Annotated in this window: 53 protein-coding genes (1 of these 53 only partly in view); 30 read left to right on the forward strand and 23 right to left on the reverse strand. The window is 62.2% G+C overall.

The window, feature by feature from the left end:
* Window positions 1-27 precede the first annotated feature (27 nt).
* A complete protein-coding gene (locus AB5Y81_RS09945; RefSeq protein WP_010635455.1) occupies window positions 28-540 on the reverse strand; it encodes a ferredoxin-type protein NapF in 513 nt (170 codons plus the stop codon).
* Window positions 541-678: 138 nt separating this feature from the next.
* Between AB5Y81_RS09945 and AB5Y81_RS09950 the strand changes: the two genes are divergently transcribed.
* Both AB5Y81_RS09950 and rmuC read left to right on the forward strand, forming a co-directional pair.
* Window positions 679-894, forward strand: coding sequence for a hypothetical protein (locus AB5Y81_RS09950; protein ID WP_005307744.1), 216 nt, complete (start codon window positions 679-681; stop codon window positions 892-894).
* On the forward strand, window positions 891-2,231 hold the full coding sequence (rmuC, locus tag AB5Y81_RS09955) for a DNA recombination protein RmuC (protein WP_017783314.1): 1,341 nt from the start codon (window positions 891-893) through the stop codon (window positions 2,229-2,231). The genes AB5Y81_RS09950 and rmuC overlap by 4 nt, the downstream gene beginning before the upstream one ends.
* 128 nt (window positions 2,232-2,359) lie before the next feature.
* Here the strand turns inward: rmuC and AB5Y81_RS09960 are convergent, their stop codons facing one another.
* From AB5Y81_RS09960 to def, 5 genes are all read right to left on the reverse strand, one after another.
* Window positions 2,360-3,802, reverse strand: coding sequence for a TrkH family potassium uptake protein (locus AB5Y81_RS09960; RefSeq protein ID WP_005307750.1), 1,443 nt, complete (start codon window positions 3,800-3,802; stop codon window positions 2,360-2,362).
* 96 nt (window positions 3,803-3,898) lie between these two features.
* Entirely contained in the window at window positions 3,899-5,275 is a 1,377-nt protein-coding gene (gene trkA / locus AB5Y81_RS09965; protein ID WP_010635452.1) for a Trk system potassium transporter TrkA, read from the reverse strand.
* A gap of 147 nt (window positions 5,276-5,422) precedes the next feature.
* Window positions 5,423-6,715, reverse strand: a complete 1,293-nt coding sequence (rsmB, locus tag AB5Y81_RS09970; protein WP_017788634.1) for a 16S rRNA (cytosine(967)-C(5))-methyltransferase RsmB — start codon at window positions 6,713-6,715, stop codon at window positions 5,423-5,425.
* A 56-nt stretch (window positions 6,716-6,771) separates the two neighbouring features.
* Window positions 6,772-7,716 carry a methionyl-tRNA formyltransferase gene (fmt, locus tag AB5Y81_RS09975; protein WP_279485014.1) on the reverse strand — a complete coding sequence of 315 codons (945 nt, stop codon included), beginning with the start codon at window positions 7,714-7,716 and terminating at the stop codon, window positions 6,772-6,774.
* Window positions 7,717-7,728: 12 nt separating this feature from the next.
* On the reverse strand, window positions 7,729-8,241 hold the full coding sequence (gene def / locus AB5Y81_RS09980; RefSeq protein WP_011704266.1) for a peptide deformylase: 513 nt from the start codon (window positions 8,239-8,241) through the stop codon (window positions 7,729-7,731).
* A 108-nt stretch (window positions 8,242-8,349) separates the two neighbouring features.
* Between def and AB5Y81_RS09985 the strand changes: the two genes are divergently transcribed.
* From AB5Y81_RS09985 to AB5Y81_RS10025, 9 genes are all read left to right on the forward strand, one after another.
* Window positions 8,350-9,438 (forward strand): LysM peptidoglycan-binding domain-containing protein, encoded by a 1,089-nt coding sequence (locus AB5Y81_RS09985; RefSeq protein WP_017778614.1) that lies wholly within the window; start codon window positions 8,350-8,352, stop codon window positions 9,436-9,438.
* A gap of 1 nt (window position 9,439) precedes the next feature.
* Window positions 9,440-10,555 carry a DNA-processing protein DprA gene (gene dprA / locus AB5Y81_RS09990; RefSeq protein ID WP_368146636.1) on the forward strand — a complete coding sequence of 372 codons (1,116 nt, stop codon included), beginning with the start codon at window positions 9,440-9,442 and terminating at the stop codon, window positions 10,553-10,555.
* The gene (locus AB5Y81_RS09995; RefSeq protein WP_005307774.1) at window positions 10,548-11,021 is read left to right on the forward strand and encodes a DUF494 family protein; all 474 of its coding nucleotides are present in this window, start codon (window positions 10,548-10,550) and stop codon (window positions 11,019-11,021) included. Before dprA ends, AB5Y81_RS09995 begins: the two co-directional genes overlap by 8 nt.
* 55 nt (window positions 11,022-11,076) lie before the next feature.
* Window positions 11,077-11,634 carry a type I DNA topoisomerase gene (locus AB5Y81_RS10000; protein ID WP_005307777.1) on the forward strand — a complete coding sequence of 186 codons (558 nt, stop codon included), beginning with the start codon at window positions 11,077-11,079 and terminating at the stop codon, window positions 11,632-11,634.
* Between the two features lie 74 nt (window positions 11,635-11,708).
* Window positions 11,709-12,212 carry a 5-(carboxyamino)imidazole ribonucleotide mutase gene (gene purE / locus AB5Y81_RS10005; RefSeq protein WP_005307779.1) on the forward strand — a complete coding sequence of 168 codons (504 nt, stop codon included), beginning with the start codon at window positions 11,709-11,711 and terminating at the stop codon, window positions 12,210-12,212.
* A gap of 133 nt (window positions 12,213-12,345) precedes the next feature.
* Window positions 12,346-12,906, forward strand: coding sequence for a Sua5/YciO/YrdC/YwlC family protein (locus AB5Y81_RS10010; RefSeq protein WP_005307782.1), 561 nt, complete (start codon window positions 12,346-12,348; stop codon window positions 12,904-12,906).
* 106 nt (window positions 12,907-13,012) lie between these two features.
* Entirely contained in the window at window positions 13,013-13,921 is a 909-nt protein-coding gene (gene hemF, locus AB5Y81_RS10015; protein ID WP_017778611.1) for an oxygen-dependent coproporphyrinogen oxidase, read from the forward strand.
* Between the two features lie 102 nt (window positions 13,922-14,023).
* On the forward strand, window positions 14,024-14,845 hold the full coding sequence (aroE, locus tag AB5Y81_RS10020) for a shikimate dehydrogenase (protein WP_017778610.1): 822 nt from the start codon (window positions 14,024-14,026) through the stop codon (window positions 14,843-14,845).
* Complete coding sequence (locus tag AB5Y81_RS10025) at window positions 14,842-15,102, forward strand: DUF1488 domain-containing protein (protein WP_005307791.1); 261 nt, start codon at window positions 14,842-14,844, stop codon at window positions 15,100-15,102. Before aroE ends, AB5Y81_RS10025 begins: the two co-directional genes overlap by 4 nt.
* A gap of 790 nt (window positions 15,103-15,892) precedes the next feature.
* Here AB5Y81_RS10025 and yihA read toward each other — a convergent pair.
* Window positions 15,893-16,543 carry a ribosome biogenesis GTP-binding protein YihA/YsxC gene (yihA, locus tag AB5Y81_RS10030; RefSeq protein ID WP_005307794.1) on the reverse strand — a complete coding sequence of 217 codons (651 nt, stop codon included), beginning with the start codon at window positions 16,541-16,543 and terminating at the stop codon, window positions 15,893-15,895.
* A gap of 142 nt (window positions 16,544-16,685) precedes the next feature.
* Between yihA and AB5Y81_RS10035 the strand changes: the two genes are divergently transcribed.
* From AB5Y81_RS10035 to hemN, 4 genes are all read left to right on the forward strand, one after another.
* Entirely contained in the window at window positions 16,686-17,303 is a 618-nt protein-coding gene (locus AB5Y81_RS10035; protein WP_005307797.1) for a cytochrome c, read from the forward strand.
* A gap of 830 nt (window positions 17,304-18,133) precedes the next feature.
* Window positions 18,134-18,712, forward strand: a complete 579-nt coding sequence (yihI, locus tag AB5Y81_RS10040; RefSeq protein WP_005307800.1) for a Der GTPase-activating protein YihI — start codon at window positions 18,134-18,136, stop codon at window positions 18,710-18,712.
* Window positions 18,713-18,723: 11 nt separating this feature from the next.
* The gene (locus tag AB5Y81_RS10045; protein WP_005307801.1) at window positions 18,724-19,164 is read left to right on the forward strand and encodes a DUF2489 domain-containing protein; all 441 of its coding nucleotides are present in this window, start codon (window positions 18,724-18,726) and stop codon (window positions 19,162-19,164) included.
* Window positions 19,165-19,190: 26 nt separating this feature from the next.
* Window positions 19,191-20,564 (forward strand): oxygen-independent coproporphyrinogen III oxidase, encoded by a 1,374-nt coding sequence (hemN, locus tag AB5Y81_RS10050; RefSeq protein ID WP_279485012.1) that lies wholly within the window; start codon window positions 19,191-19,193, stop codon window positions 20,562-20,564.
* Window positions 20,565-20,632: 68 nt separating this feature from the next.
* Here hemN and add read toward each other — a convergent pair whose 3' ends face one another.
* The 5 genes from add to glnA all read right to left on the reverse strand — a co-directional run bounded on the left by add (window position 20,633) and on the right by glnA (window position 26,422).
* Window positions 20,633-21,634 (reverse strand): adenosine deaminase, encoded by a 1,002-nt coding sequence (gene add, locus AB5Y81_RS10055; protein ID WP_279485011.1) that lies wholly within the window; start codon window positions 21,632-21,634, stop codon window positions 20,633-20,635.
* 141 nt (window positions 21,635-21,775) lie between these two features.
* Entirely contained in the window at window positions 21,776-23,194 is a 1,419-nt protein-coding gene (glnG, locus tag AB5Y81_RS10060; protein ID WP_005307804.1) for a nitrogen regulation protein NR(I), read from the reverse strand.
* A gap of 9 nt (window positions 23,195-23,203) precedes the next feature.
* Complete coding sequence (gene glnL, locus AB5Y81_RS10065; RefSeq protein ID WP_017766235.1) at window positions 23,204-24,259, reverse strand: nitrogen regulation protein NR(II); 1,056 nt, start codon at window positions 24,257-24,259, stop codon at window positions 23,204-23,206.
* Window positions 24,260-24,339: 80 nt separating this feature from the next.
* The gene (locus AB5Y81_RS10070) at window positions 24,340-24,921 is read right to left on the reverse strand and encodes a DUF4124 domain-containing protein (protein ID WP_017766236.1); all 582 of its coding nucleotides are present in this window, start codon (window positions 24,919-24,921) and stop codon (window positions 24,340-24,342) included.
* A 91-nt stretch (window positions 24,922-25,012) separates the two neighbouring features.
* On the reverse strand, window positions 25,013-26,422 hold the full coding sequence (glnA, locus tag AB5Y81_RS10075) for a glutamate--ammonia ligase (protein ID WP_005307807.1): 1,410 nt from the start codon (window positions 26,420-26,422) through the stop codon (window positions 25,013-25,015).
* Between the two features lie 352 nt (window positions 26,423-26,774).
* Between glnA and typA the strand changes: the two genes are divergently transcribed.
* The 3 genes from typA (at window position 26,775) to dtd (ending at window position 30,148) form a co-directional block, all read left to right on the forward strand.
* Window positions 26,775-28,586 (forward strand): translational GTPase TypA, encoded by a 1,812-nt coding sequence (gene typA, locus AB5Y81_RS10080; RefSeq protein WP_005307808.1) that lies wholly within the window; start codon window positions 26,775-26,777, stop codon window positions 28,584-28,586.
* A gap of 171 nt (window positions 28,587-28,757) precedes the next feature.
* Window positions 28,758-29,630 carry a virulence factor BrkB family protein gene (locus tag AB5Y81_RS10085; RefSeq protein WP_010635440.1) on the forward strand — a complete coding sequence of 291 codons (873 nt, stop codon included), beginning with the start codon at window positions 28,758-28,760 and terminating at the stop codon, window positions 29,628-29,630.
* A gap of 80 nt (window positions 29,631-29,710) precedes the next feature.
* The gene (dtd, locus tag AB5Y81_RS10090; protein WP_017788643.1) at window positions 29,711-30,148 is read left to right on the forward strand and encodes a D-aminoacyl-tRNA deacylase; all 438 of its coding nucleotides are present in this window, start codon (window positions 29,711-29,713) and stop codon (window positions 30,146-30,148) included.
* Here the strand turns inward: dtd and AB5Y81_RS10095 are convergent.
* A complete protein-coding gene (locus tag AB5Y81_RS10095; protein ID WP_042005826.1) occupies window positions 30,137-30,814 on the reverse strand; it encodes a spermidine synthase in 678 nt (225 codons plus the stop codon). The genes dtd and AB5Y81_RS10095 overlap by 12 nt on opposite strands.
* Before the next feature lie 173 nt (window positions 30,815-30,987).
* Here AB5Y81_RS10095 and AB5Y81_RS10100 point away from each other — a divergent pair, with 173 nt between their 5' ends.
* On the forward strand, window positions 30,988-31,896 hold the full coding sequence (locus AB5Y81_RS10100; RefSeq protein ID WP_005307835.1) for a bifunctional GNAT family N-acetyltransferase/hotdog fold thioesterase: 909 nt from the start codon (window positions 30,988-30,990) through the stop codon (window positions 31,894-31,896).
* 62 nt (window positions 31,897-31,958) lie between these two features.
* Here AB5Y81_RS10100 and AB5Y81_RS10105 read toward each other — a convergent pair whose 3' ends face one another.
* From AB5Y81_RS10105 to gntU, 4 genes are all read right to left on the reverse strand, one after another.
* The gene (locus tag AB5Y81_RS10105) at window positions 31,959-34,025 is read right to left on the reverse strand and encodes an AsmA-like C-terminal region-containing protein (RefSeq protein WP_042005830.1); all 2,067 of its coding nucleotides are present in this window, start codon (window positions 34,023-34,025) and stop codon (window positions 31,959-31,961) included.
* A gap of 142 nt (window positions 34,026-34,167) precedes the next feature.
* Complete coding sequence (recG, locus tag AB5Y81_RS10110; protein WP_042005831.1) at window positions 34,168-36,237, reverse strand: ATP-dependent DNA helicase RecG; 2,070 nt, start codon at window positions 36,235-36,237, stop codon at window positions 34,168-34,170.
* A gap of 179 nt (window positions 36,238-36,416) precedes the next feature.
* A complete protein-coding gene (gene pssA, locus AB5Y81_RS10115) occupies window positions 36,417-37,766 on the reverse strand; it encodes a CDP-diacylglycerol--serine O-phosphatidyltransferase (RefSeq protein WP_279462901.1) in 1,350 nt (449 codons plus the stop codon).
* Between the two features lie 146 nt (window positions 37,767-37,912).
* Entirely contained in the window at window positions 37,913-39,253 is a 1,341-nt protein-coding gene (gntU, locus tag AB5Y81_RS10120) for a gluconate transporter (RefSeq protein WP_019840070.1), read from the reverse strand.
* A gap of 245 nt (window positions 39,254-39,498) precedes the next feature.
* Here gntU and AB5Y81_RS10125 point away from each other — a divergent pair, with 245 nt between their 5' ends.
* The 3 genes from AB5Y81_RS10125 to AB5Y81_RS10135 are packed head-to-tail and all read left to right on the forward strand — an operon-like array spanning window position 39,499 to window position 42,452.
* The gene (locus AB5Y81_RS10125) at window positions 39,499-40,008 is read left to right on the forward strand and encodes a gluconokinase (protein WP_005307862.1); all 510 of its coding nucleotides are present in this window, start codon (window positions 39,499-39,501) and stop codon (window positions 40,006-40,008) included.
* Window positions 40,005-41,801: a phosphogluconate dehydratase gene (edd, locus tag AB5Y81_RS10130; protein ID WP_010635430.1), complete on the forward strand. Its 1,797-nt coding sequence runs from the start codon at window positions 40,005-40,007 to the stop codon at window positions 41,799-41,801. The genes AB5Y81_RS10125 and edd overlap by 4 nt, the downstream gene beginning before the upstream one ends.
* Before the next feature lie 9 nt (window positions 41,802-41,810).
* A complete protein-coding gene (locus tag AB5Y81_RS10135; RefSeq protein ID WP_219326819.1) occupies window positions 41,811-42,452 on the forward strand; it encodes a bifunctional 4-hydroxy-2-oxoglutarate aldolase/2-dehydro-3-deoxy-phosphogluconate aldolase in 642 nt (213 codons plus the stop codon).
* 97 nt (window positions 42,453-42,549) lie between these two features.
* Here AB5Y81_RS10135 and AB5Y81_RS10140 read toward each other — a convergent pair whose 3' ends face one another.
* The gene (locus AB5Y81_RS10140) at window positions 42,550-43,557 is read right to left on the reverse strand and encodes a substrate-binding domain-containing protein (protein WP_017778598.1); all 1,008 of its coding nucleotides are present in this window, start codon (window positions 43,555-43,557) and stop codon (window positions 42,550-42,552) included.
* Window positions 43,558-43,647: 90 nt separating this feature from the next.
* On the opposite strand from AB5Y81_RS10140, the gene AB5Y81_RS10145 reads away from it, so the two are divergent.
* Window positions 43,648-44,298, forward strand: a complete 651-nt coding sequence (locus AB5Y81_RS10145; RefSeq protein WP_017778597.1) for a Qnr family pentapeptide repeat protein — start codon at window positions 43,648-43,650, stop codon at window positions 44,296-44,298.
* A gap of 110 nt (window positions 44,299-44,408) precedes the next feature.
* Here the strand turns inward: AB5Y81_RS10145 and AB5Y81_RS10150 are convergent, their stop codons facing one another.
* Window positions 44,409-45,749 (reverse strand): peptidoglycan DD-metalloendopeptidase family protein, encoded by a 1,341-nt coding sequence (locus AB5Y81_RS10150; RefSeq protein WP_139430983.1) that lies wholly within the window; start codon window positions 45,747-45,749, stop codon window positions 44,409-44,411.
* A gap of 9 nt (window positions 45,750-45,758) precedes the next feature.
* Entirely contained in the window at window positions 45,759-47,288 is a 1,530-nt protein-coding gene (gene gpmM, locus AB5Y81_RS10155) for a 2,3-bisphosphoglycerate-independent phosphoglycerate mutase (RefSeq protein WP_025202381.1), read from the reverse strand.
* A gap of 325 nt (window positions 47,289-47,613) precedes the next feature.
* Here gpmM and AB5Y81_RS10160 point away from each other — a divergent pair, with 325 nt between their 5' ends.
* The 3 genes from AB5Y81_RS10160 to gpsA are packed head-to-tail and all read left to right on the forward strand — an operon-like array spanning window position 47,614 to window position 49,570.
* Window positions 47,614-48,045 carry a rhodanese-like domain-containing protein gene (locus tag AB5Y81_RS10160; protein WP_005307875.1) on the forward strand — a complete coding sequence of 144 codons (432 nt, stop codon included), beginning with the start codon at window positions 47,614-47,616 and terminating at the stop codon, window positions 48,043-48,045.
* Window positions 48,046-48,092: 47 nt separating this feature from the next.
* A complete protein-coding gene (gene secB / locus AB5Y81_RS10165) occupies window positions 48,093-48,563 on the forward strand; it encodes a protein-export chaperone SecB (protein ID WP_005307878.1) in 471 nt (156 codons plus the stop codon).
* A 2-nt stretch (window positions 48,564-48,565) separates the two neighbouring features.
* The gene (gene gpsA / locus AB5Y81_RS10170) at window positions 48,566-49,570 is read left to right on the forward strand and encodes an NAD(P)H-dependent glycerol-3-phosphate dehydrogenase (RefSeq protein ID WP_025202380.1); all 1,005 of its coding nucleotides are present in this window, start codon (window positions 48,566-48,568) and stop codon (window positions 49,568-49,570) included.
* 85 nt (window positions 49,571-49,655) lie between these two features.
* Here gpsA and nfuA read toward each other — a convergent pair whose 3' ends face one another.
* Together nfuA and AB5Y81_RS10180 are read right to left on the reverse strand one after the other, a co-directional pair.
* Window positions 49,656-50,234, reverse strand: coding sequence for a Fe-S biogenesis protein NfuA (gene nfuA / locus AB5Y81_RS10175; protein WP_005307891.1), 579 nt, complete (start codon window positions 50,232-50,234; stop codon window positions 49,656-49,658).
* A gap of 80 nt (window positions 50,235-50,314) precedes the next feature.
* Window positions 50,315-51,043 (reverse strand): ComF family protein, encoded by a 729-nt coding sequence (locus AB5Y81_RS10180; protein WP_279485010.1) that lies wholly within the window; start codon window positions 51,041-51,043, stop codon window positions 50,315-50,317.
* A gap of 37 nt (window positions 51,044-51,080) precedes the next feature.
* Between AB5Y81_RS10180 and bioH the strand changes: the two genes are divergently transcribed.
* The 4 genes from bioH to AB5Y81_RS10200 all read left to right on the forward strand — a co-directional run bounded on the left by bioH (window position 51,081) and on the right by AB5Y81_RS10200 (window position 53,316).
* Entirely contained in the window at window positions 51,081-51,845 is a 765-nt protein-coding gene (gene bioH / locus AB5Y81_RS10185) for a pimeloyl-ACP methyl ester esterase BioH (protein WP_139430981.1), read from the forward strand.
* Window positions 51,846-51,916: 71 nt separating this feature from the next.
* Window positions 51,917-52,150 carry a flagellar basal body rod C-terminal domain-containing protein gene (locus tag AB5Y81_RS10190; RefSeq protein ID WP_005307918.1) on the forward strand — a complete coding sequence of 78 codons (234 nt, stop codon included), beginning with the start codon at window positions 51,917-51,919 and terminating at the stop codon, window positions 52,148-52,150.
* Window position 52,151: 1 nt separating this feature from the next.
* Complete coding sequence (locus AB5Y81_RS10195; protein ID WP_017778594.1) at window positions 52,152-52,949, forward strand: putative metalloprotease CJM1_0395 family protein; 798 nt, start codon at window positions 52,152-52,154, stop codon at window positions 52,947-52,949.
* Window positions 52,950-53,037: 88 nt separating this feature from the next.
* Window positions 53,038-53,316, forward strand: coding sequence for a hypothetical protein (locus AB5Y81_RS10200; RefSeq protein ID WP_005307922.1), 279 nt, complete (start codon window positions 53,038-53,040; stop codon window positions 53,314-53,316).
* Window positions 53,317-53,373: 57 nt separating this feature from the next.
* Here AB5Y81_RS10200 and AB5Y81_RS10205 read toward each other — a convergent pair whose 3' ends face one another.
* Window positions 53,374-55,515 carry the 3' portion of a Tex family protein gene (locus AB5Y81_RS10205; protein ID WP_279485008.1) on the reverse strand. 168 nt of this gene lie beyond the right edge of the window, so the window shows 2,142 of its 2,310 coding nt (coding positions 169-2,310); its start codon lies off the right edge, out of view; it ends in the stop codon at window positions 53,374-53,376.

Here is a 55,515-nt window from a genome sequence, read left to right on the forward strand (position 1 = left end):
CCTTTGTCGTTTGCGCCGGGCGCGGGATCAGGGTTGGGGGATCAGGGTGATGGCGCCGTGCAGGCAGGCGAGGCCGCAGGCGCCGCAACCGTCGCAGGCCGCCATGTTGATGCTGACGCCGTCGGCGCAGGCCTTGATCGCCTGCTGGGGGCAGGCATCTTCACAGAGCAGGCAGTAGAAGCCCTGACGGGCCTGACAGCTTGCCTCGATCCGTACCCGGGTCTGCACCTGACGGCCAAGTTGCAGGTCGAGGGCGCCGGTCGGACAGGCTCTGGCGCAGCTGCCGCAGTAGCTGCACTGGCCGCAGGCGAGATCGAGCAGCGGCGTGCCGGCGATGGGGCTGCCGTCGTATTCGGGCTGGGTGGCCGGCTTGAGCAGGCCGTTGGGACAGGCCTTGAAGCATTCGCCGCAGCGGGAGCAGAGGGAGAGGAACTGGGACTCTTCGATGGCCCAGGGGGGACGGGCTTCATGGCAAACCACCTCGGGTTTGCGGGAGCCTCCCAATGCCTGCGTCAGCCAGCGACAGAAAAAATGCGTCATGCCCACCCCTGATACCTATTAGGGGTTAATTTTATCCAAGTTTCCCTTCGCAAGCCAGAGAATAGCGCCGGCCAGGATCGCAAGCCGGGTTGCCCTTGTGTAAGCTAGGCGGGTCTTTTTGCAGGATTGAATGAACTCATGTGGTTATTTCTGTGGCGTGCTTCTCTGCTCTATGTCTTCCCCTTGCTGATGTGGGGCTACTGCCGCATCAAGGGGATCGAATTCGTCGAGCTCGACACCGGGGTTAACAGCCACAAGTGGGTGGTGCTGGCCGCCTATCTGCTCTACGTGCTGATCTGGCTGCTGCTCAACCGCTATCTCGAGCTGTTCCTGCGCCAACGGGGTCGCAAATGATCGAGCCCGGGCTCTGGGCCCTGCTGCTGCCGGGTGCGCTGCTGGCCATCGGCATTGGCTGGGGGATCGGGCGGCGCAGCGGCACGGCGCAAGCCCGGGAATTGCTGCTGAGCCAGGAGCGCCTGCAGATGCTGCAGGAGCGTTATGACGAGCTGCAGGATGAGCGGCTGCTGGGCCAGCAGAAGCTGGATCAGCAGCAGACCCTGCTGATCAAGCTCACCGCCCGTCTCAAGGATGCCGAGGCCACCCTGCGCAGCGAGCGGCTGGCCGCCGCCGAGAAGCTGCAACTGCAACAGGAGGCTGAACAGCGCCTCAGCCAGCAGTTCGAGAACCTCGCCAACCGGATCTTCGAGCAGAACTCGGGCAACTTCCGCGAACTGAACCAGAACAGTCTGGATCTGCTGCTCACTCCGCTGAAAGAGCAGCTCGAGGGCTTTCGCCGCCAGGTGGGGGAGACCCACGCCCAGGAGACGGCCCAGCGCCACAGCCTCAAGTTTGAATTGGAGCGCCTCGCCGAGCTCAACGCCCGCATGACCGAGGAGGCGGCGGCGCTGACTCGCGCCCTCAAGGGCGACAGCAAGCAGCAGGGCAACTGGGGCGAGGTGGTGCTGGCGCGCATCCTGAGCGAATGCGGCCTGCGCGAGGGTCACGAGTACCACACCCAGGTCAACATCGAGGTGGACAAGGGCAAGCGCTATCAGCCCGACGTCATCGTCCACCTGCCGCAGGACAAAGACATCATCATCGATGCCAAGGTGTCGCTGACCGCCTATGAGCGCTGGTACAACGCCGCTGACGAGCTGGAGAAGGCGGTCGCGCTGAAAGAGCACGTCGCCTCGGTACGCAACCACATCCGCGAGCTGGGCCGCAAGGATTACCAGCAGCTGCCCGGAGTACGCACCCTCGACTACGTGCTGATGTTCGTGGCGGTGGAGCCTGCCTTCCTCACCGCGGTGGAGGCCGACCCCTCGCTGGTGCGCTACGGTCTCGACAACAACATACTGCTGGTGAGCCCCACCAACCTGATGGTGGCGCTGCGCACCATAGAAAACCTGTGGCGCTACGAGCGGCAGAACCAGAATGCCCGCCAGATTGCCGAGCGGGCCGGCCGCCTCTACGAGAAGCTGCGGCTGTTCGTGGAGGAGATGCAGCAACTGGGGGGCAGCCTGCACAAGGCGCAGGAGAGCTACGACAAGGCGATGGGGCGGCTGGTCAACGGGCGCGGCAACCTGATCGCCCAGGTGGAGCGCTTTCGCGAGCTGGGGGTGGAGGTGACCAAGACCCTGCCCGAGCCGCTGGTCAACCGGGCGCTGGAACGGGAAGACCCGGCCGAGTGAGGTGGGGGCTCAAGTTTCATGCAACAAGAAGGGCAGCCAGTGGCTGCCCTTTTATATTTCTTCGTCCGCACAGGCTTTGCTCTTCGAACGCGTGAACTCACCGGCATGCGGATTGCCGCCCTGGTCGGTTATTGCCTCCAGAAGGAGGGGAAGAAGATCACCGCCACGGTCAGGATCTCGAGGCGTCCCAGCAGCATGCCGAACGACAGGATCCACTTGGCCGAGTCGGGCAGGGAGGCGAAGTTGGCGCTGGGGCCGATGACCGGGCCCATGCCCGGGCCCACGTTGGCCACGGCGGTGATGGAGCCCGAGATGGCGGTCAGGGGATCCAGTCCGATGGCGCCGAGCAGGGCGGCGATCAGCAAGATGATGGCGAAGTAGGCCAGCACGAACGAGATCATCGAGCGGATGATGGCGTCGTTGACCGGCCGGCCGTTGTACTTCTGCGGGAAGACCCCGGAGGGGTGCATCAGCTGGCGCATCTGCTTCTTGAACAGGGCGAAGGCCACCTGCACCCGGAAGATCTTGAGACCGCCGGCGGTGGAGCCGGAGCAGGCGCCAAGCGCCAGCAGCACGATGAAGATGATGCTGGTGAGCGGGCCCCAGGTGCCATAGTCGCCGAGACCATAGCCAGTGGTGGTGAGCACGGAGACGATGTTGAAGCTGCTGATGCGCAGGGCATCCGTGAAGTCGTAGGTGCCCCGCAACCAGAGATAGACGGTGACCACCAGGGTGACCCAGACCACCAGCCAGAAGAAGCCCCGCACCTGGGCATCCTTGAGCAGGCTGTGATCGCGCCGGCTCAGACTCTGGACGTAGAGCAGGAAGGGCAGGCCGCCGAGAAACATGAAGAGGGTGCCGATCCAGTGCGCCGAGTTGGAGAAGTGGGACATGGATTGATCGGAGGTGGAGTAGCCGCCGGTACTGAGGGTGGTCATGGCGTGATTGACCGCCTCGAACAGGGTCATGCCGCTCACCCAGTAGGCCAGGAAGCAGAGCATGGAGAGAACCAGATAGACCAGCACTATGTTGTTGGCCACCGTCTTGGCGCGCGGGGCACTTTTATCCGACCAGTCCGAGCTCTCGGTCTGGAACAGCTTCATGCCCCCCACGTTGAGGTAGGGCAGTACCGCCACCGCCATCACGATGAAACCCACCCCGCCCAGCCACTGCAGGATGGAACGCCACAACAGGATGCTGTGGGCCATGTTGTCGAGCCCGGACAGCACGGTGGAGCCTGTGGTGGTCACCCCCGACATGGTTTCGAAGTAGGCGTCGGTGAAGTTGATGTGGGTGATGAAGAAGAAGGGCAGGGCGCCAAAGATGCAGGCCACCACCCAGACCGAGGTGGTGAGCAGGAACATCTCCCGCACGCCGAGGTGAAACTCCGCCTTGCGGCCGTAATGAAGGCAGAGCAGGGCTGCGCCATGGGTGATCAGCACCGACTTGAGAAACTCGACGAACCCCTCTGAGCCGGTCAGCAGGGCCAGCAGGGTGGGCAGCCACATGAACAGGGCCAGTTTGGAGAGCACCAGCCCGAGGGTGAAGATGATGGGACGCAGCTTGATCATGCAAGATAACCTGGTCGTTGATTGACAAAAGACCCGGACAACCCCCTGGAGAGGCGGTGCCGGGTCTGCTTTGCGCTGCCTGGGTACATGGGCAGGTTACAGGAAGAAGGGACTAGGCTGGAACAAGCGTTCCACTTCCGGAATGTACTTCTTGTCCACTAGGAACATCACCACATGGTCGTCCTGCTGGATCTGGGTGCGATCGTGGGCGATCAGTACTTCATCCCCCCGAACCACGGCACCTATGGTGGTGCCGGGCGGCAGCTTGAGCTCTCCCACCGTCTTGCCGACCACCTTGGAGGTGTTCTCGTCACCGTGGGCGATGGCCTCGATGGCCTCGGCGGCACCGCGACGCAGGCTGTAGACGTTGGCGATGTCGGCCCGGCGCACATGGGTCAGCAGGGCCGAGATGGTGGCCTGCTGGGGCGAGATGGCGATGTCGATGGAGCCGCCCTGCACCAGATCCACGTAGGCGCTGCGCTGGATCAGCACCATGGTCTTCTTGGCGCCCATCTTTTTGGCGAGCAGGGCCGACATGATGTTGGCCTCGTCCTCGTTGGTCACCGCGATGAAGACGTCGATCTGGTCGATGTGCTCCTCCGCCAGCAACTCCTGATCCGCAGCATCGCCACAGAAGACGATGGTGTTCTCCAGCACCTCGGAGAGCTGCTCCGCCCGCTTCTGGCTGCGCTCGATCAGCTTCACGCTGTAGCGCTTCTCCAGCTGACGGGCGAGGCCGGCGCCTATGTTGCCGCCGCCGACGATCATGATGCGCCGGTAGGGGCTCTCGAGGCGCTGCAGCTCCGACATCACGGCGCGGATATGGCCCGCCGCCGCCACGAAGAACACCTCGTCATCCGCTTCTATGATGGTGGTGCCCTGCGGGCGGATGGAGCGGCCCTGACGGAAGATGGCCGCCACCCGGGTCTCGATGTTGGGCATGTGATCGCGCAGGGTGGAGAGGGCGTTGCCCACCAGCGGACCGCCATAGTAGGCCTTGACTGCCACCAGTCCCACCTTGCCGCCGGCGAAGTCCACCACCTGCAGGGCGCCCGGGTATTCGATCAGGCGGCGCACGTAGTCGGTCACCAGCTGCTCGGGGGCGATCAGGTGATCCACCGGCACGGATTCGGGCAGGAACAGCCGATCCCGCTCCACCAGATAGGCCGGGGAGCGAATGCGCGCCACCTTGTTCGGGGTGTTGAACAGGGAATAGGCCACCTGGCAGGCGATCATGTTGGTCTCGTCGCTGTTGGTGACCGCCACCAGCATGTCGGCATCCTGGGCGCCTGCTTCGCGCAGCACCTTGGGATGGGCGCCGTGGCCGTTCACCACCCGCAGGTCAAACTTGTCCTGCAGTTCGCGCAGCCGATCGCTGTCGGTATCGACTATGGTGATGTCGTTGTTCTCGCCGGCCAGGTTCTCGGCCAGGGTGCCGCCGACCTGACCGGCGCCCAGAATGATGATCTTCATAGAACCGCCTCATGGACGTCACCCTTGCCAGCTCTGCCTGTGCGCGCGGGGACAGTCATCAACATCATGAATCTCATAGGGAAAACGTGCTCGATATTGGGCAGTAACGGGTGCCGACCAGCGGCACCCCCGTACTTGCGGCCCTGCTTAGCGCTTGCTCAGCCTGGCGTAGTAGAAGCCGTCCATCTCGGCCTCGCCCGGCAGGAACTGGCGCCCCGGGCACTCCGGTGTGTCCTCTGCGTGCAGGGGCACCAGGGTGGCATCCGGCGTGGCCGCGAGGAAGGCGCGGATCTGATCGCGGTTCTCTTCCGGCAGCACGGAACAGGTGGCGTAGAGCAGAGTACCGCCGCTTTTCAGTTTCGACCAGAGGGCGCCGAGGATGCGGCGCTGCAGCTCGGCCAGCTCGCGAATGTCCTGATCCCGGCGCAGCCACTTGATGTCGGGGTGGCGGCGGATGACGCCGGTGGCGGAGCAAGGGGCATCCAGCAGGATGCGATCGAACTGCCCCTCTGGCCACCACTGATCCGGCGTGCTGGCATCGCCGTGGATCACCTTGGCGCTGAGGCCGATGCGATCCAGGTTCTCCTGCACCCGCTTGAGGCGGTTCTCGTCGGCATCGACGGCGACCACGCCGGCCAGCTTGGGTTGGCGCTCCAGCAGGTGAGCTGTCTTGCCGCCGGGGGCGGCGCAGGCATCCAGCACCCACTCGCCCGGTTGCGGGTCGAGCAGGGCGGCCGCCTGTTGTGCTGCGCCATCCTGTACCGAGCAGTCGCCGACCTCGAAGCCGGGCAGCTTGGTTACGTCGCAGGGACGCTCCAGCAGGATGCAATCCTCGCCCTCTTCACCGGCCACCGCATTGATGCCGGCGTCGGCCATGCGGGCCAGCATCTGCTCGCGGCTCTGGCGCTGGCTGTTGTTGCGGATCCACATGGGCGGGCGCTGGTTGTTGGCCTCCATGATGAACTCCCACTCCTCCGGATAGGCCTGACGCAGACGCTTGGTAAGCCACTCGGGGTGGCCGAGGCGCACGCTCGGCACGCGGTCGATACGCAGCAGAATGACTTCGGCGCTGCGCTGGAAGTTGCGCAGCACGCCGTTGATGAGGCCGCGCAGAGAGGTACCCTTGAGCAGCTTGACGGCGTTGACGGTCTCGGCCACCGCGGCGTGAGCCGGAATGCGGGTGTAGATGAGCTGATAGAGACCGACCAGGATGAGGTAGTGGAAGATGCGGCTCTTGTTCTTGAGCGGCTTGTCCATCATCTCGCCGACCGCCGCATCGAGGCGGGGCAGCCAGCGCAGGGTACCGTAGCAGAGTTCTTGCAGGAGGGCGCGATCGCGGGGCGCAACCTTCTCCTGGGCAGCAGGCAGAACGGCTGAGAGGGACTGGCCCTGATCCAGCACCTGTTGAATGACGAGAGCAGCCTGTGCGCGTGTTTTCATAGTGTTACCTTAGATGCGCAAGTCGGGGCCTGGGCCCCGCCTTGTGTCAATTCAGTTCAATTCAATTGCGTGCCGGGTTCAAACCAGTCGCGGCGAGAGTTGAGCAGATCCGTCACGGACATCGCCTTCTTGCCGGGCGGCTGTAGGGTCAGCAGGCGCAGTACCCCCTTGCCGGTGGCGACATCGATCCCCTGCTTGTCGGCCTTGAGCAGGGTGCCGGCGCGCTGGCCATGATCCTGTGTGATGACCTCGGCCTGCCATACCTTGACGGTCTGATCGGCTACCTCGAACCAGCTGATGGGCCAGGGGTTGAAGGCGCGGATGCAGCGCTCGATGGCGACGGCCTCCATCGACCAGTCGATGCGGGCCTCTTCCTTGGAGAGCTTCTCGGCGTAGTTGGCAAGCGCATCGTCCTGCGCCTCGGCGGCGGTGTTGCCAGTGGCCATGGCGTTGATGGTGTCGACCAGCGCCTGCGGGCCCAGCTCGGCCAGCTTGTCATAGAGGCTGGCGGAGGTCTCGTCGGCGGCGATAGGGCAGCTTACCTTGCGGATCATGGCGCCGGTATCCAGCCCCACATCCATCTGCATGATGGTGACGCCGGTTTCGGCATCGCCCGCCCAGATGGAACGCTGGATCGGGGCGGCGCCGCGCCAGCGCGGCAGCAGGGAGCCGTGCACGTTGATGCAGCCCAGACGCGGGGTATCGAGCACCACCTTGGGCAGGATCAGGCCGTAGGCCACCACCACCATCAGGTCGGCGCCAAGGGCAGCCAGTTCGGCCTGGGTCTCTTCCTTGCGCAGGGAAGCCGGTTGATAGACCGGCAGATCGTGGGCCAGCGCCAGCTCCTTGACCGGGCTGGCGGTGAGCTTCTGGCCGCGGCCGGCGGGCTTGTCCGGCTGGGTATAAACGGCGACGACCTCGTGGTCGGAAGACAACAACGCCGCCAGGTGACGGGCGGCGAAGTCGGGAGTACCGGCAAAAATCAGTTTCAACTTATTCAATGGGGCAGATCCTCAGAGGACTTTGCGATCTTCACGGGCCATCTTTTCCAGCTTCTGGCGAATGCGTTGGCGCTTGAGCGGGGAGAGGTAATCCACAAACAGCTTGCCGACCAGATGGTCCATCTCATGCTGGATGCAGATGGCGAGCAGATCGTCTGCTTCCAGCTCGAATGCCTTGCCGTGGCGATCCAGTGCGCGCACCTTGACCCACTCGGCGCGGGGCACCAGGGCACGGCTGCCGGGCACGGAGAGACACCCTTCCTCGATGCCGGTGCTGCCGGCCTGCTCGATGATCTCGGGGTTGATCAATACCAGAGGATCTTCACGGTTTTCAGAGACATCGATCACTATGATGCGCTGATGAATGTCGACCTGAGTGGCGGCGAGGCCAATGCCTTCCTCCGCGTACATGGTTTCGAACATATCATCTACAATGTGTTGTAACTCGGGTGTAAAGGTCTCGACAGGGGCTGCGACGGTACGCAGACGCTCATCGGGGAAACGCAATACATCTAGAATGGCCATAGTTTTTTCTTTAGTTTCGTATAAATGCAGTCAATATTGGCGTAATTCTAGTCATTTACGCCGACAAAAAACAGCAACACTTTGCGCGCAGAAGTAACAGGGAGTGTTATGTATCTGAAGCAAACCATCCTCGCCTGCCTGTTGGCCACGTTGAGCCAGGGAGCTCAGGCCGACCAGCTCAAACTGAAGGCAGGCTATCCCGAGACCTATGTGGTGCAAAAAGGCGACACCCTCTGGGATATTTCCGGCCAGTATCTGGCAGAGCCCTGGCTCTGGCCAAGGCTCTGGAACATCAACCCGCAGATCGCCAATCCCCACTGGATCTACCCGGGTGACGTGCTGCACCTGAGCTGGGTCAATGGCGAGCCGCGGCTCGGCAAGGCAACCCAGGGCGGCAAGCAGGTGATCCGCCTCTCTCCCAAGAGCCGCTACGAGAACAAGGCCAATCCCATTCCGACCCTGCCGCTCAGCGAGATAGGCCCCTTCCTGCAGACCGACCATATTCTGGCAAACAGCCAGCAGGCGAAGCAGTTGCCCTACGTGCTCGGTAATGATGAGGCCCATATCGGCATGCTGGAGGGCGATACCCTCTACGTGCAGGGTTCGCTGATCCCGGGCCAGGATTACGGCATCTACCACCCTGGCGCCATCTACAAGGATCGGAAAACCGGCGAGCAACTTGGGCAGGAGGCGGTCTTCGTCGGTACGGCCAGGGCGGAGGCCCTGCTGCCGGATGGCCGTACCCGGGTCACCCTCAGCCACAGCAAGCGGGAAGTGTATCAGGGAGACAAGCTGATGCCGTTCCCGCCGCAGGAGAGCCTCTCTGCCGTGTTTACACCCAAGGCGGCCCCCGTCATCTCACCCGGCTATATCGTCGATCTGCCGAGCAAGGCCCGGGGCGGCGGCAAGTTCGATGTCGTGCTCATCAACAAGGGTCTGCGGGATCAGGTGGCACCCGGCGATGTGCTGGAGATCCTGCGACCCGGGACTCGGCTGGTGAGCAAGAATGGCAAGGTCGCCTATCGGGAGTACTCTTCCGTCTATGACAAGGCCTTCTATTCTGCCGGCAAACCACCGCTCCCCTCGGAGGCGGTGGCGCGGGTCATGCTGTTCAAGGTGTATGACAAGTTGAGCTACGGGCTGATCCTGCAAAGCCAGAACATGGTCGGCACCGGCTATCAGGTCAGCAACTTCTGACGTGACGCTTCCATCCGGGCGACTCGCGCTGTGGCTGACACTGGATGCCGTCACCGGTATCGGCCCGGTCACTGCCGCTCGTCTGCTCGCCCATTTCGGCGGCGACATCGCCGCCCTGTTCGACTCGGAAGATGGCACCTTGCGAGAACTGGGTCTGCAAAGTGCCCAGATCCGGCAGATGCGATGGCCTCTGCCGGTGGTCGAACAGGGGCTGAGCTGGGCAGCCGAGCCCGGCAATCATCTTCTCTGCCCCGACGATCCCGCCTATCCACCTCTGCTCAAGGAGATCCCAGCCGCCCCTCTGTTGCTCTACTGCCGCGGCAATCTGGCAGCACTGTCTGTTCCCCAGCTGGCGATGGTCGGCACGCGCCACCCGACCTATGCCGGCAAGGACAATGCTGCCCGCCTCTGCAGCGAGCTGGTCGCGTGCGGATTGGCCATTACCTCAGGTCTGGCGCTTGGCATCGATGGGATTTGTCATCAACAGGCGCTGACAAACAGGGGGATCACCCTGGCAGTGCTGGGCTCCGGGCTCGACAGCATCTACCCAAAGCGTCATCAGGGGCTGGCAGAGCAGATCATGGCGCAGGATGGTGTGCTCATCTCCGAGCTGGTGCCCGACAAGGGGCCGCTGGCGGAGCACTTTCCACGGCGCAATCGCATCATCAGCGGCCTGTCGCTGGGAACCCTGGTGGTGGAGGCGGCCGAGCAGAGCGGTTCGCTCATCACGGCCCGTTACGCGCTAGAACAGGGACGGGATGTCTTCGCCGTGCCGGGGGCACCACAGAACGGGCAGGCGCAGGGCTGCAACAAATTAATCCAGCAGGGGGCCAAACTTGTGTTGAACGCGGCCGATATAGTGGAAGAGCTGCCGGGATTCTGTGCCTTGAGGCATCAAGGGACGGATATGTCTGAGCAGCAGCATAATAGCGAATTGCCTTATGCCGATTTGTTGGATAACGTAGATTACGAGACCACGAGCGTGGATACCGTTGCCGAGCGGACCCAGCTTCCTGTCGCAGTGGTATTGGGCAGGTTGGTTGAGCTGGAGCTGGCCGGAGCAGTGATGGCGGTAGCCGGTGGATACGTCAGAGCGAGGAGGGCGAATCATGTTTGATGTATTGATGTACCTTTTCGAGACCTACATCCACAGCGATGCAGATGTGACGGTCGAACAGAACGAACTCACCGATGAACTGAGCCGCGCCGGTTTCGACAAGGAGGAGATCGAGAAGGCACTCGACTGGCTGGAAAGACTGGCCAATTTGCACGACAGCGAGCGGGAGGTCTATGTGGCCGCCAGCACGCAAGGCTCGATGCGTATCTATGCCCCGCAAGAACTGGCCCGTCTAAGCACCGAGTGCCGCGGCTTCCTGCTGTTTCTGGAGCAGGCCCAGGTGCTCAACGCCGAAACCCGTGAAATCTGCATCGAGCGTCTGCTCGAGCTGGACAAGCCGGATATCGAGCTGGATGACCTGAAGTGGGTGGTCATGATGGTGCTCTTCAACGTTCCCGGCAGTGAAAACGCCTACCAGCAGATGGAAGAGCTGGTGTTTGACGAGTCAGATGGCGTCATCCACTGACAGCCCGCAGCCGCGCTGGTAGAATCCGGATCATCTGGATTTCAAGGCGCGGCCCATGTCAAAGATCGATCACCACCTCTTTTCTGCCCACGAGCATGCGCTTGAACGTGAGCCATGCCCGCAGTGTGGTGCCGAGCTGGTGATCCGCCAGGGCAAGCACGGCCCTTTTCTGGGCTGTTCCGCCTACCCCGCCTGCGACTTCATTCGCTCCCTGACCCCCTCCGGCCGTGACATCGAGAAAGTGCTCGAGGGCTCTGCCTGTCCGGACTGTGGCCAGCCGCTGGCGATCAAGAAGGGGCGCTATGGGTTGTTCGTGGGCTGTACCCAATATCCGGCCTGTCAGCACATCGAATCCCTGCAGGAGAGTGACGATACCCAGGTACTCTGTCCCGAGTGCGGCAAGGGTCATCTGATCAGCCGTACCTCGCGTTATGGCAAGCAGTTCTACTCCTGCGACGGATATCCCCACTGCAAATATGTCGTCAATGACAAGCCGGTTGCCATGCCTTGTCCGCAGTGCGGCTGGGGCATCATGGTGGAGAAAAAGGTGCGGGGGAGCGTGCGCTGGATCTGTCCGCAAAAGAAATGCGGCCACCAGAGCGAGCGGGTATAATCGCGCCGCCTTGAGCGAATTGAAACGTTTTCGGCAACCTTCCACCCCCCACTTGGAGTAAGGAAATTCCCGCCATGACTAAACCTTTCGTTGCCGTATTGATGGGCTCTGATTCCGATTTTCCCGTGATGCAGACCACTCTTGAGGTTCTCAAGTCGTTCGACATCGCGGTGGAAGTGAAGGTGACTTCCGCACACCGTACCCCGGCGGCGACCCACCAGTACGTAACCGATGCCGAAGCCCGTGGCTGCAAGGTATTTATCTGCGCCGCCGGTCTGGCCGCTCACCTGGCAGGTGCCGTGGCTGGCATCACTACGCGTCCCGTGATCGGCGTGCCCATTGATGGTGGCCCGCTCAAGGGGCTGGATGCCCTGCTTTCCACCGTGCAGATGCCGGGTGGTGTGCCGGTGGCAACCGTGGCTATCGGTAAAGCCGGTGCCAAAAATGCCGGCTATCTGGCCGCCCAGATGCTGGCGGTGGCCGATGATGAACTGGCGGCCAAGGTTCGGGCCGAGCGCCAGAAGAATGCCGACGAGGTGCTGGCCAAGGATGCCGCCCTGCAGGCTCAACTCAAGTAAGCCCCGAGAAGGCAACCACGGTCAGCCTCGCTCTCTGCTGTTGGCAGGGGGATGAAGGGGGCTGCGGTGGTTGCCACCCTGCGGGGTCAACCTTAATTTATGATGAGGCGACAGCCCGGCTGTCGCATTTTTTATGTCCAAAGAATTTGAACTTGCTGTTGCCGCACTCCAGCACGATGGGGTGATTGCCTACGCTACCGAAGCGGTTTTTGGCCTGGGATGTGACCCCGATTCCGAAGCGGCGGTACAACGCCTGCTGGCGATCAAGCAACGACCGGTAGAGAAAGGGTTGATCCTGATTGCCGCCGACCTGGCCCAGCTGCAGGATTACATCGATTTGGACCAGCTCACCAGCGAGCAGCTGGCCAGGGTGGAGGCCAGCTGGCCCGGTCCCTTTACCTGGATCATGCCGGCTCGTCCCGATACGCCGGCCTGGCTGACCGGGCAATTTGACACCCTGGCCGTGCGCGTTACGGCCCATCCACAGGTACAGGCGCTGTGCCGCGCCTTTGGCAAGCCGCTGGTCTCCACCAGTGCCAATCTGACTGGTGAGGAGCCTGCCCGCCGGCTGGCCGACATCGGCGAATTGCTGGCCAGCCAGCTGGCCTATATCCTGCCAGGCGAGGTGGGGGGGCAGGCCAACCCATCCGAGATCAAGGATGCCAGAACCGGTGCCGTCATTCGCCCCTCCTGAGCGGCGTTGGTGACGAGGTCTGGTGGCTATGCGGACGGGCGGAGTGCCGGTTCGAGGACATGACAATAATAGGGTCAGGCGACGATCCTGGCTGACTGGAGACAAGATGAGCAAACCGGATGTGGCCCAGGTCAAGGCCTTCCTGCTGCAGTTGCAGGACGACATCTGCCGTGGACTGGAGCAGGCTGACGGTGCCGGGCACTTTGTGGAGGATGCCTGGCAGCGTGAGGGGGGCGGCGGTGGTCGTACCCGGGTGCTGCGCCATGGCGCCGTGATCGAACAGGGGGGCGTCAACTTCTCCCATGTTTATGGCGATGCCATGCCGGCTTCCGCCACGGCCCATCGTCCCGAGCTGGCTGGCCGCAGGTTCGAGGCCATGGGTGTGTCGCTGGTGATCCATCCACACAACCCCTACGTGCCGACCAGCCATGCCAACGTGCGTTTCTTCATCGCGGAAAAGGAGGGGGAGGCGCCCATCTGGTGGTTCGGAGGGGGCTTCGATCTGACGCCCTTCTATCCGTTCGAAGAGGATGTTCGGCACTGGCATCAGGTCTCCCACGACCTCTGCCAGCCGTTTGGCGACGACATCTATCCCGAGTTCAAGTCCTGGTGCGATCGCTACTTCTTCCTCAAGCATAGAGGCGAGACCCGCGGTGTCGGCGGTCTCTTCTTCGACGATCTCAATCGCTGGCCGTTTGCCGACAGCTTTGCCTTCATGCGAGCGGTGGGTGAAGGCTACCTCGCCGCCTATCTGCCGATTGTCGAGCGACGCAAAGGAGATGCCTATGGCGAGCGGGAGCGGGAGTTCCAGCTATATCGCCGCGGTCGCTACGTGGAATTCAATCTGGTATATGACCGCGGTACCCTGTTTGGTCTGCAGACGGGGGGGCGCACCGAGTCGATCCTGATGTCGATGCCGCCATTGGCCCGCTGGGAGTATGACTGGCAACCGGAGGCTGGCAGCCCGGAGGCGCAGCTCTACACCGACTATCTCAAGCCGCGTGAGTGGCTGTGAAGCAAGGGGCCATCGCGGCCCCTTCTTGTTGCCGATATTCGACTTGTTCCCGCGGGGGAAAACCCGTTAAATCGGGAGATTGCCCTCTAAAGGAACGCCTTGATGGATCGTTATCTGGTTTTTGGCCACCCGGTGCGCCACAGCAAATCCCCCTTCATTCATACCCTCTTTGCCCGGCAGACCCAGCAAGAGCTGGAATATGGTCTGGCCGAGCCGGCAGTCGAGGAGTTCGCCACCGCATTGCGTGCCTTCTTTACCCAGGGCGGCAAAGGGTGCAACGTTACAGTCCCCTTCAAAGAGCAGGCATTTTCCCTGGTCGACCGGCTGAGCCCCAGGGCCAAACGGGCGGGGGCGGTCAATACCATCAAGTTGACCGATGACGGCGTATTGCTGGGGGACAATACCGATGGGGCCGGGTTGGTGGCTGACCTCAAGTCCCATGGGATGAATTTGGCCGGCAGCAGGATCCTGTTGCTAGGAGCGGGTGGTGCGGCGCGCGGCGCCCTGGCGCCCTTGCTGGCCGAACAGCCGGCCGAAGTGGTGATCGCCAACCGGACCCACGCCCGGGCCGAGCAGCTGGCGGCCGAGTTTGCTGATCTGGGGTCCGTCAGTGCCCAGACTTACCCGCAGCTAGCCGGTCCTTTCGATCTGATCATCAACTCCACCTCTGCCAGTCTGCAGGGAGAGCTCCCGCCTCTGGATCCTGCCCTGATCCATGCCGACATCGCTATCTACGACATGATGTATGGTGCGACGGATACCCCTTTTATTGGTTGGGCCAGACAACATGGTGCCCGCCAGGCCATGGACGGGCTGGGCATGCTGGTGGAACAGGCGGCCGAAGCGTTTACCGTGTGGCGCGGAATCCGGCCAGGGACTAAACAGGTATTGAGAGAACTGCAACGCAATCTGGGGACCCTATGAATCAAGGCATCCTGTTTCCCGAGCTGGCGGACTGGCAACCGCATGAACAGCGCATCCATTTTCCCGCCCAGCAGATGGGGGCACTGGTCGACTGCTACATCAGCCGCCGGCGACTGGAAAAAATGACCGGTCTCTCCCTGGCCAGGGAGGAGGACATACTGCGGGCCTTCGAAAGCGTACGTTTTGACATCGAAGAGATGGCTGAAAAACTCATTGAAGAACAAGAGTTTGCAGAGGATGGTGCAATCTATCTGTGATTTTTACGAGTTTTTTCTCAAAGCAGCGGAACTTGTACCAAGAGACGTGGACTAACTAGATAGTTGAGGAAGTGCTAGCTAGTCACCTTTATAACGCCCCGGTATTCGTACTGGGGATTTTTTTATCTGCATGAAAAGTAAGAAAATTTATGTAATTCATTTTCCGTGAAACTAAATTACATAAATTACTTTCACTTTCTGCTGCTTTGCTATACAGTTAACAACGTAGGGTACAGAGGTAAGATGTTCTATCTTTCAGACCTTTTATTTCACGTAATTGAATGTGGCTGAATAGCAGCCCCGGTGAGTCATCATCGGGGCGTTTTTTTATGGGTTGCGTTTAGAGTAAATGCTTTAATGTTGGTGAATATTTGTTAGAATGAAAGGGCTTCTTGAGGAAAAACCAGTCGTCTTTGTTCTCAAGATTTAGCTTCTTCCCAATTTTTGAACTGATTGTTTAAGGCCGGTACTGCATCTGCAGCATCGGCCTCATTTTTATCCCTCCACCACAGAAAATGTAATTAAATTTCATTTTGGTACTTATTAAGCGATATCGCCGCTTTTTCTCTGCATGAATTTGAAAACGTTGCCAATGGGATGAAAAGTTAATTGTTATATAAAATTAACTGTTTATCCCATTGATCAATATGGTTATTCAGATTTTTGGAGGGAGGTAAGCCAAGCGTGGATGGAGGGCAGAGAAGGGGACTCACAGGCTGAAAGCCTTTCAATCAGCGGAGGAGCCGCTCCGCCAATTGCATGGTTGTTTGCCGCATCAACAAGAGGGGAGCTATTCCTCGATCGACTCTTGTTCGTCGTCAATCACCTCATCGGCGCCAGCCTGATACCAGCCGGTCAGCGTCTGGGCCAGCTTTTCCACCCCGATGTTGTTCAGCGAGGAGAAGGCTTCCACCTGGATATGCGGGCCCAGTGCCGCCACGGCCTGGCGTACCTTGATGACCTGATTGTTGCGCGGGCCCGGGCTCAGCTTGTCGGCCTTGGTCAGCAGTAGCATGACAGGCAGTGCGCGGTGGGCGCTCCACTCCAGCATGTTCATGTCGGTATCTTTGAGCGGGTGACGGATATCCATCAGGATCACCAGCCCTTTCAAGGACTCGCGACGCTGCAGATATTCAGCCAGGGACTTTTGCCACTTAAGCTTCATTTCCAGCGGAACTTGCGCATAACCGTAACCCGGCAGGTCGACCAGACGCTTGCCCGGCTCCAGCTCGAACAGGTTGATCAACTGGGTGCGACCCGGGGTCTTACTGGTACGCGCCAGGTTCTTGTGCTTGGTCAAGGTATTCAATGCAGATGACTTACCGGCGTTGGAACGGCCGGCAAACGCAATCTCGACACCCCCATCATTTGGCAGGTGACGGATGTCGGGTGCGCTGGTCACAAAATGCACCTTATTGAAATTCAGAGTTTGTGTATCCAACGTAAATTCCCCATAGAGATAGAGGGTTATAGAGTTACTTTTTTGTGAAATCGTGTAAAATGGCGTCGCTTAAACGCGTTTATTTTAACATGCCTTCAGCGGCATGGGATCTGGAAGCCTAATAACGAGAAGTTGGAACGCCATGAAGAACCTAGTCATTACTCTTGCTCTGATGGTTGGCGTAACGGGGATGGCACAAGCCAAGGGCGATGCCGCTGCGGGACAAACCAAGGCTGCCGTTTGCGCGGCCTGTCACGGACCGGACGGAAACAGCCTTGTCGACATGTATCCCAAGATTGCTGGTCAGCACGCATCATATATCAAAAAGCAGTTAGTTGAACTGAAGGCTGCAGCTTCCGGCCAAACTGGTCGGGTTGCTCCCATCATGGGGCCGATGGCGCTTCCCCTGTCCGAGCAGGACATGGAGGACCTGGCTGCCTACTTCTCCAGCCAGAAGGTGACGCCGATCGCCGTGCCCGATGATGCTGTGGCGGCAGGCAAGGCGCTCTACATGGGGGGCGACATGAGCCGCGGTCTGGCTGCCTGTACCGCCTGTCATGGTCCTCGTGGTTCCGGGGTCGAGCAGGCCAAGTATCCAAGCCTCTCCGGCCAGCACCCAGCCTACATCAAGGCCCAGCTCACCGCCTTCAGGGCTGCCGCTCGTGACAATGATCCGAACGGCATGATGCGGGACGTGGCCAAGAAGCTGACCGATCAGGATATCGAAGTGCTGTCCAAATATGTGGCGGGTCTGCACTGATTGCGGTCGTTTATCCAGCCCGTTGATATTGACGAGGAGCCAGTGGCTCCTCGTTTCTTTTTGGCCTTTAACACCATTTGGCCAATTTTTTCTCACATTGTTGTAAGAGATCTCCCATTCATGAGCCTGGCCAGGGCTTAAAAAATTCGGGAATAATGCTTAGTAATTCATTAATTTCAATATGTTAAATGACAATAGATGGATTATTTCCGTTTGAAAACGTTCCTGGTGGATTGAGCCACTTTATTAAGTTGATACAGTGGATGCATGGAGTGGCCCGCAGGGCAGTTCACGACAGGGATGACGTGAAAGACAGGATGTCGAGGCGGCAGGACGCCACGGAGCCATGCAAGTGGCAGGCAAAGGATTGAAAAACCAGGATGGTGACCGTTCAGGAAGAGCGGGGCTGCGGGACGCAACCACCCCAGAAGATGACCGGACGTCGTCGGCATGGGTCAGGCAAGCACACGCACATTCAGGATCGACCAATTAAGGTCAGGACGACCACACACAAAGATATGATGCGCAGACGTATCACCACGGACAGGGTGATTTGCAGCCAGGGATGGGACTCGCATAAACATATCAAGGCAGCTTCGGCTGCCTTTTTTCTTTTGGGTCATTAACCCGCCCGGTCATTCTGTGTCAAAATACCAGCAACATGCCCAGAGGATGCCGATCCTGCGGTATTTGGCGGTCATTCATGGCCGGATGGGTGCGGGATCCCACTTTTTGTTTCTCGTCCATCACTCCCGGTATCAGCATCCTCCCCGGCCCACATCAGGCCGGGAACGGGTTTCAATCCAGTTATTTGTCGGAGTCAGTCATTCATGTCGGCTAAACAACCCAATCGCAAGCCCGCCGGTAAGCGCAAAGAATCAGAGGCCAGTGCCCAGGAAGGCCGTGAGCGCAAGCGCGCCGCCAAGCGCAAGGGCTTGAAGGCCGGATCCCGCCAGCAAGTCGAGCAGAGCGGCAAGAAAGGCGGTACCAAGCAGGCCAAGGACCCGCGTATCGGTTCCCGCAAGCCCGTCGCGCTGATCGTGGAAGAGAAGGGTGGCAAGCCGGTGGCGCCCAAACCCGCCAAAGAGAAGAAGCTGGTGATGACACCCGAGCAGGAGTTGGCCTCCATCGAGAATGATGATCGCCTCAATGACCTGCTGGATCGTCTGGATGCTGGTGAAACCCTGGAAGCGACCGAGCAGGCCTGGGTCGATCAGAGGGTCGATCGCTATCAGGAGCTGATGGACGAGCTTGGCATCATCGACAACGATGACGACGAAGACGACATGGACTTTGATGATGCCGACTTTGACGAGCCGAACCAGCCTGCCTCCGAAGAGGAGCTGTGGGATCGTTTCACTCAGGTTGACTATCAGCCGGAGCCCAAGCCTGAGCCGAAGAAAAAGTGATGAGTGGATGGATGCTGGCCGCCCTGTTGGGCGGCCTGATTTTGTTGGGGCTGGCCTTCTATGCCGGTTCCCTGCTGGCCCGTCTCAAGCGCCAGCACGACAGCCAGCAGCAGGCCATCGCGGCCCGCAATGAGCGTATTCTCGAGAGCGTCAGGGTCATCGCCCACGCGGTACGAGACGGCCAGTGCGACTACTCCGAGGGTGCCATCCGGCTGACCAACCTGCTCGATGCACTGCAGATCAAGGGCGGTCGTGCCTTTGCCGGTGAATTTCCGGGGCTGTACGGTCTCTACGAGAAGGTGAAAGAGATGCCGACCCATGAGGCGAGGCGGGCCCTCAAGCGCAATGAAATCATGAAGATGGATCTCGAACGCAGTGGCTATGAGGCCGAGCTGGAGGCGCAGATCCTCAAGGATGTGGCCCGACTGAAGGATTTTCAGTTAAGCCGGTGAGCCAATAACAACAAGAGGAAGCAAGCGTGCAAGCAGAACAGATTGTGTGGGATCAGGCCCTGATCGAAAAATATAATTACAGCGGCCCGCGTTATACCTCCTATCCCACTGCGCTGGAGTTCAATGAGGGCTTCGGTTATCCGGACTTCGTCCAGGCCGCGAGCCAGTATCCGGCGCGCAACCTGTCGCTTTACGTGCACATCCCCTTCTGTCACAAGCTCTGCTACTACTGCGGTTGCAACAAGGTGATCACCCGTCACCGCCACAAGGCTGACCAGTACCTCGATTACCTCGAGCAGGAGATCAAGGCACAGGCCCCGCTGTTCAAGGAACGGCTGGTGACCCAGCTGCACTGGGGCGGCGGCACGCCCACCTATCTGGATGAACCCCAGACCCGCCGACTGATGACCATGTTGCGGGAGCACTTCCATTTCGCCGAAGAGGGGGAGATCAGCATCGAGGTGGATCCGCGCGAGATCGAGCTCTCCATGCTGGACGTGCTGCGGGAAATCGGCTTCAACCGCATCAGTCTTGGCGTGCAGGATTTCAACAAGGAGGTCCAGGTCGCGGTCAACCGCGAGCAGGACAACGACTTCATCCGCGCCATGCTGGAGCGAGCCCGCGAACTGGGTTTTCGTTCCACCAACCTGGATCTCATCTACGGCCTGCCCCATCAGAACCGTGAGAGCTTCCACCACACCTTGGAAGAGGTGCTCAAGACCGACCCGGCGCGCCTCTCCATCTTCAACTATGCCCACCTGCCGAGCCGTTTTGCCGCTCAGCACAAGCTGAAGGAGGCGGACATGCCGGCGCCGCAGGAGAAGCTGGCCATGCTGCAGGACACTATTGCCTTTCTGACCGGCCGCGGCTACCAGTTCATCGGCATGGATCACTTCGCCAAGCCAGACGACGAACTGGCGGTGGCCCAGCGTGAGGGCAAGCTGCATCGCAACTTCCAGGGCTATACCACCCAGGGGGATTGTGACCTGCTGGGGCTGGGGGTCTCCTCCATCAGCATGATTGGTGACGCCTATTCCCAGAACCAGAAAGAGCTCAAGGCCTACTACGCCCAGGTGGAAACGCTGGGGCACGCCCAGTGGAAGGGGTGCTCCCTCAACCGGGACGACCTGATCCGCCGCGAGGTGATCAAGCGCCTTATCTGTGATTTTTCCCTGAACTTTGCCGCCGTCGAGCAGGCCCATGGTCTGGTGTTCAGGGAGTACTTCGCGGAGGATCTCAAACTGCTGCAGACCTTCATCGATGACGGTCTGGTGCGCATGACCGAAGAGGGGCTGGAGGTGGTCTCCACCGGTCAGCTGCTGATCCGCAACATCTGCATGTGCTTCGATGTCTACCTGCGGAGCAAGGCACGCCAGCAGCAGTTCTCCCGGGTGATCTAAGCCGGTCGATGTTGTTGGAAAATAAAAAAACCGCCTCTCGGCGGTTTTTTTATTGGGCTTGGCTGTACTCAGCGCTGGGCTGCGCGGGCGCTCAGCTCGGCCTTTTCGCTCTCGCTCAGGAAGGCCAGGGTTAGGCCATTCTGCTGGGCGGTGCGGATCTCGCTCACCGTCATGCCGGCGGCCGGAGCGGCTACTTCATATTCGTGGGGCAGGTCGATCCCCTCTACCGCCGGGTCGTCGGTGTTGAGACAGGCCAGCACGCCGGCGGCCAGGAACTGGCGGATCGGGTGCTCGCTCAGGCTCGCCACCGTGGTGGTCTGAATGTTGGAGGTGAGGCAGGATTCGATGCCGATGCGGTGCTCGGCCAGGTAGGCCATCAGGGCTGGATCCTGAATGGCTTTGACGCCGTGGCCGATACGCTCGGCCCCCAGCTCGCGAATGGCCTGCCACATGCTCTCGGGGCCGGCGGCTTCACCGGCGTGCACGGTGACGCGCATGCCCGCATCGCGCACCCGGCGGAAGTGCTCGGTGAACAGCTCGCCCGGGAAGCCCAGCTCGTCGCCGGCCAGATCGATGGCAACCAGCCGATCGCGATGGGCCAGGCAGGCATCCAGCTCCTGCTTGCACTGCTCGGTGCCGAAGGTGCGGCTCATGATACCGATCAGGTTGGTCTTGATGCCGAAGTCGCGGCTACCGGCCGCTACGCCGTCGATGATGGCTTCGACCACGCCCTGCGGGTGCAGCTTGTGAGCCATCGCCATGTAGACCGGGCTGAAGCGCAGCTCAGCATAGTCGATGCCGGCGCGCAGCAAGTCTTCCACGTTTTCGTAGGCCACCCGGCGGCAGGCATCGTAGTCGGCCAGCACGGCTACGCCCCAGTCCAGTTTCTTCAGGAAGGCGACCAGGCTAGGCTCGTTCTCGACGATCTGCACATGCGGGCGCAGCGCTTCGAGTTCGTCTGCCGGCAGCTGAATGTTGTGCTGACGGCCCAGCTCGAGGATGGTCTGCGGACGGATGTTGCCGTCCAGATGGCGGTGCAGGTCGGTCAGGGGAAGAGATCTGTCAATCATGATGGCGCCTTCTTCGAGTCGGGTTGGAAAGCCTGCCATTCTAGGCGGGGCTTCCAAAAAAGATACCCCGTTTGAAATCAAACGGGGTCTTATTGGTCGGCGATTTGCCAAGGCGTGATGGGAATCGTTTTTCCTCGGGACTCAGGAGAGGTCGAGTTCCTTCAGCTTGCGGGTGAGGGTATTGCGTCCCCAACCGAGCAGGCGTGCCGCCTCCTGTTTGTGGCCATGGGTGTGATCCAGCGCGGTTTCCAGCATGATCCGCTCGAACTGGGGCAGGGCATCGGCCAGGATGTCGGTCTCCCCCAGTGCCAGCTTGGCGGCAACCCAATCCTGCAACTGCTGTTGCCAGCCGCCGGACAGCGCCGGCTGGCCCGGCTCAGCGGTGCTGGTGATGGGGGTCAGCAGCTCGGTGGGCAGGTCGCTCACCAGCACCTCCTGCCCCGAGGCCATCACGGTGAGCCAGCGGCAGACGTTCTCCAGCTGGCGCACGTTGCCGGGCCAGGGCAGACGGCTGATATAGGCCTGGGTATCCGGATGCAGGCTCTTGGCCTCCACGTTCAGCTCCTTGGCTGCCCGCAGCAGAAAGTGACGGGCCAGTTGGGGAATGTCTTCGCGCCGCTCCTTGAGGGCGGGAATGTGGATGCGGATGACGTTGAGGCGGTGGAACAGGTCTTCCCGAAACTCGCCGTCGGCCACCCGCTTCTCCAGGTTCTGGTGGGTGGCGGCGATGATCCGCACATCCACCTGTACCGGCTGATGGCCACCGACCCGGTAGAACTGGCCGTCGGCCAGTACCCGCAGCAGCCGGGTCTGCACATCCAGCGGCATGTCGCCTATCTCGTCGAGAAACAGGGTGCCACCGTCGGCCTGCTCGAAGCGGCCGTGGCGGATGTTGTTGGCACCGGTGAAGGCCCCCTTCTCATGGCCGAACAGTTCCGATTCGATGAGATCTTTCGGGATGGCCGCCATGTTGAGTGCGATGAAGTTCTTGTGGGCGCGCGGGCTGTGCTTGTGCAGGGCATGGGCGACCAGCTCCTTGCCGGTGCCGCTCTGGCCGTTGATCAGCACCGAGATGCTGGAGCGTGACAGCCGGCCGATGGCGCGGAACACCTCCTGCATGGCCGGCGCCTCGCCGATGATCTCCGGGCTGCTGGCCGGATCCTGCTGGCGTGCCTTGCGCTTGGTGCGCTGCTCCTTGAGGTGATTCTCGGCGCGGCGCACCAGGGTGACCGCCTCGTCGATGTCGAACGGCTTGGGCAGGTATTCGAAGGCGCCGCGCTGGTAGGCGTTGACCGCGCTGTCGAGATCCGAGTGGGCGGTCATGATGATGATGGGCAGGTCGGCCTGGCGGCGATGGATCTGCTCAAGCAGGCTGAGGCCGTCGATGCCGGGCATGCGGATATCGGAAAGGATGACGTCCGGCGAGCGCATCTCCAGCGAGCTCAGCAGCGCCTCGCCGTCGGCGAAGCTTTCGCACTCGAAGCCTTCACTGCCTAGGGTGCGCTCCAGCACCCAGCGGATAGAACTGTCGTCATCGACGATCCACACTTTTGCTGTCATGACGTTCCCTTATTTGCGAAGCGGTAGAAAGATGGTGAATTCGGTATGGCCGGGCCAGCTGATGCAGTCGATCCGTCCCTTGTGCTGGTCGATCAGGTTCTGGGCGATGGAGAGGCCGAGCCCGGTGCCCCCCTCCTTGCCGGTGATCATGGGGTAGAAGAGGGTGTCGCGGATGGCATCCGGGATGCCGGGGCCGTTGTCGATGATCTTGATCTCGGCCGCCAGCCGGTAGCGCTGGCCGTGGATGGTGATCTGGAACGCGGTGCGGGTCTTGATGCGGATGAGGCCGGTCTGCTCACCGATGGCCTCGGCGGCGTTGCGCACCATGTTGAGAAAGGCCTGCTGCAACTGGTCCGGCTCCATCTCGAACTCCGGAATGCTGGGATCGTAATCCCGCTCGATGCGTACCGTCGGCGGCAGCTCCAGCTCCACCAGCCGACGCACCTGCTCCAGCACCGAGTGTACGTTGTGCATCTGGTGACGACCGGGGCGCTGGGGGCCGAGCAGCCGGTCGACCAGCACCCGCAGCCGATCGGCCTGTTCGATGATAATGCCGGTATATTCGCGCAGGGCGGGGTCGGGCAGCTCCTTTTGCAGCAGCTGGGCCGCGCCGCGCAGACCGCCGAGGGGATTCTTGATCTCGTGGGCCAGGCCGCGTACCAGCTCCTTGGCCGCCTGCTGCTGGGCATGTTGCTGCAACTCCTGGCTGATCTTCTTCTGCTGGTCTATCTTGCGCAGCTCCACCACCATCAGCCGCTGTTCGTGGTCGGCCAGTGGACTGACGCTCATCTCCACCAGTCTGGGCTCCCCTTCCACCACCAGGGTGACTTCGCTGTCGGTGAAGCCCTGCCCCGAACTGAGGCACTGCTTGAGGCGCTGCAGATCGAGGGAGATATGTTCCAGCAGATGGGGCAGCTCGATACCGATCAACCGGCGCTGACTGAGGGAGAGCAGCTGCTCGGCAGCGGGGTTGACGAACTGGATGCAGAGCCGTTCATCCATCAGGATGACGGCAGTCAGCAGGTTGTCGAGCAGTATCCTGGCTTGATCCGGGCGGGTTGACACTGGTTTCTCCCTAAAACGGTGCTATACACCAGCTATGCACCAATGTGGTGCATTTAGTCTACCCGTATCGAGGCACAGGATCACCCCTTGTTGTTGAGCGGGGTCGCTTTGGGGGCTGAATTGATGCTGGCCCGGTGCAGGTAGAAGGTGACTGCCTTGGATTTAGCAAGGATCGTACCGTCTTTGGCGAGCAGCTCGAGCTGGGCCTCGTGGGCACCGCGATCCAGGTTTTCGACCCGGATGGCGAGGGCATTGTTGACGAGAGGGGCCGCCTTGCCGTCCAGGGTCAGGCGCACGTCATACTGGGTGGGGGGCTGGGGCCTGACCTGGCCCTGGAACACCACGTTGCCTGTGTTGTCGCGCAGGGTGCTGCCCTGTTCCGGGGAGAGCAGTTCGATCACCAGCTTGGCCGCTTCCTTCTCTTTTTTGGCATCGACACCGGTCAGGCTGTTGAAGTTGTCCACCTGGACCGAACGGGGGGCAGTGCCGATGAAGGGGGCGACGCGCAGATCGACCTCCTTGGCTTTCTGTCCCGGGGGCGGTGCATCCGTGTAGTGGACGACCCCCTGGTTGTCGGTCCAGGAGTATACCTTGGAGGCCTGGGCGGCACTGGTGGCCAGCAGCAACAGGCTCAGCATCCATACTGGGTAGGCGGTTTTCATCCATCTCTCCTTGACGGGATTCTGCTTAATCCTATCAGAGAAAAAACCCGCCTGTCGGCGGGTTTGGTCAAGTTCTGAGCTGGGATCCGGATTAAACGGAGTAGTACAGTTCAAATTCCAGCGGGTGCGGGGTCATGCGCACACGGTCAACGTCCTGCTGCTTCAGCTCCAGGTAGGAGTTGATGAAGTCGTCGCTGAACACGCCACCGCGGGTCAGGAACTCGCGATCCGCATCCAGCGCGGCCAGGGCTTCGTCCAGAGAGCCGGCCACGGTCGGCACTTCGGCTGCTTCTTCCGGCGGCAGATCATACAGGTTCTTGTCCATGGCATCGCCCGGATGGATCTTGTTGATGATGCCGTCCAGACCGGCCATCAGCTGGGCAGCGAAGGCCAGGTACGGGTTGGCAGCCGGATCCGGGAAGCGGACTTCAATGCGGCGCGCTTTCGGGCTCGGTACCACCGGGATACGGATGGAGGCAGAGCGGTTGCGGGCGGAGTAGGCCAGCATGACCGGTGCTTCATAACCCGGTACCAGACGCTTGTAGGAGTTGGTGGTCGGGTTGGCGAAGGCGTTGATGGCCTTGGCGTGCTTGATGATGCCGCCGATGTAGTGCAGCGCCATCTCGGACAGACCGCCGTACAGGTCGCCGGCGAACAGGTTGACGCCGTTCTTGGCCAGAGACTGGTGGCAGTGCATGCCGGAGCCGTTGTCGCCGAACATGGGTTTCGGCATGAAGGTGACGGTCTTGTTGTAGGCGTGGGCCACGTTGTGGATCACGTACTTCAGCACCTGTACTTCGTCAGCCTTCAGGGTGAGGGTGTTGAAGCGGGTGGCGATCTCGTTCTGACCGGCAGTGGCCACTTCGTGGTGGTGAGCCTCAACGACCTGGCCCATCTCTTCCAGCACCAGGCACATGGCGGCGCGGATGTCCTGGGAGGAGTCGACCGGGGCAACCGGGAAGTAACCGCCCTTCACGAACGGACGGTGGCCTTTGTTGCCGTGCTCGTAGTTGGTACCGGAGTTCCAGGCGGCTTCTTCGGATTCGATCTTCACGAAGCTGTGACCCATGGTGTTCGAGAAGGTGATGTTGTCGAACATGAAGAATTCCGGCTCCGGCCCGAACAGCACGGTGTCGGCGATGCCACTGGCTTTCAGGAAGTCTTCGGCACGCTTGGCGATGGAGCGCGGATCGCGGTCGTAACCCTGCATGGTAGCGGGTTCCAGCACGTCACAGACGATGTTCAGGGTGGTCTCTTCGGTGAACGGGTCCAGCTTGGCAGAGGCAGGATCCGGCATCAGCACCATGTCGGATTCGTTGATGCCTTTCCAGCCGCCGATGGAGGAGCCGTCGAACATCTTGCCGTCTTCGAAGAAATCTTCGTCGACCTGGTGGGCAGGGATGGATACGTGCTGCTCTTTACCCTTGGTATCGGTAAAGCGCAGGTCGACAAACTTGACTTCGTGTTCCTGGATCAGGGCCAAAACGTTCTGGGCTGACATGCTAAGTAACCTCCGGTGTTAAAACTCTTAGGGTGAATGCGTCATCACATTCACATAAGCCAGTATCGTGCCAAGTTTGTGACAGCTTGATTTCAGGGCATTTGCGACTACGGGCCTGCCCCGAGACTCGCTATCTCAGCGCGTTACGCCTCAAAGTAGTGCAACCTTGGATCGTTTTGGTGCACTAAAATGGTGCGTGGTATACGGTCGGCCCCTATCTAAGCAGGCTTTGATGAGAAGGTCTATGATCCTGATCCCCTGTTATGCGCGAATGTACTGCAATTCTGCTAGGCAGATCACAAAGGCGAGAGTACAATTAGCGCCCAATTTTACCCGGTGATTTGAGGCGAGAATGTTAGAGAATTTACGCAATATTGCGATTATTGCGCACGTTGACCACGGCAAAACCACGCTGGTGGACAAGCTGCTGCAGCAATCCGGCACTCTGGATCGCACCAGCGAAGGTCAGGAACGGATCATGGACTCCAATGATCTGGAACGGGAACGTGGCATCACCATTCTCGCCAAGAACACTGCGATCCGCTGGAACGACTACCGCATCAACATCGTGGATACCCCGGGTCACGCCGACTTCGGTGGTGAAGTTGAGCGTGTGCTCTCCATGGTTGACTCCGTACTGCTGCTGGTTGACGCCGTTGACGGCCCGATGCCGCAGACCCGTTTCGTGACCCAGAAGGCGTTCGCCCAGGGTCTGAAGCCGATCGTGGTCATCAACAAGATCGACCGTCCGGGTGCTCGTCCTGATTGGGTAATGGATCAGGTCTTCGATCTGTTCGACAACCTGGGCGCCACCGATGAGCAACTGGACTTCAAGGTTGTTTACGCCTCTGCACTGAACGGTTGGGCCACCCTGGATCAAGACGTCGAGTCCGAGAACATGGAACCCCTGTTCCAGGCCATCGTCGACAACGTGGAAGCGCCTGCCGCCGACACCGACGGTGCCTTCCAGATGCAGATCTCCCAGCTGGACTACAACTCCTACGTGGGCGTTATCGGTATCGGCCGCATCACCCGTGGTCGCGTCAAGACCAACCAGCAGGTGACCGTGGTGGGTGCCGATGGCAAGACCCGTACCGGCAAAGTTGGCCAGGTGCTGGGCTACCTGGGTCTGTCCCGTACCGAAGTGGCCGATGCGCAAGCTGGCGACATCATCGCCATCACCGGTCTGGGCGAGCTGAAGATCTCCGACACCATCTGCGACAACGGTGCTGTTGAAGCGCTGCCGCCGCTCTCCGTTGACGAGCCGACCGTGAACATGACCTTCCAGGTCAACACCTCTCCGTTCGCCGGTAAAGAGGGCAAGTTTGTGACCTCCCGCAACATCCTGGAGCGTCTGAACCAGGAGCTGGTCCACAACGTGGCCCTGCGTGTGGAAGAGACCGATGATCCGGACAAGTTCCGTGTCTCCGGTCGTGGTGAACTGCACCTCTCCATCCTGATCGAAAACATGCGTCGCGAAGGTTACGAGCTGGCGGTATCCCGTCCGGAAGTTATCCTGCGCACCGTGGACGGCGTTCTGCAAGAACCGTTCGAAACCGTAACCGTGGACGTGGAAGAAGCGCACCAGGGTTCCGTTATGGAGCAACTCGGCCTGCGTAAGGGCGAGATGACCAACATGACCCCGGATGGCAAAGGCCGTGTTCGCCTCGACTTCATGATCCCGAGCCGTGGCCTGATCGGCTTCCAGACCGAGTTCATGACCCTGACCTCAGGTACCGGTCTGCTGTACCACACCTTCGACCACTACGGTCCGCACAAGGGTGGCAGCATCGGTGAGCGTCAGAACGGCGTGCTGATCTCCAACGCTACCGGCAAGGCGCTGACCTATGCCCTGTTCGGTCTGCAAGACCGTGGTCGTCTGTTCATCGGTCACGCGACCGAAGTGTACGAAGGCCAGGTGATCGGTATTCACTCCCGTTCCAACGACCTGACCGTCAACTGCCTGAAGGGCAAACAGCTGACCAACATGCGTGCCTCCGGTACCGACGAAGCCCAGGTGCTGACTCCGCCGATCCGCATGTCGCTGGAACAGGCTCTGGAGTTCATCGACAACGACGAACTGGTTGAAGTCACTCCGAAGAGCATCCGTATCCGCAAGAAGCTGCTGACCGAGCTGGACCGCAAGCGCGCCGGTCGTGCTTGATCCGCTGCATCAGCGATGAAAAGAGGCCTGCGGGCCTCTTTTTTTATGGTCGTTTTCCGCAGAAGGAGCCACAGTCGCGCCCGGACGAGTCGCATCCGGCCGGCTCGCGGGTGGTCAAACGGTGACGGGATCTGACACAATGTCGACATGATGAAGACATCGGGAAGCACAATGCAGCTGAAATCCGGTGGCCGTCTCGGTCACGCCCTCTCTTTCTTGCGCCATGATGGGCGCCATTTCGCCCAGTTCGTCTGGGGCCGTTTCCAGCAGGACAGGCTGACGGTCACCGCCGGCTATCTGGCCTATGTCACCCTGCTCTCCCTGGTGCCCATGATCGCCGTGGTGTTCGGCATGATGTCGGCCTTTCCGGTGTTCCAGAGTCTGAAGCAGGCGATGGAGCAGTTCGTCTATCACAACTTCGTGCCCACCGCCGGCGAGATGCTCAAGGAGTACATCGACGGCTTCGTGGCCAACGCCACCAACACCACGGCGGTCGGCATCGGCGCCCTGATCGTGGTGGCGCTGATGCTGATCTCGGCCATCGACAAGAATCTCAACTACATCTGGCGCTCCACCCAAAGCAGGCCACTGGCCCAGGCTTTCGCCATGTACTGGATGATCCTGACTCTGGGCCCGGTGCTCATCGGGGCCAGCATCGCCATCTCCTCCTATATCTTCTCGCTGCGGCTGTTCGGGGCCGAGAGCCTGTTCGGCATCGGTTACCTGCTGCTGCGCGGCCTGCCGTTCCTGTTCTCTGTGCTCACTTTCCTGCTGGTCTATACCGTGGTGCCCAACTGCAAGGTGCGGCTGATGCACGCCTTCATCGGCGCCCTGGTGGCGGCCACCCTGTTCGAGCTGGCCAAGCGTGGTTTTGCCATCTATATCACCAACTTCCCCTCCTATCAGGCCATCTATGGTGCGCTGGCGACCATCCCCATCCTGTTTGTATGGGTCTACCTGAGCTGGCTGGTGGTGCTGCTGGGTGCCGAGACCACCGCCTGTCTCGGCGAATATGAGCGACCGGGTGCCGATGAGTTGGCCTGACCCGCCCCCTTGCTGTTAGCATCGACGACCGCCCCCGTCAGCAGATGGGGGCGGTCGTTTCGTTTTGAGAGGAGAGGGATGTGATTGCACTGATTCAGCGGGTCAGCGAGGCCAGCGTAACGGTAGAGGGCGAGGTGACTGGGGCTATCGGTCAGGGTCTGCTGGTGCTGCTCGGGGTGGAGCAGGGGGATGACGAGGCCAAGGCCGACAAGTTGCTGCACAAGGTGAGCGGTTACCGCATCTTCTCCGATGAGAATGGCAAGATGAACCTCAACGTGAGCCAGGCCGGTGGCAGTCTGCTGGTGGTCTCCCAGTTCACCCTGGCTGCGGATACCAACAAGGGGATGAGACCCAGCTTCTCCGGCGGCGCTCATCCGGTCGAGGCCGAGCGGCTGTACGACTACTTCGTGGCGCAGGCTACCGCCAGCGGCATACCGACCGCAACCGGCCGCTTCGCCGCCGACATGAAGGTGGCGCTGGTCAACGATGGTCCGGTTACCTTCTGGCTACAGGTCTGACGCCAGCAGATCGCGCGGGCTGGTGTGCAGCAGTATGTTGCGCAGCCCAGGTACAGGGTAGGGGGTGGTGGGGCCGACCCACTGCTCCAGCAGCATCAGCACCCGGGTCAGCTCGAGGCGGGTGCGCGGCAGCAGGTTGATGATGAGCTCGCCGTTGAGGCGGGGGGCCAGTGCCTGATAGATGCGCTCCTGGAACAGCAGCGGCGGATTGCCGTCCTGGCTGAACAGATCGAGCAGGATGAGGTCGTACTGCGCCTCGCTCTGCTCCAGAAAGGCGAGGGCATCGGCCTGGTGCAGGGTCGGTGTACGCTGGCTGCCTTGTTCGGGCTGAAAGAACAGCTGATAGAGGGTGATCACCTCTTCATCGAGGTCGACGCACTCGTGGCGGGCATCGGGCCAGCGTCGGCGCAGATGGCGAGTGAGATCGCCGCCTCCCAGCCCCAGTTCGAGGATGCTGGCGGCCTGTTCGGGCAGCAGGCAGGCGATCACCTGTTGGTGCGGCAGGCAGAGGGTGGCGGGCTCGGCCAGGGACATGGCCGACTGCACCACGCCGTCGATCTCCAGCCAGCGGTGATGGGCATTTTCCTGCACGGTGAGCCGGCGCTGGGGCTTGGCGCTGAGGTGCAATAAGTGGTCGGCTTGGTACGCTTGCAGATTGAAGTCCATGAATTTGCACGGCAAGATGGTTTTCGACCAGTGTAACTCAAGGATGGAACTATGTACCGGGTGGTCACCCCCCAGATGGCAGCCGAGCTGGATGCCCATTATCAATTGAGCTGGGAGGCATGGGTGCGCAAGCCCTTCACTCTGTCCGTCGGCGCCAACTCAAGGATCGCTTTATGTACCGGGTAGTCACTCCTCAAACCGACGCCGAACTGGATGCCTACTACCAGTTGCGCTGGGAACTGCTGCGTAAACCCTTCAATCTGCCTCTCGGTTCCGAGCGGGACGAATACGACACCGTCGCCATTCACCGGCTGATGCTGGCCCCCGACGGCACGCCCATCGCGGTGGGGCGGCTGTTTGTCGGCGGTGACGAGGCGCAGATCCGCTTCATGGCGTTGCGCCCCGAATTTCGCGGTCAGGGGCTGGGTGCCCGCATGGTGCAGGATCTCGAACAGCTGGCCTGCAGCGAGAAGGTGAAGCGACTGGTGATGAATGCCCGCCAGGAGGCGGTGGAGTTCTACCGCAAGTGCGGCTTTCTCGAGGTGGGGGAAGGCCCCGTCTCCTTCGGCCGCATTCCGCACCGCCAGATGATCAAGTCTCTGAGCCCGCTGCAGACCATCCAGTACCGCCCCGAGTGGTGCCAGGATCTCACCACCCGCTGGTCGCAGGGCATTCCCATCAGCGAGAAGATGGGGGTGCACATTACCCACTACGACGGTCAGACCTTCCACCTCAAGGCCAATCTGGCGGCCAACCTCAACGTGCATGACACCATGTTCGCCGGCAGCATCTACAGCCAGTGCGTGCTGGCGGGTTGGGGCCTGATCTGGCTGCAACTCAAGGAGGCGGGGCTGGTGGGGGATACTGTGCTGGCGGAGGGCAACATCAAGTACTACCGGCCGGTCAAGGAGGAGCCGGAGGCGCGGGTGGCCCGCGAAGGCATGCCCGCCGTGCTCGAGCCGCTCAAGGCCGGTGAGTCCGCCAAGTTCAGCCTCAAGATCAAGCTGTTCAGCGGCGACAAGCTGGCCGCCGAGTTCCTCGGTCACTACGTGGTGCAGCCGGTCAAGCGGCCGGGTCAGTAGCGGCGCGCGGGATCCCATCAAACAACAAGGCCTCATCACGAGGCCTTGTTGCTTTCTATCGGCTAGCCGTTGGCCGCCTGTGTGGCCGGGGCCTTCGGCGCTGGTCGCCAGAGCGGGCTGCCGTTGCCCTGGGGCGGGTAGCGCACGCCGGTCTCCCAGCCACAGCCTTCCGGTTTTTGCTGGAAGCCCCAGCTGAGGGTCGGCTCGGCGAGCGGCCCGCGCCACTGACCGAGCAGCTCGGCGCAGTGCTGGCCGTTGAGAACGCCCAGATCCAGCTGCCACTGCTCATTGACCAGATCGACGCTGCCCTGCAGCCCCAGCAGGTGGGTGATGGTGGAAGCGCCGGCCTGCTCGATCTTCAGCTGGCCCTGGGCCACCTTGCCCTGCAGCTTGATGCGATAGAAGGGGGTGTCGCCCTCCTGCATCGCCTGCCAGAGCTCGGTCGGGGTGAGGGTCGGCGCCGCCGCCTGCTTGAACCACTGATCCAGCAGCGGATCTATCTTCACCTTGTCCCAGAAGGGTTCGGTGGCATCGAGGGCAAAATTCCCCTGCAGGGAGCTGCGCCAGGCGCCCGGGGTGCCGCTGTGCAGCGCCTGCAGATCGGCGCTCAGATCCAGCTTGCCGGCGAAGGAGACGGGGGAGTGGAGGATCTTGCCCCACTGCACCAGATCCAGCTTCTCGCCCTTGAGCTGCACCCGGCTGGTCTGGCCCGGCTCGCGTCCCCACTGGCCGCTCAGGCTGAGGCTGCCCTCATCCGGCAGCGAGCTGGTGAGCTTGTTGAGCTGCCAGGAGCCGGTACTCAGCTCGCCATCCAGTTCGCCGTTGCGGGCGCTGAGGCCGTCCCACACCAGTTCGAACCAGGCGCTCTCGAGGCGGGCCCGGCCCAGCAGCGGTCCCGGCTGGTTGCCGCGCAGGCTGAGGTCGGTCAGATAGAGTTGCCAGCCGGTCAGGGAGAGGGGCAGGGTATCGTCGAAGGAGAGCACCTTGAGCTTGTCGAAGGCCAGCTTGCGGATGTCGATCTGCTGCGGGCGCCAGCTCTGCCAATCCTGCCACCACCCTTCCGGCAGGCTGATGTCCATGCCGCTCAGCGCCATGTCCTTCAGGGTCAGCTTCTGCTGCAGGGGATCGAAGGAGAGTTCCAGGTTGAACTCCCCTTCATAGGCCTTGCCCTGCAGCTCGGCATCCAGCTGCTGGGGCGAGAAGGCGACCTTGCCCTGAATGGCCTCCAGCTGGAACAGGCCACGGCCGAGATCGCCGAGGGTCCCCGAGAAGTAGCCGCTGGGCGTGCTGCCAGCCTGCCAGTTGAAGGCGGTCAGCTGGCCGCTGAGGTTGTTGAGGGCCAGCTCCTGCTCGATGTCGTTGAAGCTGAGATCCCGGATCTGGCCGAGATCCAGGCTGACCTGGCGCAGGGGGGATTCGGCTTTGGCGAGGGTGCCCCACTCGATGCGCATGCCCTGGGTCTTGAGGTTGTTCAGCCGCAGGCTGCGGGCGGGCCAGTCCAGCACCATGCCGGTTTCGAGCAGACCGTCGAACAGGTTGGCGGTCAGCTTGTCGGTGCTCAGCACCTGACCTTCCAGCCGGCCGGCCAGGTTGAGACGGGAGAGGGCCCAGGCCGGGGTCGCCAGTTCAGCGATGTTGAGGGTCAGATTGGCCTGGGGTGGGCGCACCGGGTTGAGTAGCTGCCAGTCGCTCAGGGTGGCGTTGAGGCCGCGCAGGGTTAGCCCGTCACTCTCCAGGCTGAGCCGGTCTATGGTGCTGTCGGCGATGGTGAGGGAGTGCACCGGCAGGCTCGGCAGCTGGTTGGGCTGCGGCAGCTTGATGGCCGGGCGAATGAGGTCGAGATGGGCGATGCGCACGTCCCGGTTCAGCCAGTCGATGCTCTCTATCTCGAGATAGATCTTGTCGAGGGTCACGGCGTTGCCGTAACTCACCTGCTCCGCCAGCAGGGTGTAGGGGTGAAGCGGGTTGAACACCAGTCGGCCTATGGTGACGGGTACGCCAGTCTGCTGGCTGAGCCAGCCGGCGATGGGCCCCTTGGCCCGCTCGGCGTCGAACAGGCCGAGCCCGACCCAGACAAACAGCAACAGGAAGGCAAGGGTGTAGAGCAGGCCGCGCAGCCAGGAATTCATAAGCGCTTTCCTCCTGTATTGGTTGGGTGATCAGGCGTTGGCAGCGTGATCCCGCAGACCGAGCCAGCGTCGTATCAAGGGCTCGACATGGCCTGGGTGTCTATCCAGCAGGCAATGTGCCCATCTTCTGCCTCTGCCTTGGTCAGGCATTGGAGTAGTGATCCCGCAGGCCGAGCCAGCGGCGGATCAAGGGTTCGACATGATCTGGGTGGCGGTCCATCAAGAAGCGCGCCATCTTCTGCACATGCGGGATGAGCGGTTGATCCCGCACCAGATCGGCGATCTTGAGATCGGCCAGGCCAGTCTGGCGGGTGCCGAGCAGCTCGCCCGGGCCGCGCAGCTCCAGATCGCGCTGGGCGATGAGGAAGCCGTCGTTGGTCTCCCGCAGCACCCCGAGCCGGCTCTGGGCCGTCTTGGACAAGGGAGCATGATAGAGCAGCACGCAGTGGGAGGCCACCGAGCCACGCCCGACCCGGCCGCGCAGCTGGTGCAGCTGCGCCAGCCCCAGTCGCTCCGGGTTTTCGATGATCATCAGGCTGGCGTTGGGCACGTCCACCCCCACCTCGATGACGGTAGTGGCGACCAGCAGTTGCAGTATGCCCGCCTTGAACTCCTCCATCACCCGCTGTTTCTCGACCGGCCGCATCCGGCCGTGCACCAGCCCGATGTGCAGGCCGGGCAGCCGATTTTGCAGCTCGGCGGCGGTGTCCTCGGCGGCCTGGCACTCCAGCACTTCCGACTCCTCGATCAGGGTGCAGACCCAGTAGGCCTGCTTGCCCTCCTCACAGGCCAGTCTGACCCGTTCGATCACGTCCTGGCGGCGACTGTCCGGCAGCGCCACCGTGGTGATGGGGGTGCGGCCCGGTGGCAGCTCGTCGATGATGGAGGTGTCGAGGTCGGCATAGGCGGTCATCGCCAGGGTGCGGGGGATGGGGGTGGCGGTCATGATGAGCTGGTGGGGATGTACCCCCTCCCGCTCTCCTTTCTCCCGCAGGGCGAGGCGCTGATGCACACCGAATCTGTGCTGTTCGTCGATGATCACCAGGGCGAGGCGCTGGAACACCACCTGCTCCTGGAAGATGGCGTGGGTGCCCACCACCATCTTGACGCTGCCGTCGGCGATGGCGGCCAGCGCCTCCTCCCGCGCCTTGCCCTTCTGCTTGCCAGCCAGCCAGCCCACCCCGATGCCGAGCGGTTCCAGCCACTTGGCGAAGTTGATGGCGTGCTGTTCGGCCAGCAGCTCGGTCGGCGCCATCAGCCCCACCTGACAGCCGTTGCCGATGGCCTGCAGGGCGGCGAGTGCCGCGACCAGGGTCTTGCCGGAGCCTACGTCCCCCTGCACCAGCCGCATCATGGGGTGGCTCTGCTGCAGATCCTTACCTATCTCGGCCACCACCCGGTTCTGGGCACCGGTGGGGGTGAAGGGCAGGGCGCCGAGCAGCTGTTCCACCAGCGCCGGCGCCGGCTTGAGGGCGCGGGCGAGCTGAGTCTGTGCCTGGGCCCGCACCTTGAGCACAGATAGGTTGTGGGCCAGCAGCTCCTCCAGCACCAGCCGCTGCTGGGCCGGGTGCTGGCCGCTCTCGAGCAGGGCCAGCGCCACCGAGGGGGGCGGACGGTGCAGCAGCTTAAGGGCCGCGGCCAGATCGATCTGCTGGGGATAGAGGCCGGCGGGCAGCAGCTCCTCCACGCCGTAGAGGTCGAGCTGGGCCAGCGCCTGATCGGTGAGGCTGCGCAGGGTGAGCTGGCGCAGCCCCTCGGTGGTCGGGTAGACGGGGGTGAGCGCCTCTTCGGTCTGGCCGGCCTGCTCCTCGCCGAGCAGCTTGTACTCGGGGTGGGCCATCTCCAGCCCGTACTTGCCGGGGCGCACCTCGCCGAAGCAGCGCATCAAGCGGCCCGGGCTCAGGCTGTTCTTCTGGGCGGCGGTGAAGTTGAAGAAGCGCAGGGTGAGGGTGCCGGTGCCGTCGCTGATGCGGCAGACCAGCATGCGGCGACGCCCCATCACCAGCTGGGTGTCCTGGATCTCCCCCTCGACGGCGCCGTGTAGGCCGGGCGGCAGATCGCCGATGGGCCACACCTGGGTGCGGTCCTCGTAGCGCAGGGGGAGGTGGAACAGCAGATCCTGCACCGTGGCCAGCCCCAGCCGCTCGAGCTTTTCCTGCATCTTGCTGCCGACGCCCTTGAGGCTGTCGAGGGAAATTTTATCCAATTTCATCAATTAGATGCCCGAAAACACTGTAAATATGTCCAGATGATAGGGTTTATTGCCGTCCCGACGCAAGCCGCGTCGTGCGGTTGGGGCTCGGCTGGTGGGCAGCGGTGCCCCCAATGACAAGGGCCTGCCGATGTGCGGCAGGCCCTTGTGAGGATACCCGAAGGCGCGAGGCGCGCCGGTCAGATGATGCGCTTGAGCAGGATATGGGCCTTGACCCTGTGGATCCGGGCCAGCAGCTTGCGCACCTGATCCGGGTAGTCCTGGATCTGCTCGATCTGATCGAAGTGGCTGATGCGCTTGGTGTTGGCCAAGATGTTCTCGCGCTCGGCGTTGAACTGGGGCCGCAGCAGGTGGCGGCGATCGTAGACCAGCAGGCCGTTCTCCAGATCCAGCGCCCAGGCGCGGGGATTGAGGTTGTTGCCGGTGAGCAGGGCCCACTCGTCATCCACGAAAATCCCCTTGAGGTGGTAGGAGTTGCGCTCGCAGCACCAGAGCATCAGGTTGAGACGGCCGGCATCGATGTGATGCTGGTTGCGCTCGGCGAACTTGCGCAGGTTGGTCTCGTACAGATAGGGCAGACCGCCGATGGTGGAGAATTTCTCCTCCGGCGGAATGAAGAAGTCGTTGGCGGTCTTGTCGCCCACCACGATCGTCACCTTGCAGCCGCGCTTGAGCAGGGCCTCGATATCCTTGTTCAACTCCTTGGGCGGGTTGAAGTAGGGGGTGCAGATGAAGATCTCCCGCTCGGTGGCCCGCACCAGGGTGCGGATCATCTTGTTGAGCTGGTTGCCGCGCTTGCCCAGGCCGCTCATCGGGGTGATGGCCACCTCCTGGCTGTTGACCGGCATGGTGTCGAAGCGGTACTGGCCGAGACGCAGGTTGTGCTTGAAGCGACGGATCGGCCCCTTCAACTGCTTGGCGCTGGGGATGTCGGTGCGATCCAGCCGCTGCACCGCCTCGCTGCGCAGGAACAGGTCATCCACGTAGTTGACCATGCTGCGGGTCAGCTCCGGGCTGGTGATCTGGTGATAGCGGTCGAAACGGTAGCGATCCTGCTGGTGCAGGTAGATGTCGTTGAGGCTGGCACCGGAGTAGAGCAGGGTGTCATCGAAGATGAACCCCTTGAGGTGCAGCACTCCGAGCAGTTCACGGCCTTTTACCGGCACGCCATAGATGGCGATCTGGTGCTCGTGGCGAGCGGCCATCTCCTGATACATCAGGTGGTTGCCACCCTGCTTGCCCTTGCCGATCAGGCCGCGCTGGGCACGGTGGAAGTCGACGAACACCTTGACGTCGAGGGCCGGGTTGCGCTGTTTGGCGGCATAGAGGGCGGAGAGGATCTCCCGTCCCGCCTCGTCATCCTGCAGATAGAGTGCCACCAGATAGATGCGGCGAGTCGCGCTGGCGATGAGCGAAAGGATCCGGCTCTTGAAGTCCTTGGCGCTGCTGAGCACTTCAAACTGGTCTGCGGCGACGGCGATCTGGGGCAGGCGCGCCAGCAGCTGTCGATAATGTGCCGATGAATGCATAGAGAAACCTGAAATCACTGCGTTAAGCGTTCCACTCGGAGCGATGGATAGGCGATTCTAGCAATCTCGCCCTGTTAGCCAAAGAAAGAATCGTCATAAAGATGAAAAAGGCCTCACATCGGAGGCCTTTTTCTGCATGGTCGCGATCAGAGGAAGCTGTAGATCAGCATGGCCATCACGCCGCCGGTGGTGCCGATGATGGTTTCCATTACGGTCCAGGTTTGCAGGGTCTGCTTCTCGGTGAGACCGAGGTAGCGGTTGGCCAGCCAGAAGCCGGAGTCATTGACGTGGGAGAGAACTATGGCCCCGCCGCCGATGGCGATGGTGACCGCCGCCAGCTGGGCGCCGCTGAGGCCGAGCGGCTCCAGCATCGGCAGCACCAGGCCGCAGGCGGTCAGCATGGCGACGGTGGCGGAACCCTGAATGACCCGCACCGCAGCGGCCAGGATGAAAGCCAGCGCAACGATGGGCAGGCCGGAGTCCGCCAGCATGTTGCCGAGGGCGGCGCCCACACCGGAATCCACCAGCACCTGCTTGAACACGCCACCGGCACCGGTCACCAGGATGATGACGCCGGCCGGCTGGATGGCGCTGTTGCAGACGCTCATCACCTCGTCACGGGACATGCCGCGGCGGATCCCCAGCAGGTAGAAGGCTGCCAGGCAGGCGACCATGATGGCGGTGAAGGGGTGGCCGATGAACTCCAGCCAGCCGTGCAGGGGCGTGCCGGCCTCGACGAAGCGGCCGACGATAGTCTTGAGACCGATCAGCAGCAGCGGCAGGCCGATGAGGCCCATGGCCAGCCCGAAGGAGGGCAGGTTCTGGCCGTCGTCATGGGCGCTGCTCTGGGCGTCGGCCGGCAGCGGCACGTCCACCACCTTGCTGATCAGCTCGCCAAACAGCGGGCCGGCCAGGATCAGGGCAGGAACGGCGGCGATCAGGCCGAACAGGATCATGTAGCCGAAGTCGGCCCCCAGCTGGGACGCCACCAGGATGGGGCCCGGCGCCGGGATCAGGAAAGCCTGGCAGGTGGCGATGCCTGCCAGCAGGGCGATGCCGATCTTCACCACGCTGCCGCCGCCGCGGCGGACGATGGCGAAGGCGACGCCGATCAGCAGCACCACGGCCACGTCGAAGAAGAGCGGCAGTGCGCAGACGAAGCCGGTCAGCGCCATGGCCCAGTTGGCGCGCTTGACGCCGAACTTGCCGAGCAGGGTGTGGGCCACCCGGTCGAGGGCGCCGGTGACTTCCATCACCTTGCCGAACATGGCACCCAGTGCCACCACCACGGCGACGAAACCGAGGGTGCCGCCCATCCCTTTCTGGATGGTGGCGGCGATGTCGGCCGGGTTCATGCCGGCGGCGAGCCCCGCCACCATGGAGACCAGGATGAGGGAGACGACCGCGTGCAGGCGGGCCTTCATCACCAGAAAGAGCAGCAGCACGATGGAGCCGGCGGCCGTCATGATCAGGGAGAGGTCAGACATTGTTGTGCATTCCTTGTTCCAAGTTCAGTATCGACACCCTGCCGATCCGTCGGCAGACCATATCTTTATGATTTATTTAGATTTATGGTCAGGGCTCAAACTCGCTTGCCCAGGTGACTATGAGTGCGCTCAGTCTGTGGCAGACTTCACAATTCTTGTTGTTACCGGTAACATGTTACCGGTAACGTGCTAAGTTAGAACCCATCGGCAGCACGTTTTTTGAAAAATGAGATAGAGGTCAAACAATGGCGGGTAAGAGCATTATCGTGATGGGTGTGTGTGGTAGCGGCAAGTCCAGCGTGGGCCTCAAGGTGGCCAGCGTGCTGGGCGCCAAGTTCATCGACGGTGATGATCTGCACCCCAGGGCCAACATCCAGAAGATGGCCGGTGGCAACCCCCTCAACGACGAGGATCGCGCCCCCTGGCTGGAGCGGATCCGTGACGCGGCCTACAGCCTGGAGCAGAAGAACGAGGTGGGTGTCATCGTCTGCTCGGCCCTCAAGAAGCAGTATCGCGACCAGATCCGCGAGGGCAACGAGTCGGTCAGCTTCCTCTTCCTCGACGGCAGCCAGCCGCTGATCCTCGAGCGGATGCGGGCCCGCAAGGGCCACTTCATGCGCGAAAGCATGGTACAAAGTCAGTTCGATACCCTGGAGCGCCCGGACGGCGAAGCCGGTGTATTCCACATCGATATCGACGGCACCTTCGAACAGGTGGTTGATCGCGCCGTCACCGCATTGGAGCAAGCCCAATGATCCATCAGGTTATTTCCAGCGTCACCGCCCGCATTCGCGAGCGCAGTGCCGCCCGTCGCCAGGCCTTCCTGGCCCGCATCCAGCGTCAGGCCGATCAGGGCAAGACCCGAGCCGCGCTGGCCTGTGGCAACCTGGCCCACGCCGTGGCCGCCTCCAGCTGTGACGAGAAGGGGCGCATCCTCGACATGACCCGCGCCAACGTCGGCATCGTCACCGCCTACAACGACATGCTGAGCGCCCATCAGCCCTATCAGGGCTATCCGGACATCATCAAGGCCGCGCTGGCCGAGCTCGGCCACAGCGCCCAGGTGGCCGGCGGCGTGCCCGCCATGTGCGACGGCGTGACCCAGGGGCAGCCGGGGATGGATATGTCCCTGTTTTCGCGCGATCTGATCGCCCAGGCAACCGCGCTGTCGCTCTCCCACAACACCTTCGATGCCACCCTGCTGCTCGGCATCTGCGACAAGATAGCGCCAGGCCAGATCATGGGAGCGCTCTCCCACGCTCATCTGCCCACCGCCTTCGTGCCGGCCGGCCCGATGGCGAGCGGCATCAGCAACGACGAGAAGGTGAAGGTGCGCCAGCAGTACGCCGCCGGCGAAGTGGGTCGTGATGCCCTGCTCAAGATGGAGTGCGGCGCCTACCACGCGGCGGGTACCTGCACCTTCTACGGCACCGCCAACACCAACCAGCTGGTGTTCGAGGCCATGGGCCTGATGCTGCCGGGCTCCGCCTTCGTACACCCGCATAGCGAGCTGCGCCGCGCCCTCACCGAGGAGGCGGCCCGCCGCATCAGCGCCATGATCCCCGGCTCCCCGGCCTATCGCCCCCTGAGTGCGGTGATTGACGAGCGCTCGCTGGTCAACGGGCTGGTGGCCCTGCTCGCCTCCGGCGGCAGCACCAACCACAGCATCCACATGGTGGCGCTGGCCCGCGCCGCCGGTCTGGTGCTGACCTGGGACGACATCAGCGATCTCTCCGACGTGGTGCCGCTGCTGGTACGCATGTACCCGAACGGCCCGGCCGACGTGAACGCCTTCGAGCAGGCGGGTGGCGTGCCCGGCCTGATGCGCCGGCTGGCGCAAGAGGGGCTGATCCACCTGGATGCCACCCCGGTCTTCGGCGAGATGCAGGATTACCTCAGCCGCCCGGTACTGGCGGATGGCAAGCTGGTATGGCAGCCGGTGGGCGAGAGCGGCGATGCGAGTGTATTGTCGCCTTCCGGTAGCGTATTCCAGGCCACCGGCGGCACCAAGCTGCTCTCCGGCAATCTGGGCCGCGCCGTGGTCAAGGTCTCCGCCGTCGCCCCCGAATATCGGGTTATTGAAGCACCGGCCCGGGTCTTCTCCTCCCAGCATGCGGTGGAAGCGGCCTACAAGGCGGGGGATCTCAATCAGGACGCCGTCATCGTGGTGCGTCACAATGGCCCGGCCGCCAACGGCATGCCGGAGCTGCACAAGCTGATGCCGGTGCTCGGCAACCTGCAAAAAGCCGGTCACAAGGTGGCGCTGGTCACCGATGGTCGCCTCTCCGGCGCCTCCGGCAAGATCCCGGCCGCCATCCACGTCACCCCGGAAGCGCTGCACGGCGGGGCCATCGGCCTGCTTGCCGATGGCGACCTGCTGCGGGTGGATGCGGTAACCGGCAGCCTCGACTGCCTGACCGATTTGAGCGGCCGTACCCAGGCCGAGATCGACCTCACTCTGGAACAAGAGGGGTGGGGCCGTGAACTGTTCAGCGTGATGCGTCGCGCGGTATCGAGCGCCGAGTGTGGCGCCACCATCTTTGACTAAGGAAGAGCTATGCAGAACTGGAAAGTGACCCCGGCCGAGGTGTTTGCCGCCTCCCCGCTGGTACCCGTGATGGTCATCAATGAGCTGGAGCAGGCCCTGCCGATGGCCAAGGCGCTGCTGGCCGGCGGCATCTCGGTGTTCGAGATTACCCTGCGCACCCCGGTAGCGCTGGAGGCCATCGCCCTCATCGCCAAGGCGATGCCGGACGCCATGGTCGGTGCCGGTACCGTGCTCAACTGCGCGCAGTTTGATGCCGCCGTGGCCGCCGGTGCCCGCTTCGTCATCTCCCCGGGGATGACCCCGGCCCTGCTGGCCCACGCGGCCAACAGCACGGCACCGCTGATCCCGGGCGTGGCCACCCCGTCCGAGGTGATGCAGGCGCTGGAAGCGGGCTACGACCACCTCAAATTCTTCCCGGCCGAGGCTAACGGCGGCACCAAGGCGCTGGCCGCCATCGCCGCGCCGCTGCCCCAGGTGAAATTCTGTCCCACCGGCGGTATCGGCCCGAAAAACGTGGCCGACTACCTGGCGCTCAAGTGCGTCGCCACAGTCGGCGGCTCCTGGATGCTGCCGGCAGAGGCCGTCAAGAACGGTAACTGGGAAGAGGTGACCCGCCTCTCCCGCGAAGCCGTCGCCCTGGTCGCATCCTGATTTGACGCCGGCGTGAGCCGGACCTTCCGTTTGCCAAGCAAGCAGGCCACCCTCGGGTGGCCTGCTCGTTATGGCTGCATGGCGGGGATCTGCGTCGTCAGCCCAGGCTGTCCCCCTCGTACAGGGAGAAGCCCATGTCGAGCCGGGTGTCGGCCAGCGGCTGGCCGTTGAGGCGGGCCAGCAGCATGGTGGCGGCCGCACGGCCGATCTCCTTGCGCGGCGTGACGATACTGGCCAGCTTGGGGGTCATGGCGTGGCCGATGTCGAGGGCGTTGCTGCCGGCGATGGCGATCTGCTGGGGGACGGGTATCCACTTGGCCTGACACTGCAGCAGGGCACCCACCGCCAGGTCATCGTTGGTGCAGAACAGGCCGTCCAGATCGGGATAGCGTACCAGCGCCTGCTCCAGCAGCTGGCCGCCTAGGGTGAAGCTGGAAGATTGCTCGGTCAGCAGGTGCTGGCCGCTCAGGCCGAAATCCTGCATTGCCTGGTAGTAGCCCTCCATCCGCAGCTGGGTGCGCACGTCGAGCCGTGCGCCCAGATAGACCAGCTTGCGTCGGCCCCGGCGCAGCATCTCTGTTACCATGGCCCGGGCGGCTGCCCGGTGATCCATGCCGACCACCATGTCGATGGGGCTCTGCGGCAGATCCATGGTCTCCACCACCGGGATGCCGGCGGTGGCGATCATCTTGCGGGTGCGCTCGGTGTGCTGGCTGTCGGAGAGGATCAACCCATCCACGTGATAGGAGAGCAGGGAGGCGACCTGCTCCTCTTCCCGCTCAGGGCTGTAGCCGTAGTGAGCCAGCAGGGTCTGGTAACCGGCGGGCCGGGTCACCGACTCGATGCCGTGCACCACGGCGGAGAAGACCTGGTTGGAGAGGGAGGGGATCAGGATGCCGATCGCCTTGCTGGTGGCGTTGGAGAGAATGTCCGGCGCCCGGTTGGGGATGTAGCCGAGATCCTCCACCGCGGCGGCGATCCGCTCGCGGGTGCCCTCGGCCACGGCTTGCGGGTCGCGCAGGTAGCGGCTGACGGTCATCTTGGTGACCCCGGTCAGGTCGGCTATGTCCTGCAGGGTGGGGCGGCGCTTGCGGGTATCGTTCATCTCTGGATCCGGGACAAATGTTACGTGTAACATTACCGTTTTTTTGTAACAAAGTCAGCATATGACGCCGTCAACAAGGGGAATCTCAGGATGATCAAGGCCAAGTGCTTTGAGGGGGTGCGCTTCGAGCAGCAGGACCTGGCCGGGGAGCAGTTTCAGGGATGCCGCTTCATCGGCTGCAACTTCTCCAGGCTAGATCTCGGCGAGAGCCGTTTCGTCGACTGCAGCTTCTACGATCGGGAGAGCGAGCAGAACTGTTTGCTGCAGGGCTGCAATCTGCGCGAGGCGAGTTTTCTGCGCTGCGATCTCACCATGGCCGACTTCAGTCACAGCCAGTGCCTCGGGCTCGAGCTGCGCGACTGCCAGGCGATGGGGATCAACTTCTCCCGCGCCAGCTTTGCCAACCAGATCACCGTCAAGAGCTACTTCTGCGAAGCCCATCTCACCGGCAACAACTTCAGCTACGCCAACTTTGAAGGCTGTCTGCTGGAAAAATGCGAATTGAGCGGCAATCGCTGGCAGGGGGCCAACCTGTTCGGCGCCTCGCTGGCGGGCTCGGATCTCAGCGGCTCCGAATTCGGCCAACTGGACTGGAGCCGCATCAACCTGCAGGGCTGCGATCTGCGTCAGTGCGATCTGCCCGGGCTGGATCTGCGGCGGGTCAATCTGCACGGGGTGCAGATCAACGAAGATCAGCAGCAGGCCTTGCTGGAGCAGATAGGGCTGGTCGTCTTCCCTTGAACAGCCTGAAAAAGAGGTAATTTTTCACCAAAGGTGGCGCGTCGCCGCGCGCTGCCGGAGGGATGACAGCCTGCGCAAGGCAGGCTGTCGGGGGAGGAGGCAAGTCGGCGTCAGCGCTTGGCCAGCCACTTGGTGGGGTTGATGGCCTCGCCCTGGTAGCGAATTTCGAAGTAGAGACCGGGTCTGTCCTGGCCGCCACTGTCACCGACCAGCGCCACCGGTTCACCCTGTTCCACGTTCTGGCCCACCTGGCGCAGCAGCGACTGGTTGTGACCGTAGAGGCTCATGTAGCCGCGACCGTGATCGATCACCAGCAGCATGCCGAAGCCGTCCAGCCAGTCGGCATAGACCACCTGGCCCGGTGCCACCGCCTTGACCTGGGTCCCTTCGCTGGCGCCGATCAGGGTGCCCTTCCACTTCAGCTCGGCGGTGCGTGGCGAGCCGTAGGCGATGAGGATCGGCCCCTGCACCGGCCAGCGCAGGCTGCCATTGGTCTTGAGGCCACTGTAGTAACCGGCGCTGCTGATGCCTGAGCCCCGCTCAGGCTTGCTGGTGGTGCTCTCCCGGCTGGCGGTCTGCTGCTGGGCCGCCTTGCTCTGCTGGGCTGCAAGGCGTTCCTGTTCGGCGCGGCGCTGTTCGGCCAGCTTGCGTTGCCGCTCCTGTTCCGCCTTCAGCTTGGCAAGGCGCTCCCGCTCGCGGCGCTCCTGCTCTTCCCGCTGGCGGCGCAGCTCTTCCAGCCGGGCCTTCAGCGCTTTCTCCGCCTTGACCAGCTTGGTCAGCTTCTGTTCGTCATCCTGTACCGACTGCTGCAGCTGGTTGCGCACCTTGGCACGGCTCTGCTGGCTGGCCAGCAGACTTTGATGGTGTTGCTGCTGTTCGGTGAGCAGGGATTGCAGCCGGCTTTCGGTCTCTTTGGTGGCCTGCTGGTTTTTGGCCAGCTTGGTGCGGGTGGCCCGCAGGGCTTCGATGGCCTCGATGCGTGCCTTGTTGAGGTAGTCGTAGTAGTCGAGGGAACGGCTCAGTTTGGCCGGATCCTGCTGATTGAGCAGCAGTTTGAGGTAATCGTGGTTGCCGGCGGTAAAGGCGCTCTCCGCCTGTTTGGCCAGCAACTGCTTCTGGCGGCTGGCCTGCTGCTCCAGATCCAGCTTGTCCTGTTGCAGCCCCACCAGCTTCTGCTGGTTCTCTCTGAGCTGCTGTCTGGTCTGGTCGAGCTTGGCGGCGGCGGCCGAGATGGCCTGCTCATCGGCCTTGAGCTGGGTGTTGAGCTTGGCCAGCTCCTGTTTGCTGAGCTTGATGGTCTGCTGCTGTTCCTTGATCTGGGACTGCATGGCGCCCAGCTGCTGGTTGGCAGCCCAGGCCTTGCCCGGCCCGAACGACAGACAAAAAAACAGCGCGCCGGCCAACAGGCCGACGCGACTGGTTTTGGTTGAAATCACTTCGCATCCCCGCATGGGGAAGGATTATTTCAGAATCATCAGGGGCTTGCCAGTCATTTCCGGCGGCACCGGCAGACCCATAAGAGTCAGCATGGTGGGGGCCAGATCGGACAGTTTGCCGCCTTCCAGCACCTCGGCCTTGCGACCGAAGTAGATGAGTGGAACCGGCAGATTGGTGTGGGCGGTATGGGCCTGACCAGTCTCTTCGTCCATCATCTTCTCGGCGTTGCCGTGGTCGGCGGTGATCAGGCACTCGCCACCCACTTCAGCCAGGGCCTCGGTGACGCGACCGATGCAGTGGTCAACGGCTTCACAGGCTTTGACGGCCGCATCGAACACGCCGGTGTGGCCAACCATGTCGCCATTCGGGTAGTTGCAGATGATGACGTCGTACTTGCCGCTCTTGATGGCGCCGACCAGCTTGTCGGTCAGCTCTTCGGAGCTCATTTCCGGCTGCAGGTCATAGGTGGCCACTTTCGGGCTGGCGACGATCTCGCGATCTTCGCCAGTGAAGCAGGCCTCTTCGCCGCCGTTGAAGAAGAAGGTGACGTGAGCGTACTTCTCGGTCTCGGAGATGCGCAGCTGGGTTTTGCCCTGCTTGGCCAGCCATTCACCCAGGGTGTTGACCAGAGCGGTCGGCGGGTAGGCACAGGCGGTTTTGATGTCGGCCGCGTACTCGGTCAACATCACGAAGTTCAGCGCTGGGGTGGCGGTGCGGGCGAAGCCGGTGAAGTCGCTGTCGACGAAGGCGCGGGTGATCTCGCGGGCGCGGTCGGCACGGAAGTTCATGAAGATCAGCGCGTCCCCATCCTGCATGGGGGCGGCTTCGCCGATACGGGTCGCCTTGACGAACTCGTCGTTCTCGTCGCGAGCGTAGGCGGCAGCCAGGGCTTCGCTGGCGCTGTCGGCGGTGAACTCGCCCTTGCCCTGGGTCATCAGGTCATAGGCTTGCTGTACGCGATCCCAGCGGTTGTCACGGTCCATGGCGTAGTAACGGCCGATCATGGAGGCAAAACGACCCTTGCCCAGACGGGCGAACAGGGCGTCGAACAGCTCGATGGAGGACTGGGCGGAACGCGGCGGTACGTCGCGGCCATCCAGGAAGGCGTGGAAGTAGATCTGCTCGGCGCCACGCTTGGCGGCCATCTCGATCATGCCCATGATGTGCTCTTCGTGGCTGTGTACGCCACCCGGGGACATCAGGCCCATGATGTGCACGGCTTTGCCCTTGCTCACGGCAGTGTCAACAGCCTTGGCCAGCTCGACGTTCTCGAAGAAGGGGCCGTCCTGGATGTCTTTGGAGATGCGGGTCAGTTCCTGATAGACGATGCGACCTGCGCCAATGTTGACGTGGCCCACTTCGGAGTTCCCCATCTGACCGTCCGGCAGACCCACGTCCAGGCCGGAGCCGGAGATCAGGGTGCTGGTGTAGTCACGGGCGAGACGGTCGAGGTTGGGAGTCTTGGCGGCAGCGACGGCGTTGTGCTCTTGCTTGGTGCTGTAGCCCCAACCGTCCATGATGACCAGAACCAAAGGTTTCTTAGCTGTTGACATAAGGCTATGTCCTCTCGGATAGGAATGAATTGCGGGAAGTGAAACTAGCGTAATATTACTACATCTGCCGAAATAGTCACCTGATAGCCAAGCCCCGTCCGACGGGGCCCGCACCCTGTTGCCGAGCTGTTTCTCCTTTGTCGCCGGCTTGTCGCATGGCACGACGAATCCTCGGTCAGGCCTGCCAGATACCGCTTTTTATGTTGCTGTCGCATCCCGTATCCAGCCGATGGGAGCCCGCTCCCGCTTTGCCGCCAAGATGGCTGATCTTGGCTGGGTCCCCATGTATACTCGGGCACTTGTCTTGGTCCCTGGATAGTAGAAGATGCAAGAGTATTTGGATTTTGCGGCCCGCAACCCGCTGCTGACCGCAGCCTGGTTCGGCCTGGCGGGCACTCTGGTTTACACCACGGTGCGTGCCCGTTTTTCTCCGGTCAAGTCGGTGAACAACCACACCGCCACCCTGCTGATCAACCGTGAAAACGCCACCGTGGTGGACATTCGCAGTCAGGAAGAGTTTGCCAAGGGCCATCTGGCCGGTGCCCAGCACCTGCCGCTCAGCCAGATCCAGAGCAATAACCTGGGCCCGGTTGAAAAGCATAAAGATGCCCCCATCATAGTGGTGTGCGAGTCGGGGATGACCGCTGGTGGCGCGGGTCGCCAACTGAGCAAAGCCGGCTTCAAGCAGGTGTATGTGCTCAGCGGTGGCATGGCCCAGTGGCGTGCAGAAAATCTGCCGGTGACCAAAAAACGCTGATTTAAGGGCCTGCGCCCACCTATTTTCATAAAAAGGAATCAAACAAAATGGCTGAAGAGATCAACAACCAGGAAGTACAACCGGAATTCCACATCCAGCGCGTCTACACCAAGGACGTCTCCTTCGAAGCGCCGAACACTCCGCACATCTTCCAGAAAGAGTGGCAGCCGGACGTCAAGCTGGACATGGACACCAAGACCAACATCCTGGCTGACAGCGTCTATGAAGTGGTGCTGACCCTGACCGTCACCTGCAAGCTGGAAACCGAGACTGCCTTCCTGTGTGAAGTTCAGCAGGCCGGTATCTTCACCATCGGCAACCTGCCGGAGCCGCAACTGGCCCACTGCCTGGCTGCCTTCTGCCCGAACATCCTGTTCCCGTATGCCCGTGAAGCGGTGGCCAACCTGGTGAGCAAGGGTTCCTTCCCGCAGCTGAACCTGGCACCGGTCAACTTCGATGCCCTGTTTGCCCAGCACATGGCACAGGCTCAGGCCCAGCAGGCGACTGCGGAAGCCTGATAATGGCCGACCAGATCGCTATCTCGGTCTTGGGGGCGGGGTCTTATGGCTCCGCCCTTGCCATTTCTCTGGCGCGCAACGGTCATCCGACCCTGCTGTGGGGTCACGACCCTGCCCATGTCGCCGAGCTGGAACAGGACCGCTGCAACAAGGCATTCTTGCCGGATGTCCCCTTTCCCGCCGATCTGCAGCTGACCGCGGATCTGCAACAGGCGGTGCAAGCCGCCCCCGTACTGCTGCTGGTCGTGCCGAGCCATGTGTTCGGCCAGGTACTGGCCCGGGTCAAACCCTTCCTGCGCCCCGATACCCGTATCGCCTGGGCCACCAAGGGGCTGGAGCCGGACAGCGGCCGCCTGTTGCAGGACGTGGCCCGCGAAGTGCTGGGTGACGAGATGCCGCTGGCGGTCATCTCCGGCCCTACCTTCGCCAAGGAGCTGGCCGCCGGTTTGCCGACCGCCATCTCGGTGGCCTCGACCCACGACGATTTCGCTGACGATCTCTCCCTGCTGCTGCACTGTGGCCGTTCGTTCCGGGTCTATACCAATCCGGACTTCATCGGTCTGCAGCTGGGCGGGGCGGTCAAGAACGTCATCGCCATCGGTGCCGGTCTCTCCGACGGGCTGGGTTTTGGCGCCAACGCCAGGACCGCGCTCATCACCCGTGGCCTGGTAGAGATGCAGCGCCTCGGCGCCGCGCTCGGGGCCGACACCAAGACCTTCATGGGGATGGCGGGGCTCGGGGATCTGGTGCTGACCTGTACCGACAACCAGTCGCGCAACCGTCGCTTCGGTCTGGCCCTCGGGGCCGGCAAGGATGTGAACACCGCCATGACCGAGATCGGCCAGGTGGTGGAAGGCTATCGCAACACCAAGGAGGTGCATCTGCTGGCGGCCCGCTGTGGCGTCGAGATGCCCATCTGCGAGCAGATCTTCAAGGTGCTGTACGAAGGCAAGAATCCGAAAGAGGCGGCCATCGCCCTGCTGTCGCGAGACAAGAAGGACGAATAATCCGCCCCCGTCGCAGAATGCAAAAGGCCCCGCCAGCTGGCGGGGCCTTTTCTTTGCAACATGTCTTTACCACAAGGGTAGCAAATCAGTAGTAGGAGTGATCGCCGCGCTGGTGCTCGGTGGCATCCTTGACGCCGTTGAGCTCGCCCGGGAACTTCTCCAGCAGCTGCTTCTCGATCCCCTCTTTCAGGGTGTAATCGACCATGGAGCAACCGTTGCAACCACCGCCGAACTGCAGGATGGCCAGCTTGTCCTCGGTCAGTTCGACTAGGGTGACCTTGCCGCCGTGACCGGCCAGCATGGGGTTCACCTCGGACATCAACACGTACTCGATACGGTCGATCAGCGGGGCGTCGTCGGCCACTTTGCGCATCTTGGCGTTCGGGGCTTTCAGGGTGAGCTGGGAGCCCATCTGATCGGTGACGAAGTCGATGGTGGCATCCACCAGGAAGGGGGCGCTCAAGGGATCGACCATGCAGTCGAAGCCGCTGAAGGGCAGGTGCTGATCTTCCGGATCGACCGCGTCGGGTGGGCAGTATGATACGCCGCACTCGGCATTCTGGGTTCCCGGATTGACCACAAACACCCGGATATTGGTGCCGTCAGGCTGCTTTTCCAGCAATTTACGGAAATGGGCCTGGGCGGTGTCGGAAATGCTGATCATCACTATCCTCATAAACCTGAGTGTACGACTAGGGTATTCATGATAACTCTGTTGGCAGGGCTTGGGTAGCGTGCCGTTGGCTACTTGAGGTGCTTGAGGGTGCGACAGATAGCCCACACTTCCACCTTTGTGACTCCGCTCTCATGAAGCAGACGGGTGAGGTGGCCGGCGGTGGCGCCCGTGGTGACCACGTCATCGAGCAGCGCCACGTGCTGATAATCATGGGGGCAGATCAGGAAGGCGCCGCGCAGGTTGCGCCGCCGCTGGCCCGCACTTAATTTGGTCTGCTGCGGGGTTGCCCTGACCCGGCGCAGCAGCCGATTATCGCAGGGGATGCCGGTCAGCTCGCCGAGGGCGCGGGCTATCTCTTCTGCTTGGTTGAAGCCACGCCACCACTGGCGCCACCAGTGCAGGGGGACCGGAATGATGGCCTGTGGCGGCTCGCGGCAATCCAGATGATCCGCCAGCACCCTGGCGAGCAGCGGGGCCAGCAGGATCTGGCCGGAATACTTCAGCCGTGGGATCAGCATGGGGTAGGGTGGCCGGTAGTCACCTATGACCTGCAGTCGCTCCCAGGGCGGCGGCCTGCGCTGGCAGCGACCGCAGATTGGCTCACGCGCTTCATCCAGTGCCGGCAAGGGGGCAGCACACAAGCGGCAGCTGTGGTCAGCCTGCAGCAGGGCCTGTCGACACCAGCTGCACAATAGGGGATCAACATCGCAAGGTTGCTGGCAGAGCAGGCAACTGCCCTGCCAGTCGGCATGACTGCCGAGGATCGGACTTGCTTTGGCGAGCAGCCGCTTTAACATGCTGACCCCAACAGAGTGAACAGGATCTAGAGTCTAGATGAGCGTATCGGTAGAGCGGTTTGGTCAGGGGCCCGATCTGGTGCTGTTGCACGGATGGGGGATGAATGGCGCGGTCTGGCACGGCATTGTGCCGGCCCTGGCGGCTCGCTATCGCGTCCATCTGGTGGATCTGCCAGGCTTTGGCAACAGCCCGCTGGTGGGTGAGGCCGAGTACAGTCTGCCCTGGCTGGCGGAACAAGTTGCTGCCATCCTGCCGGAGCAGTGCCATTTGTTGGGTTGGTCCCTCGGTGGTCTGGTGGCCAGCCAATTGGCCTTGAACCATCCCGAGCGACTGCACTCCTTGATCACGGTGGCCAGTTCCCCCTGTTTCATGGCCCGCGACGAGTGGCCGGGGATCGCCCCCAAGGTGCTGACCGGGTTCAACCAGATGTTGGCGGGGGACTTCAAGCAGACCATTGAACGCTTCCTGGCGATCCAGGCCATGGGCAGCGAACACGCCAGAGACGACATCCGTCAGCTGCGCCACTGGCTGGCGGAGCGTCCTGCTCCACAGCTGGCCGCGCTGGAGGCGGGTCTCGGTTTGCTGGCCGATGTCGATCTGCGCGATGAGCTGGTGCAGTTGAACCTGCCCTGGCTGCGGGTCTACGGCCGGCTGGATTCGCTGGTGCCCAAAGCCTCCATTCCTCTGCTGGACGAGCGCTACCCGGCCAGCCGCAGTGTGGTGCTGGAAAAGGCCTCACACGCGCCCTTTATTTCTCATCCACAGCAGTTCATTGAAATCATTGAACATTTTGTAGGTTGAAAAATAGCCAATTTGCTTCATTAATCCTCTGGGGTGACGGATAATTAATCCAGTGTCAGAGGAGAATTGTCATGCGTATAGATTCTGCATTGAACAGCGGTGTACAGGGGTTCCAGCGTGCGGAGCAGATCGCCGACAAGGCATCCAATCAGATCGCCAGGCTCAACACCCCGAGCGGTGACAAGGTGCAGTTGCCCGAGGAACTGGTGAACCTCAAGAGTGCCGAGGTGCAGGCCGGTGCCTCCGCCAAGGTGATCCAGACCGCCAGCGACATGATGGGAACCCTGATCGACATCCGGGTGTGACATGAACATCAATGTCAGTCTGCCAACCATCATTCCCAACCAGCTGCAACCGCAGACGGAATCGGCACGTACTGACAATCGCCGCGCAGCCCTCATCCCCCAGAGCCGCCAGACCGAGGCCTTCAATGCCGAGCCCGAGGTCGGCTCCCAGAAAGACAAATCCAGATCCACTCAGGCCAACGCCAATCAGACCTCCCAGCAGGCACGGGAGGGCTCCCAGACCGGCAACCCGCAGGCTGCCGTCGACAACCGTTTCGTCGAGGCCACCGGTGAAGACGGCCAGCGCAACAAGCAGCAGGATCCCAAACAACAAGAACAGCAGCAGAAACAGGAGCTGCAGGTCAAGGAGCTGGCAGACAGGGATCAGGAGGTGCGAACCCACGAGCAGGCTCATCAGAGCACTGGCGGTCAGTATGCCGGCAGCCCGACCTACCAGTTTGCCATGGGGCCGGATGGCAAGCGCTATGCCACCGGTGGCGGCGTTTCCATTGACATCAGCGTCATTCCCGGCGACCCCAGGGCCACCATCGCCAAGATGCAGCAGGTTCGTGCCGCCGCACTGGCGCCGGCACAACCCTCCTCCCAGGACCTGAGTGTGGCAAGGAGTGCCGCGGCCAAGGAGGCGCAGGCCCGCAAGGCGCTGATCTCTGCCGATCCGGACTCCACCTTGAAGGCCGATGGCAGTGCCAAGACCGGGGTGTTGAATGGCTACATGGAGCAGCGCAACCAGGTCATTGCCCAGCGCTATCAGCAGGCGGTCAAGCCAGCGACTCCGCAGAGCTTCAACCTGAGCGTCTGAGCCTGGCAATTCCCCCTGTTTTTCCCCCGCACGCGACTATTTGCAACTACTCTGAGGGGTAATCCCATCCACACTCACAGGAGTCGTCATGCACTTTGATGAAGTCAAACCGGAAGATTTTGCCACCTTCTCCCGTGTCCCTCCGCCGCACCTCCAGATGGAGCAGTTTTTGATGCAGCTCGGTGGGGGCGGTACCGAAGGCACCCATTTCAAGAAAAAGGTGATGCTGGCGGCAGGGTGGAGTCATACCGGCGTCGTCTCTTATGGCAAATATCCACAAGAGGCCTGCAAGGCATTCAACCGGCTGCGAGAGGTGCTGGCGGCCCATCAGGAGGCCGACGCCATTCTGAGCGCACTGGCCGAGTGAAGCGGCTGCACCACCGGCACAAAAAAGCCCCTCGCGGGGCTTTTTGCATTCTGGGGCTTATTTCTTCAGTTTGGAGAGAGCGGCGGCGAAGGCGTTGCCCATGGCGCCGTCGGTCGGGGTGCTCTGACGGGGGGCCTGTTTCGACTTGGCGTTGTTACCGGTGTGACGCGGCTCGGCCGGTTTGCGCACCGGCTGGCCGGCTTTTTCATCCAGACGCATGGTCAGACTGATGCGTTTGCGCGGTACGTCCACCTCCAGCACTTTCACCCGGACGATGTCGCCGGCCTTGACCACCTCGCGGGGATCCTTGACGAAGCGATCGGTCAGGGAGGAGATGTGCACCAGCCCGTCCTGATGGACGCCGATGTCGACGAAGGCGCCGAAGTTGGTGACGTTGGTGACCACCCCTTCCAGCACCATCTCGGGCACCAGATCGCTGATTTTCTCCACCCCTTCCTTGAAGGTGGCGGTCTTGAACTCGGGGCGTGGGTCACGGCCCGGCTTGTCCAGCTCGCCGATGATGTCGGTGACGGTGGGCACGCCAAACTGCTCGTCCGTGTAGTCGGCGGGTTTGAGGGTGCGCAGCAGGCTGCTGTTGCCTAGCAGGCTGTCCACGGTCTGCTCCAGTTTGGCGAGGATCCGCTCCACCACTGGGTAGGATTCCGGGTGTACCGCCGAGCCATCCAGCGGGTTGCTGCCGCCACGAATACGCAGGAAGCCGGCACACTGCTCAAATGCCTTGGGACCGAGCCGGCTCACCTTCAGCAGTTGCTGGCGGTGCTGGAAGGCGCCGTGTTCGTCGCGGTAGGCGACTATGTTCTGGGCCAGGGTCTGGGAGAGGCCGGAGACCCGGTTCAGCAGGGCGACCGAGGCGGTATTCACATCCACCCCCACCGCGTTCACGCAATCCTCGACCACCGCATCGAGCCGGCGGGCCAGCTGGCTCTGGCCGACGTCGTGCTGGTACTGGCCGACGCCGATGCTCTTGGGATCGATCTTGACCAGCTCGGCCAGCGGATCCTGCAGGCGGCGGGCGATGGAGACGGCGCCGCGCAGGGAGACGTCCAGATCCGGGAATTCCTGGGAGGCAAGCTCGGAAGCGGAGTAGACCGAGGCCCCAGCCTCGCTCACCACGATTTTCTGGGCTTTGGCGGCCGGGTAGCGCTCGAACAGGTCGCTCACCAGGCGGTCGGTCTCCCGTGAGGCAGTACCGTTGCCGATGCTGATGAGTTCAACCTTGTGCTTCTGGCACAGCTCGCTCAGGGTCTTGAGGCTCTGGTCAATCTGGCGCTTGGGTTCGAACGGATAGATGGTCGCGGTATCGACCAGCTTGCCGGTGGCATCCACCACGGCCACTTTGACCCCGGTGCGGATGCCGGGATCCAGCCCCATGGTGCAGCGCATGCCGGCCGGTGCCGCCATCAGCAGATCCTTGAGGTTCATGGCGAACACCTTGATCGCCTCCTCTTCCGCCGACTCGCGGATGCGGCCAATGAGCTCGGTCTCCATCTGCAGGGAGAGCTTGATCTTCCAGGTCCAGCTCACCACCCCCTGCAGCCACTTGTCGGCCGGGCGACTCTGCAGGTTCAGTCTGAGGTGATGGGCGATGATCCCCTCGCAGGGGCTGGCGCTCTCGTCGTCACCGGTGACCAGCGCCAGGTTGAGGATCCCCTCGTTGCGGCCGCGCAGCATGGCCAGCACCCGGTGGGAGGGGGCCTTGTGCAGCGGCTCGTCGTGCTCGAAGTAGTCCTTGAATTTGGCCCCTTCCTGCTCCTTGCCTGCCACCACGCGGGCGCGCAGGGTGGCGTTTTGCCACACATAGTCCCGCAGCTTCTCAAGGAGATCCGCCTGCTCGACGAAGCGCTCCATCAGGATGTAGCGAGCACCGTCGAGGGCGGCCTTGCTGTCGCTGATCCCCTGCTCGGCATTGAGGAAGCGGGCCGCCTCCTGCTCGGGATCTTTCATCGGGTCGCTCAGCAGCAGGTCGGCCAATGGCTCCAGCCCCGCCTCGATGGCCATCTGCCCCTTGGTGCGGCGCTTGGGTTTGTAGGGGAGGTAGAGATCTTCCAGCCGGGTCTTGCTGTCGGCCTCGTTCAGCTCGCGGGCCAGCTCGGGGGTCAGCTTGCCCTGCTCTTCGATGGAGCGCAGGATCACCTGGCGGCGATCCGCCAGTTCGCGCAGGTAACCGAGCCGGCTCTC

The organism is Aeromonas sp. s2 (assembly GCF_040907935.1).
Taxonomy (GTDB): domain Bacteria; phylum Pseudomonadota; class Gammaproteobacteria; order Enterobacterales; family Aeromonadaceae; genus Aeromonas; species Aeromonas dhakensis.

What these genes read in the sequence shown, in the direction of transcription:
- gpmM (WP_025202381.1), bottom strand. Translation starts at nt 47,288, where the DNA reads ATGTCAACAGCTAAGAAACCTTTGGTTCTGGTCATCATGGACGGTTGG.
- AB5Y81_RS09950 (WP_005307744.1), top strand. Translation starts at nt 679, where the DNA reads ATGTGGTTATTTCTGTGGCGTGCTTCTCTGCTCTATGTCTTCCCCTTG.
- gpsA (WP_025202380.1), top strand. Translation starts at nt 48,566, where the DNA reads ATGGCCGACCAGATCGCTATCTCGGTCTTGGGGGCGGGGTCTTATGGC.
- AB5Y81_RS10195 (WP_017778594.1), top strand. Translation starts at nt 52,152, where the DNA reads ATGAACATCAATGTCAGTCTGCCAACCATCATTCCCAACCAGCTGCAA.
- nfuA (WP_005307891.1), bottom strand. Translation starts at nt 50,234, where the DNA reads ATGATCAGCATTTCCGACACCGCCCAGGCCCATTTCCGTAAATTGCTG.
- AB5Y81_RS10025 (WP_005307791.1), top strand. Translation starts at nt 14,842, where the DNA reads ATGAATCAAGGCATCCTGTTTCCCGAGCTGGCGGACTGGCAACCGCAT.
- trkA (WP_010635452.1), bottom strand. Translation starts at nt 5,275, where the DNA reads ATGAAGATCATCATTCTGGGCGCCGGTCAGGTCGGCGGCACCCTGGCC.
- AB5Y81_RS10200 (WP_005307922.1), top strand. Translation starts at nt 53,038, where the DNA reads ATGCACTTTGATGAAGTCAAACCGGAAGATTTTGCCACCTTCTCCCGT.
- AB5Y81_RS10160 (WP_005307875.1), top strand. Translation starts at nt 47,614, where the DNA reads ATGCAAGAGTATTTGGATTTTGCGGCCCGCAACCCGCTGCTGACCGCA.
- AB5Y81_RS10035 (WP_005307797.1), top strand. Translation starts at nt 16,686, where the DNA reads ATGAAGAACCTAGTCATTACTCTTGCTCTGATGGTTGGCGTAACGGGG.
- AB5Y81_RS10045 (WP_005307801.1), top strand. Translation starts at nt 18,724, where the DNA reads ATGCTGGCCGCCCTGTTGGGCGGCCTGATTTTGTTGGGGCTGGCCTTC.
- AB5Y81_RS10010 (WP_005307782.1), top strand. Translation starts at nt 12,346, where the DNA reads ATGTCCAAAGAATTTGAACTTGCTGTTGCCGCACTCCAGCACGATGGG.
- typA (WP_005307808.1), top strand. Translation starts at nt 26,775, where the DNA reads ATGTTAGAGAATTTACGCAATATTGCGATTATTGCGCACGTTGACCAC.
- AB5Y81_RS10135 (WP_219326819.1), top strand. Translation starts at nt 41,811, where the DNA reads ATGCAGAACTGGAAAGTGACCCCGGCCGAGGTGTTTGCCGCCTCCCCG.
- edd (WP_010635430.1), top strand. Translation starts at nt 40,005, where the DNA reads ATGATCCATCAGGTTATTTCCAGCGTCACCGCCCGCATTCGCGAGCGC.
- AB5Y81_RS10125 (WP_005307862.1), top strand. Translation starts at nt 39,499, where the DNA reads ATGGCGGGTAAGAGCATTATCGTGATGGGTGTGTGTGGTAGCGGCAAG.
- rsmB (WP_017788634.1), bottom strand. Translation starts at nt 6,715, where the DNA reads ATGAAAACACGCGCACAGGCTGCTCTCGTCATTCAACAGGTGCTGGAT.
- AB5Y81_RS10140 (WP_017778598.1), bottom strand. Translation starts at nt 43,557, where the DNA reads ATGAACGATACCCGCAAGCGCCGCCCCACCCTGCAGGACATAGCCGAC.
- AB5Y81_RS10085 (WP_010635440.1), top strand. Translation starts at nt 28,758, where the DNA reads ATGCAGCTGAAATCCGGTGGCCGTCTCGGTCACGCCCTCTCTTTCTTG.
- AB5Y81_RS10105 (WP_042005830.1), bottom strand. Translation starts at nt 34,025, where the DNA reads ATGAATTCCTGGCTGCGCGGCCTGCTCTACACCCTTGCCTTCCTGTTG.
- recG (WP_042005831.1), bottom strand. Translation starts at nt 36,237, where the DNA reads ATGAAATTGGATAAAATTTCCCTCGACAGCCTCAAGGGCGTCGGCAGC.
- AB5Y81_RS10070 (WP_017766236.1), bottom strand. Translation starts at nt 24,921, where the DNA reads ATGAAAACCGCCTACCCAGTATGGATGCTGAGCCTGTTGCTGCTGGCC.
- pssA (WP_279462901.1), bottom strand. Translation starts at nt 37,766, where the DNA reads ATGCATTCATCGGCACATTATCGACAGCTGCTGGCGCGCCTGCCCCAG.
- bioH (WP_139430981.1), top strand. Translation starts at nt 51,081, where the DNA reads ATGAGCGTATCGGTAGAGCGGTTTGGTCAGGGGCCCGATCTGGTGCTG.
- rmuC (WP_017783314.1), top strand. Translation starts at nt 891, where the DNA reads ATGATCGAGCCCGGGCTCTGGGCCCTGCTGCTGCCGGGTGCGCTGCTG.
- AB5Y81_RS10190 (WP_005307918.1), top strand. Translation starts at nt 51,917, where the DNA reads ATGCGTATAGATTCTGCATTGAACAGCGGTGTACAGGGGTTCCAGCGT.
- def (WP_011704266.1), bottom strand. Translation starts at nt 8,241, where the DNA reads ATGGCCATTCTAGATGTATTGCGTTTCCCCGATGAGCGTCTGCGTACC.
- AB5Y81_RS09995 (WP_005307774.1), top strand. Translation starts at nt 10,548, where the DNA reads ATGTTTGATGTATTGATGTACCTTTTCGAGACCTACATCCACAGCGAT.
- purE (WP_005307779.1), top strand. Translation starts at nt 11,709, where the DNA reads ATGACTAAACCTTTCGTTGCCGTATTGATGGGCTCTGATTCCGATTTT.
- AB5Y81_RS10145 (WP_017778597.1), top strand. Translation starts at nt 43,648, where the DNA reads ATGATCAAGGCCAAGTGCTTTGAGGGGGTGCGCTTCGAGCAGCAGGAC.
- add (WP_279485011.1), bottom strand. Translation starts at nt 21,634, where the DNA reads ATGATTGACAGATCTCTTCCCCTGACCGACCTGCACCGCCATCTGGAC.
- AB5Y81_RS10095 (WP_042005826.1), bottom strand. Translation starts at nt 30,814, where the DNA reads ATGGACTTCAATCTGCAAGCGTACCAAGCCGACCACTTATTGCACCTC.
- hemF (WP_017778611.1), top strand. Translation starts at nt 13,013, where the DNA reads ATGAGCAAACCGGATGTGGCCCAGGTCAAGGCCTTCCTGCTGCAGTTG.
- AB5Y81_RS10000 (WP_005307777.1), top strand. Translation starts at nt 11,077, where the DNA reads ATGTCAAAGATCGATCACCACCTCTTTTCTGCCCACGAGCATGCGCTT.
- glnA (WP_005307807.1), bottom strand. Translation starts at nt 26,422, where the DNA reads ATGTCAGCCCAGAACGTTTTGGCCCTGATCCAGGAACACGAAGTCAAG.
- AB5Y81_RS09960 (WP_005307750.1), bottom strand. Translation starts at nt 3,802, where the DNA reads ATGATCAAGCTGCGTCCCATCATCTTCACCCTCGGGCTGGTGCTCTCC.
- AB5Y81_RS09945 (WP_010635455.1), bottom strand. Translation starts at nt 540, where the DNA reads ATGACGCATTTTTTCTGTCGCTGGCTGACGCAGGCATTGGGAGGCTCC.
- AB5Y81_RS09985 (WP_017778614.1), top strand. Translation starts at nt 8,350, where the DNA reads ATGTATCTGAAGCAAACCATCCTCGCCTGCCTGTTGGCCACGTTGAGC.
- AB5Y81_RS10100 (WP_005307835.1), top strand. Translation starts at nt 30,988, where the DNA reads ATGTACCGGGTAGTCACTCCTCAAACCGACGCCGAACTGGATGCCTAC.
- secB (WP_005307878.1), top strand. Translation starts at nt 48,093, where the DNA reads ATGGCTGAAGAGATCAACAACCAGGAAGTACAACCGGAATTCCACATC.
- AB5Y81_RS10150 (WP_139430983.1), bottom strand. Translation starts at nt 45,749, where the DNA reads ATGCGGGGATGCGAAGTGATTTCAACCAAAACCAGTCGCGTCGGCCTG.
- glnG (WP_005307804.1), bottom strand. Translation starts at nt 23,194, where the DNA reads ATGACAGCAAAAGTGTGGATCGTCGATGACGACAGTTCTATCCGCTGG.
- yihI (WP_005307800.1), top strand. Translation starts at nt 18,134, where the DNA reads ATGTCGGCTAAACAACCCAATCGCAAGCCCGCCGGTAAGCGCAAAGAA.
- gntU (WP_019840070.1), bottom strand. Translation starts at nt 39,253, where the DNA reads ATGTCTGACCTCTCCCTGATCATGACGGCCGCCGGCTCCATCGTGCTG.
- AB5Y81_RS10180 (WP_279485010.1), bottom strand. Translation starts at nt 51,043, where the DNA reads ATGTTAAAGCGGCTGCTCGCCAAAGCAAGTCCGATCCTCGGCAGTCAT.
- aroE (WP_017778610.1), top strand. Translation starts at nt 14,024, where the DNA reads ATGGATCGTTATCTGGTTTTTGGCCACCCGGTGCGCCACAGCAAATCC.